Source organism: Aminobacter sp. P4_D5 (assembly GCF_056401815.1).
The window spans coordinates 1-54,538 of sequence record NZ_JBFUIP010000017.1 but is presented as its reverse complement, the minus strand read 5'-3'; the positions used below and the strand labels follow the sequence as shown (position 1 = coordinate 54,538).

Annotated in this window: 43 protein-coding genes; 25 read left to right on the top strand and 18 right to left on the bottom strand. The window is 62.0% G+C overall.

Annotation, left to right across the window (positions count from 1 at the left end; translation table 11 throughout):
• Positions 1-59: 59 nt before the first annotated feature.
• From AC1DWF_RS06435 to aztA, 4 genes are all read right to left on the bottom strand, one after another.
• The gene (locus tag AC1DWF_RS06435; RefSeq protein ID WP_476841531.1) at positions 60-704 is read right to left on the bottom strand and encodes a hypothetical protein; all 645 of its coding nucleotides are present in this window, start codon (positions 702-704) and stop codon (positions 60-62) included.
• 143 nt (positions 705-847) lie between these two features.
• Complete coding sequence (aztC, locus tag AC1DWF_RS06430) at positions 848-1,783, bottom strand: zinc ABC transporter substrate-binding protein AztC (RefSeq protein ID WP_476804402.1); 936 nt, start codon at positions 1,781-1,783, stop codon at positions 848-850.
• A 23-nt stretch (positions 1,784-1,806) separates the two neighbouring features.
• Positions 1,807-2,673: a zinc ABC transporter permease AztB gene (gene aztB, locus AC1DWF_RS06425; protein ID WP_476785073.1), complete on the bottom strand. Its 867-nt coding sequence runs from the start codon at positions 2,671-2,673 to the stop codon at positions 1,807-1,809.
• An 8-nt stretch (positions 2,674-2,681) separates the two neighbouring features.
• The gene (aztA, locus tag AC1DWF_RS06420) at positions 2,682-3,521 is read right to left on the bottom strand and encodes a zinc ABC transporter ATP-binding protein AztA (RefSeq protein ID WP_476785074.1); all 840 of its coding nucleotides are present in this window, start codon (positions 3,519-3,521) and stop codon (positions 2,682-2,684) included.
• Between the two features lie 207 nt (positions 3,522-3,728).
• Here aztA and AC1DWF_RS06415 point away from each other — a divergent pair, with 207 nt between their 5' ends.
• Complete coding sequence (locus AC1DWF_RS06415; protein WP_109574489.1) at positions 3,729-4,073, top strand: RidA family protein; 345 nt, start codon at positions 3,729-3,731, stop codon at positions 4,071-4,073.
• A gap of 24 nt (positions 4,074-4,097) precedes the next feature.
• On the opposite strand, the gene hutC is transcribed toward AC1DWF_RS06415, so the two are convergent.
• Positions 4,098-4,850 carry a histidine utilization repressor gene (gene hutC, locus AC1DWF_RS06410; RefSeq protein ID WP_476785075.1) on the bottom strand — a complete coding sequence of 251 codons (753 nt, stop codon included), beginning with the start codon at positions 4,848-4,850 and terminating at the stop codon, positions 4,098-4,100.
• A gap of 27 nt (positions 4,851-4,877) precedes the next feature.
• On the bottom strand, positions 4,878-6,230 hold the full coding sequence (locus tag AC1DWF_RS06405) for a formimidoylglutamate deiminase (RefSeq protein WP_476788628.1): 1,353 nt from the start codon (positions 6,228-6,230) through the stop codon (positions 4,878-4,880).
• Between the two features lie 98 nt (positions 6,231-6,328).
• Between AC1DWF_RS06405 and hutI the strand changes: the two genes are divergently transcribed.
• The 10 genes from hutI to AC1DWF_RS06355 all read left to right on the top strand — a co-directional run bounded on the left by hutI (position 6,329) and on the right by AC1DWF_RS06355 (position 25,892).
• Positions 6,329-7,558, top strand: a complete 1,230-nt coding sequence (gene hutI / locus AC1DWF_RS06400) for an imidazolonepropionase (protein ID WP_476786859.1) — start codon at positions 6,329-6,331, stop codon at positions 7,556-7,558.
• On the top strand, positions 7,555-9,099 hold the full coding sequence (gene hutH, locus AC1DWF_RS06395; RefSeq protein WP_476785304.1) for a histidine ammonia-lyase: 1,545 nt from the start codon (positions 7,555-7,557) through the stop codon (positions 9,097-9,099). The genes hutI and hutH overlap by 4 nt, the downstream gene beginning before the upstream one ends.
• The gene (gene hutG / locus AC1DWF_RS06390) at positions 9,096-9,914 is read left to right on the top strand and encodes an N-formylglutamate deformylase (protein WP_476785299.1); all 819 of its coding nucleotides are present in this window, start codon (positions 9,096-9,098) and stop codon (positions 9,912-9,914) included. Before hutH ends, hutG begins: the two co-directional genes overlap by 4 nt.
• A 25-nt stretch (positions 9,915-9,939) precedes the next feature.
• Positions 9,940-11,616 (top strand): urocanate hydratase, encoded by a 1,677-nt coding sequence (gene hutU, locus AC1DWF_RS06385; protein WP_476785300.1) that lies wholly within the window; start codon positions 9,940-9,942, stop codon positions 11,614-11,616.
• 3 nt (positions 11,617-11,619) lie between these two features.
• Positions 11,620-12,183 carry a HutD/Ves family protein gene (locus AC1DWF_RS06380; RefSeq protein WP_476785301.1) on the top strand — a complete coding sequence of 188 codons (564 nt, stop codon included), beginning with the start codon at positions 11,620-11,622 and terminating at the stop codon, positions 12,181-12,183.
• A 114-nt stretch (positions 12,184-12,297) separates the two neighbouring features.
• Complete coding sequence (locus AC1DWF_RS06375) at positions 12,298-12,870, top strand: NADPH-dependent FMN reductase (protein WP_476785302.1); 573 nt, start codon at positions 12,298-12,300, stop codon at positions 12,868-12,870.
• Between the two features lie 375 nt (positions 12,871-13,245).
• The gene (locus AC1DWF_RS06370) at positions 13,246-21,810 is read left to right on the top strand and encodes a GH36-type glycosyl hydrolase domain-containing protein (RefSeq protein ID WP_476804401.1); all 8,565 of its coding nucleotides are present in this window, start codon (positions 13,246-13,248) and stop codon (positions 21,808-21,810) included.
• A 329-nt stretch (positions 21,811-22,139) separates the two neighbouring features.
• Positions 22,140-23,906 carry a glucan ABC transporter ATP-binding protein/ permease gene (locus tag AC1DWF_RS06365; protein ID WP_476841530.1) on the top strand — a complete coding sequence of 589 codons (1,767 nt, stop codon included), beginning with the start codon at positions 22,140-22,142 and terminating at the stop codon, positions 23,904-23,906.
• Between the two features lie 115 nt (positions 23,907-24,021).
• Positions 24,022-24,786: a heme ABC transporter permease gene (locus AC1DWF_RS06360; RefSeq protein WP_476841529.1), complete on the top strand. Its 765-nt coding sequence runs from the start codon at positions 24,022-24,024 to the stop codon at positions 24,784-24,786.
• 29 nt (positions 24,787-24,815) lie between these two features.
• Complete coding sequence (locus AC1DWF_RS06355) at positions 24,816-25,892, top strand: NAD(P)H-dependent flavin oxidoreductase (protein WP_476788625.1); 1,077 nt, start codon at positions 24,816-24,818, stop codon at positions 25,890-25,892.
• Between the two features lie 18 nt (positions 25,893-25,910).
• On the opposite strand, the gene glpK is transcribed toward AC1DWF_RS06355, so the two are convergent.
• The 4 genes from glpK to AC1DWF_RS06335 all read right to left on the bottom strand — a co-directional run bounded on the left by glpK (position 25,911) and on the right by AC1DWF_RS06335 (position 32,358).
• Positions 25,911-27,404 carry a glycerol kinase GlpK gene (gene glpK, locus AC1DWF_RS06350; RefSeq protein WP_476788624.1) on the bottom strand — a complete coding sequence of 498 codons (1,494 nt, stop codon included), beginning with the start codon at positions 27,402-27,404 and terminating at the stop codon, positions 25,911-25,913.
• A gap of 112 nt (positions 27,405-27,516) precedes the next feature.
• Entirely contained in the window at positions 27,517-29,037 is a 1,521-nt protein-coding gene (glpD, locus tag AC1DWF_RS06345) for a glycerol-3-phosphate dehydrogenase (RefSeq protein ID WP_476788623.1), read from the bottom strand.
• A gap of 226 nt (positions 29,038-29,263) precedes the next feature.
• Positions 29,264-30,607, bottom strand: a complete 1,344-nt coding sequence (locus tag AC1DWF_RS06340) for an ABC transporter ATP-binding protein (protein WP_476841528.1) — start codon at positions 30,605-30,607, stop codon at positions 29,264-29,266.
• A 14-nt stretch (positions 30,608-30,621) separates the two neighbouring features.
• Positions 30,622-32,358, bottom strand: coding sequence for an ABC transporter permease (locus AC1DWF_RS06335; RefSeq protein ID WP_476841527.1), 1,737 nt, complete (start codon positions 32,356-32,358; stop codon positions 30,622-30,624).
• 525 nt (positions 32,359-32,883) lie between these two features.
• On the opposite strand from AC1DWF_RS06335, the gene AC1DWF_RS06330 reads away from it, so the two are divergent.
• The gene (locus AC1DWF_RS06330) at positions 32,884-33,405 is read left to right on the top strand and encodes a c-type cytochrome (RefSeq protein ID WP_476788620.1); all 522 of its coding nucleotides are present in this window, start codon (positions 32,884-32,886) and stop codon (positions 33,403-33,405) included.
• 95 nt (positions 33,406-33,500) lie between these two features.
• Here AC1DWF_RS06330 and AC1DWF_RS06325 read toward each other — a convergent pair whose 3' ends face one another.
• From AC1DWF_RS06325 to AC1DWF_RS06295, 7 genes are all read right to left on the bottom strand, one after another.
• Positions 33,501-34,790 carry an NCS2 family permease gene (locus AC1DWF_RS06325; protein ID WP_476788619.1) on the bottom strand — a complete coding sequence of 430 codons (1,290 nt, stop codon included), beginning with the start codon at positions 34,788-34,790 and terminating at the stop codon, positions 33,501-33,503.
• Between the two features lie 319 nt (positions 34,791-35,109).
• Positions 35,110-36,198 carry an ABC transporter ATP-binding protein gene (locus AC1DWF_RS06320; RefSeq protein ID WP_476788618.1) on the bottom strand — a complete coding sequence of 363 codons (1,089 nt, stop codon included), beginning with the start codon at positions 36,196-36,198 and terminating at the stop codon, positions 35,110-35,112.
• A complete protein-coding gene (locus tag AC1DWF_RS06315; RefSeq protein WP_476785103.1) occupies positions 36,195-37,124 on the bottom strand; it encodes a PfkB family carbohydrate kinase in 930 nt (309 codons plus the stop codon). Before AC1DWF_RS06315 ends, AC1DWF_RS06320 begins: the two co-directional genes overlap by 4 nt.
• The gene (locus tag AC1DWF_RS06310) at positions 37,125-38,141 is read right to left on the bottom strand and encodes an SIS domain-containing protein (protein WP_476785104.1); all 1,017 of its coding nucleotides are present in this window, start codon (positions 38,139-38,141) and stop codon (positions 37,125-37,127) included.
• A gap of 2 nt (positions 38,142-38,143) precedes the next feature.
• Positions 38,144-38,989, bottom strand: a complete 846-nt coding sequence (locus tag AC1DWF_RS06305; protein ID WP_476788617.1) for a carbohydrate ABC transporter permease — start codon at positions 38,987-38,989, stop codon at positions 38,144-38,146.
• Positions 38,989-39,873 carry a carbohydrate ABC transporter permease gene (locus AC1DWF_RS06300; protein WP_476785106.1) on the bottom strand — a complete coding sequence of 295 codons (885 nt, stop codon included), beginning with the start codon at positions 39,871-39,873 and terminating at the stop codon, positions 38,989-38,991. Before AC1DWF_RS06300 ends, AC1DWF_RS06305 begins: the two co-directional genes overlap by 1 nt.
• Positions 39,874-39,947: 74 nt before the next feature.
• Positions 39,948-41,186, bottom strand: a complete 1,239-nt coding sequence (locus tag AC1DWF_RS06295) for an extracellular solute-binding protein (protein ID WP_476841526.1) — start codon at positions 41,184-41,186, stop codon at positions 39,948-39,950.
• Positions 41,187-41,426: 240 nt separating this feature from the next.
• On the opposite strand from AC1DWF_RS06295, the gene AC1DWF_RS06290 reads away from it, so the two are divergent.
• The 8 genes from AC1DWF_RS06290 to AC1DWF_RS06255 all read left to right on the top strand — a co-directional run bounded on the left by AC1DWF_RS06290 (position 41,427) and on the right by AC1DWF_RS06255 (position 49,891).
• On the top strand, positions 41,427-42,644 hold the full coding sequence (locus AC1DWF_RS06290) for an ROK family protein (RefSeq protein ID WP_476841525.1): 1,218 nt from the start codon (positions 41,427-41,429) through the stop codon (positions 42,642-42,644).
• A 298-nt stretch (positions 42,645-42,942) separates the two neighbouring features.
• Positions 42,943-44,295: an 8-oxoguanine deaminase gene (locus AC1DWF_RS06285; RefSeq protein ID WP_476784286.1), complete on the top strand. Its 1,353-nt coding sequence runs from the start codon at positions 42,943-42,945 to the stop codon at positions 44,293-44,295.
• Positions 44,296-44,362: 67 nt separating this feature from the next.
• Complete coding sequence (locus tag AC1DWF_RS06280; RefSeq protein WP_476788615.1) at positions 44,363-45,703, top strand: uracil-xanthine permease family protein; 1,341 nt, start codon at positions 44,363-44,365, stop codon at positions 45,701-45,703.
• Between the two features lie 315 nt (positions 45,704-46,018).
• Positions 46,019-46,246: a hypothetical protein gene (locus tag AC1DWF_RS06275; RefSeq protein ID WP_476784284.1), complete on the top strand. Its 228-nt coding sequence runs from the start codon at positions 46,019-46,021 to the stop codon at positions 46,244-46,246.
• A 98-nt stretch (positions 46,247-46,344) separates the two neighbouring features.
• Positions 46,345-47,361: a hypothetical protein gene (locus AC1DWF_RS06270; protein WP_476784283.1), complete on the top strand. Its 1,017-nt coding sequence runs from the start codon at positions 46,345-46,347 to the stop codon at positions 47,359-47,361.
• Positions 47,362-47,389: 28 nt separating this feature from the next.
• The gene (locus AC1DWF_RS06265) at positions 47,390-48,427 is read left to right on the top strand and encodes a hypothetical protein (protein ID WP_476841524.1); all 1,038 of its coding nucleotides are present in this window, start codon (positions 47,390-47,392) and stop codon (positions 48,425-48,427) included.
• Positions 48,393-49,376: a hypothetical protein gene (locus AC1DWF_RS06260; protein WP_476788614.1), complete on the top strand. Its 984-nt coding sequence runs from the start codon at positions 48,393-48,395 to the stop codon at positions 49,374-49,376. Before AC1DWF_RS06265 ends, AC1DWF_RS06260 begins: the two co-directional genes overlap by 35 nt.
• Positions 49,377-49,378: 2 nt before the next feature.
• Positions 49,379-49,891 (top strand): DUF4376 domain-containing protein, encoded by a 513-nt coding sequence (locus AC1DWF_RS06255; RefSeq protein WP_476841523.1) that lies wholly within the window; start codon positions 49,379-49,381, stop codon positions 49,889-49,891.
• Between the two features lie 5 nt (positions 49,892-49,896).
• Here the strand turns inward: AC1DWF_RS06255 and AC1DWF_RS06250 are convergent, their stop codons facing one another.
• On the bottom strand, positions 49,897-50,163 hold the full coding sequence (locus AC1DWF_RS06250) for a hypothetical protein (RefSeq protein WP_476788612.1): 267 nt from the start codon (positions 50,161-50,163) through the stop codon (positions 49,897-49,899).
• Between the two features lie 179 nt (positions 50,164-50,342).
• On the opposite strand from AC1DWF_RS06250, the gene AC1DWF_RS06245 reads away from it, so the two are divergent.
• From AC1DWF_RS06245 to AC1DWF_RS06225, 5 genes are all read left to right on the top strand, one after another.
• Entirely contained in the window at positions 50,343-51,191 is an 849-nt protein-coding gene (locus AC1DWF_RS06245) for a lysozyme family protein (RefSeq protein WP_476804400.1), read from the top strand.
• Entirely contained in the window at positions 51,188-51,421 is a 234-nt protein-coding gene (locus AC1DWF_RS06240) for a hypothetical protein (RefSeq protein WP_476788610.1), read from the top strand. Before AC1DWF_RS06245 ends, AC1DWF_RS06240 begins: the two co-directional genes overlap by 4 nt.
• A 153-nt stretch (positions 51,422-51,574) precedes the next feature.
• Positions 51,575-51,916, top strand: a complete 342-nt coding sequence (locus tag AC1DWF_RS06235) for a DUF1515 family protein (RefSeq protein ID WP_476804399.1) — start codon at positions 51,575-51,577, stop codon at positions 51,914-51,916.
• Between the two features lie 704 nt (positions 51,917-52,620).
• A complete protein-coding gene (locus AC1DWF_RS06230; RefSeq protein ID WP_476787262.1) occupies positions 52,621-52,758 on the top strand; it encodes a hypothetical protein in 138 nt (45 codons plus the stop codon).
• A 353-nt stretch (positions 52,759-53,111) separates the two neighbouring features.
• The coding region (locus tag AC1DWF_RS06225; protein WP_476841522.1) for an arylsulfatase at positions 53,112-54,538 on the top strand (1,427 nt) is incomplete at its 3' end.

Genomic DNA, 54,538 nt, shown 5'->3' with positions numbered 1-54,538 from the left:
CTTCCGCTTGATGAGATGACAAGCAGGCCTTTGGCGCAAGCAATGGCCAGAAGATCGCCTCACGAGGCCTCACAATGCAGGTCGGGGCAGTCGTGGWCATTGCCAACCGAGGCTCCGGCACGGTCGACCACGCGAATGCCGACCGGCAGCTCGTCCGGCTTTTGCTGGTTCGGCTCCGTAATCAGGACATGATCGCCAAGTGCCACGGCGACGCCGTGGTGCGGTGCTGCGGTCGCCACCTCGCGAATGGCCGGCCTACCCTCCAGAATGTCGGCTTCGCGGGTGACACGGGCCTTGCCTTCGCCATCGAAGAACAAGGCGATATCGCCATCATGGTCGACGAAATGTGAGGGCTTTTTGCCCTCGAACGCGACATCGAGCAATTTCGGCGCTTCGACGTGGATGTCGCCGTGATCGCCATGGTCGCCGAACGAAATGCCGCTCGACAGAACGGAGATCACATCGCCTTTGCCTTGCACGGCAAATACAGTGCGGCCACTGTCGGAACGGTAGAGACTGGACGGTGCTTTTACGTTGAATGTGTCGATCTTTGTGCCTGTTTCCATGTCGATGGCGTGGATGACCGGCGCGGCATGATCGGAGACGAAGAGCCGCCATGCGGTCTTTTCTTCGGCAAAGGCAGGAATGACGGAGATGCCGAGCAACATGGCAAGTCCCGACGTCGTGGCGAGCAGATGTTTCATGTTTTCCTCATAATGTTATTACATAACGGACTGGTTTGAAGAAAAAGGCGAGGTTTTTGCCCCCGCCTTGATTCAGGCTGGTTAATCGGACCCTTGCTCTGGGCTGGTGGCGACCGGCAGGGCCGATTGCAGGTCGAGGGCGATCAGCTACCGAGGATCGCGCCCTTGATGATGGCGATGTTGGCTTTCATCATGTCGATGTAGGTCGCAGCCGGGCCATCGGCCTTGGACAGCGCGTCGGAGTAGAGCGTGCCGCCGATTTTCACGCCGGTTTCGGCGGAAATCTGCTCTACCAGGCGCGGATTGGTGATGTTTTCAACAAAGATCGCCGAAGCCTTGTCGCCGCGAACCTGCGAGATCAGAGCGGCCACATCGGCAGCCGATGCCTCCGCTTCGGTCGAAATGCCCTCGGGCGCCAGGAAAGTGATGCCATAGGCGTTTTCGAAATAGCCGAAGGCATCGTGCGAGGTGATGATGGTGCGCTTTTCCTCAGGGATCGAAGCAACCGCAGCCTTTACGTTGGCTTCGGCAGCGTCGAGCTTGGCCGTGTAGGAAGCGGCATTTGCCTTGTAGCTATCGCAGCCGGCGGCATCGGCGGTGCAAAAGGCATCGGCGATGTTATTCACATAGATCTTGGCGTTGGCGATCGACTGGAAGGCGTGCGGGTCGAGGTCGCCGTGGTTTTGATGACCGCCGCCCGCCTCTGCGGCATGCTCATGCTCTTCCTTCATCTTGATCGGCTCGACGCCCTTGGTCAGCTCGACCACCGAAGCCTTGGTCGCGCTCGCCTCGACAAGGCGCTGCAGGAAACCTTCGAATTGCAGGCCGTTGACCAGAACGACGTCGGCCTTCGACATCTTCACCGCGTCGGCAGGCGAGGGCTCGTAAACATGAGCGTCGCCGTCGGGACCGACCAGCGTGGTCAGATCGATGCGGTCGCCGCCGACATTCTGGGCGAAGTCGCCAATGATCGAGAAGCTCGCCACGACTTTCAGCGGCTCGGCAGAGGCTGAAGTCGCAGCGAAAGAAGTTAATGTTATAACGCTCATCAGCGAGGCGTAGCCAATTGTTCTGAGCATAGGTCTCTCCATGTTGACGTGGATCAGGCGGTGCGGTGGCGGTGGCGGCGAAGCTTGGTGTTGAAGACGCCGCGCGTGCCGAAAAGTATGGAAGTGAGGTAGATCGCACCTGCCGATAAGATGATCGCCGGGCCTGAGGGCAGCGAGGCGTGATAGGAAATGAGCAACCCGCTGACGCAGGATATCGCACCGAAGCCGAAGGCGAGCACGCACATCGGTTCGACGCGCGACGTCCAGAAGCGTGCGGCAGCAGCCGGCAGCATCATCAGGCCAACCGATAGCAGCGTGCCGAGCGCCTGGAAGCCGCCGACGAGGTTGAGCACGACAAGGCCGAGGAAGATGAAGTGCACTGGCGTGCCAAGTCGGCTGACCGAACGCAGGAATAGCGGGTCGAGGCATTCAGCGACCAGCGCGCGCCAGAAAACGGCAAGCGTCAGCAGCGTGATGCCCGAGATCAGCGCGATCAGGGTCAACGCGTCATTGTTGAGTGCGAGCACAGTGCCGAACAGCACATGCATCAGGTCGACGCTCGATCCGCGCAGCGACACGATCAAAACGCCGAGCGCCAGCGAAATCAAATAGAACGCTGCCATGGACGCGTCCTCGCGCTGCACGGTGAAGCGCGACACCGCACCAGCACCGAGCGCCACGATGACGCCGGCAATCAGCCCGCCGATGGTCATCGGCACGATCTGCAGGCCATAGAGCAGGAAGCCTGCGGCAGCACCGGGCAGGATGGCATGGGCCATGGCGTCGCCCGTCAGGCTCATGCGCCTAAGCATCAGGAACACGCCGACAGGGCATGAGCCCAGCGCCAGCAGCAGCGAACCGGCAAGCGCGCGCTGCATGAAGCCGAATTCGACAAAGGGGGCGATCAGGAAATCATACATGGCGAGGTTCACGCTGCCCGGGGGCCGGATTCATGGTCGGGACGATCATGGACCTCGCCGTGATCGTGATGGTGATGCTCGTCGTGAGTATGGGGATGCGCATGGGCATGGCCATCATCCGGCTCGCACCAGGGCGCATCGTCGTGCCAGGCCTCGTCGAAACGCCTAGCCTTGAGCAGGTTTTCCGGCCGTAGCGCTTCGAGTGTTTCGCCCCAGGCCACCGGCTGGCGCGCCAGCAGCAGCGTGTTGGGAAAATGGGCGCGCACCAGGTCGAGGTCGTGGGCGACAACCATCACCGTGCGGTTTTCGCCGTGCCAGCGCTTGATGAGTTTGATCAGGTCGCCGACGGTCTTGGCGTCGACCGCGTTGAACGGCTCGTCGAGCAGGATCAGGTCCGCGTCCTGCACCAGCACGCGGGCAAACAGCGCCCTTTGGAGCTGTCCGCCGGAGAGCGTGTCAAGCGCACGTTTTTCAAAACCTTCGAGGCCAACGGCCATCAGCGCCTTGGACACGGCTTCGCGGTCTTCGCGGCTGTAGCGGCCAAGCAGGCCGCGCTTGGGCCAAAGGCCAAGGGAGACGAGGTCCACGACACGGGCAGGAAAGCTGCGGTCGAGCTCCGATTGCTGCGGTAAATAGGCGACGCGCTTGCCTGGCGCTACCGTGCAGGCGCCGGCCATCGGCTTCAACACGCCGACAATCCCCTTCATCAGCGTGGATTTGCCCGAGCCATTGGCGCCCACGACAGCGGTCAGCGAGCCACTCCTGATCGAGCCATTGAGGTGATGCACCGCTGGATGGCTGCTGTAGCCCAGCGTCAGATCCTTGAATGTCAGGCAGGCGTCGGTCATCGGCTCATGGCTCAGCTGCGGCGAAGTCGTAATTGGATATGTGATGTTATTACATTAGTCAACGAGCGCGACCCGACAATCCGGTGGATTTATCTAGCAAATCCGGTGGGGCAGTGCGTCTGGCCTACGGAAATCCATCGTTGCGGCCTTGCGCCGGGGGGCAGGCAAAATCTAAGAAGGCGCCACCCCTAACGGAAGGAGACCACCATGAGCATTCGTCGTATCGATGTCGGCCCGCGCATGAGCCAGATCGTGATCCACAACAACACGGTTTACCTGGCTGGCCAGGTTGGAGCACCGGGCGAGAGCGTTGCCGCGCAGACCAAGGCCATCCTGGCCGAGATCGACGCCCTGCTGGCCAAGGCAGGCACGGACAAGACCAAGATCATCCAAGCGATCATCTGGCTGTCCGACATGTCGACCTTCGCCGAAATGAACTCGGTGTGGGACGGCTGGGTGCCGCAGGGCAACACGCCTGCGCGTGCTACCGGCGAAGCCAAGCTCGCAGGCCCGGAATACAAGGTCGAGATCATCATCACGGCCGCTGCGTAAAGCAGAATTACGGAATGGCCCGCTTCAGCTGTCTGACGGCGTGAAGCGGGCCACTACCGCGTGCGCATTCGCCGGATAGGTGAAGCGCACATGAGTGACGGGGCGCTCGGCGCTCCAGGTTCGCCTTTCGATGACAAGGCAAGGCGCGCCGGCTGCCAGATTCAGATCAGCAGCGATCTCGGCATCAGCAGCAGCGGCACGGATGACGTGCTCGGCCGCACTCCACGGCACCTGGCCGATCAGCCACGGCCCAGGCGCGGATTTGCGAAATTCTTCATCAGCTGCTTCTGGCACGGCGGCCAGATTGATCAGCCGGTCTTCAATGCAGAACGGCCGCACACCGGCGTAGTGCAGGCATTGCAGCGCCAGGACCAGGCTTGGGACTGACGCGCCCGGTCCGAGCCGCTCGCGGTCGAGCGATGTGGCCCGCCGCTTTGACTGCGAGATCAGCTCATAGCGGTAGGGCAGGCCAAGCGCCTCGACTTCGATGCGGATATCGTGGATTTCGAGCACGGCGGCCTGCGACTGTGGCCGGCGCACGAAGCTGCCTGACCTTCGCCTGCGCTCGATCAGCCCGGCCTTGGCGAGCTGCGAAAGCGCCTTGTTCACGGTCATGCGCGAGCAGCCATATTCTTCGGTCAATTCGTGCTCAAAGGGAATGCGGTAGCCGGGCTCCCATTCGCCCGAAACGATCCGGTCGCGGATATCGTTGAGGATGCGCTGGTAGAGCGATGTCGAGGCATCGCTGCTTACCGGCTCTTCAACAATCTCCGCCATCGAATCAGGCACCAGAATTTTCCTCAGTTACGCCGCCGTCAGTTCCATCATCACGTTGCGGAACCTAGCCGCAATAGCGTCGCGGCGGAAATGCGCGCCACCCGAAACGAGCTTGCGGCCGTGCACCCACACAGAGTCGACTTTGCCGCCCCGGGCGAAGATCCAGGCGTCCAGGATGGCGGCCCCTGATTTGCCGGCGAGCGTCGGATGGTCGGGGTCGAGCGAGACGAAGTCTGCCGCCGAACCCGGTGCAAGCACTGCCGGACCAGCGCCGAGCGCCTGCGCGCCGCCGCCGAGTGCGGCATCGAACAGCGCGCGGCCGGTCGATTGGCCAGGGGCGGCAAGCACGTTGCGGGCGCGGAGGGCCAACCGCTGCGAATATTCGAGCATGCGCAGCTCATCAGCGACGCCGATCTCGACATTGGAATCAGAGCCGACGCCAAACTTGCCGCCATGTTCGACAAACAGCGGCGCTGAAAAGACGCCGTCGCCGAGATTGGCTTCGGTGATCGGGCACAGTCCGGCAACCGCGCCGGTCCTGGCCATCGCGACCGTTTCCGCCTCGGTCATGTGGGTGGCGTGGATCAGGCACCAGCTTTTGCCGACATCGGCGTGTTGCAGCAGCCACTCGACGGGCCGCGCGCCGGACCAGGCAAGACAGTCCTCGACCTCTTTGACCTGTTCGGCGATGTGGATGTGGATCGGCCCGCTGGTCATGGCGGTGACGGCGGCGAGTTCGTCTGGCGTTACGGCACGCAGGCTGTGCGGCGCGAGGCCGAGCACGGCACCGTCGATACCTGTGAGAGCTTCGCTGCACTTCTCAAAAAGCTTTGCGAAGCGATTCGTATCGTTGATGAATCGCCGCTGGCCTTCGTTGGCGGGCGCGCCGCCAAAGCCGGAATGCGCGTAGAAGACGGGCAACAATGTCAGCCCTATGCCGGTCTTGACGGAGGCAGCGGCGATGCGCTCGGCCATCTCGGCGATGTTGGCATAGGGACTGCCGCCGCGGTCGTGGTGAAGATAGTGGAACTCGCCGACACGCGAAAAACCTGCCTCCAACATCTCTACGTAGAGTTGCGCGGCGACCGCCTCGACCTGTTCGGGAGTCATTGCCAGCGCAAAACGGTACATCACCTCGCGCCACGACCAGAAACTGTCGGACGAAGGGCCGCGGATTTCGGCGAGGCCTGCCATGCCGCGCTGGAAGGCGTGGCTGTGCAGATTGGGCATGCCGGGCAGGACTATCGCGTGGCGCTCATCGCCGGATTGCGTCGTGGCTCCCGCTTCCACCTTGTCGATGCGGCCGCCAGAAAGCGTCAGCCTGACATCTCGTTGCCAGCCATCTGCCAGAAGCGCTTGCTCCGCGAAGATTGTCGCCACCATAATCTCCTCACCTCTTTTGCGCGCCGCACGATAGCACTTGCATCGCGTTTTGATATGTATATACATAACTGAAAGCGGAGGAAACGAAAAAGATCATGGCTGGAGAGCGATCAGCAGCACCGGCAAGGGTCTGGCGCAATGCGCGGCTGGTCACGCTTGCCGAAGGCCTGGCCGGTCTTGGTGTTGTCGAACATGGCGCAATTGCCGCGCATAACGGCCGCATCGTTTTTGCTGGCCCCGAGGCCGACATGCCCTTGGGGCTGCGCGACGGTGCCGAGATCGTCGATTGCCAGGGGCGCTGGATCACCCCCGGMCTGATCGACTGCCACACCCATCTTGTCCATGCCGGCAACCGCGCCAACGAGTTCGAAATGCGCCTTGCCGGCGCCACCTATGAAGAGGTGGCGCGGGCAGGGGGCGGTATCGTCTCGTCGGTCAAGGCGCTGCGCGCGGCCAGCCAAGCCGAGCTTGTGGCGCAGACATTGCCTCGCCTGGATGCACTGATCGCCGAGGGCGTGACCACTGTCGAGGTCAAGTCGGGCTACGGCCTCGACGTTGAGAACGAAACAAAATCCCTGCGTGCCGCCAGGCAACTCGCCGATCTGCGGCCGGTGACTGTGCGCACGACATTCCTGGGCGCGCACGCTTTGCCGCCGGAAGCCAAAGGCGACAAGGACGCCTATATCGGCCTCGTTGCCGGCTCTATGCTCGACAAGATCGCGGCCGAAGGCTTGGCCGACGCCGTCGATGGCTTCTGCGAGGGCATTGCGTTTTCGCCTGCGCAAATGGCCCGCGTCTTCGACGCCGCAACGGCCAAGGGCTTGCCCGTAAAACTCCACGCCGACCAACTTTCCAATCTCGGCGGCGCTGCCCTTGCTGCGAGCTATGGCGCGTTGTCGGCGGATCATCTCGAATACACAGACGAGGCGGGTGCTGCCGCCATGGCCAAGGCTGGCACGGTCGCGGTCATCCTGCCCGGCGCCTTTTATTTCATTCGCGAGACCAAGAAGCCGCCGGTTGCGCTGTTCCGAGAGCACGGCGTGAAGATGGCCGTCGCCACCGACAACAACCCAGGCACGTCGCCGCTGACCTCGCTGCTTTTGACCATGAACATGGCAGCGACGCTGTTTGCCATGACGGTTGATGAATGTATCGCCGGCGTGACCCGCGAGGCGGCGCGTGCGCTTGGGCTACAGGCCGAAACCGGTACGCTTGAAACAGGAAAATGGGCTGACCTTGCCATCTGGGACATCGAAAGCCCGGCCGAACTTGTCTATCGCATGGGGTTCAATCCGCTCCATGCCCGTATCTGGAGAGGGAAATGACAACGCTTGTGCTGAACCCGGGCAATGCCACGCTCGCCGACTGGCGCGCCATCTATCGCGGCGCAGTTCCCGAACTCGATCCGGCGTGCCGGCCCAAGATCAAGGCCAGCGCCGAGACTGTGGCGCGGATCGTCGCCAAGGGCGAGCCGGTCTACGGCATCAACACCGGCTTCGGTAAGCTCGCCAGCGTCCGCATTCCCACAGCTGATCTCGAAACCCTGCAACGCAACATCGTGCTGTCGCACGCCGCAGGCGTCGGCGAACCGATGCCGGTCGCCGTGGCGCGGTTGATGATGGCGCTGAAACTCGCGAGCCTGGCGCAGGGCGCCTCAGGCATAAGGCCCGAGACGATCGATCTTTTGCAGGCGATGCTCGCCAGGGACGTCATCCCGGTGGTCCCGGGACAGGGTTCGGTCGGCGCATCGGGTGATCTGGCGCCGCTTTCGCACATGACGGCCACGATGATCGGCGTCGGCGACTGCCATACCCCGCATGGCATCGTGCCTGCCAAGGTGGCTTTCGTCACGCATGGGCTCGAGCATATCACGCTCGGCGCCAAGGAAGGCCTGGCGCTGCTCAACGGCACCCAGTTCTCGACCGCCTATGCGCTTGCTGCCCTGTTCGAGGCGGAAGTGCTCTACCAGTCGGCGCTCGTCACCGGCGCGCTGTCGACCGATGCGGCTAAGGGCTCGGACGCACCGTTCGACCCGCGCATCCATGTGTTGAGAAAACATCGCGGCCAGATCGAAACAGCCGATGCCTTGCGCGATCTGATGGCCGGCAGTGCCATTCGCGAGAGCCACCGAGTCGGCGACGAGCGTGTGCAGGATCCGTACTGTCTACGCTGCCAGCCCCAGGTGATGGGCGCGGCCCTGACCTTGCTGCGCCAGGCCGCAGATACACTCGGCACCGAAGCCAACGGTGTCACCGACAACCCGCTGATCTTCACCGAGGACGACACAGCGCTGTCAGGCGGCAATTTCCACGCCGAGCCGGTGGCGTTCGCCGCCGACATGATCGCTTTGGCCGTTTGCGAGATCGGTTCGTTGTCCGAACGGCGCATTGCCATGCTCGTCGACCCAGCACTGTCCGGCATGCCGGCGTTCCTGACGCCGAAGCCGGGGCTGAATTCCGGATTCATGATCCCACAGGTGACCGCTGCGGCACTGGTCTCGGAAAACAAGCAGAAGGCCTATCCGGCATCAGTCGATTCGATCCCGACCTCGGCCAACCAGGAAGATCACGTCTCCATGGCCGCCCACGGCGCGCGCCGGCTGCTGTCGATGATCGAAAATGCCTGTGGCGTGGTCGGCATCGAACTGCTCGCGGCAGCGCAGGGCTGCGATTTCCACGCGCCGCTCGCTTCCAGCGAAGCGCTCGAGGCAGTGCGCAAGCTTGTCCGTGCGCAGGTGCCGCATCTCGACGAAGATCGCCATTTCCATCCTGACATGGAAAAGGCCATCGCGCTGGTCCGCAGCGGCGGGGTCGTCAAGGCGATCGCTGGCGTCGGCCTGCCGCAAATCTCGGGTGCCCAGGCATGAGCGACACGCCCTGGCTCACTGTTATCAGAGGCAACGCACCTTTGCTGGTGAGCTTGCCGCACACCGGAACCGAGCTTGTCGGGCTCGATGACCGTTTCGTCTCGCCCTGGCTGGCTAGGCGGGACACCGATTGGTGGATCGATCAGCTCTACGCCTTCGCTGAAGATCTCGACGCAACCATCGTGCGCACCACGGTTTCGCGCTCGATCATCGACGTGAACCGTGACCCTTCAGGTGTTTCGCTCTATCCTGGCCAGACAACGACCGAGCTTTGCCCGACCGTCACTTTTGACGGCGACCCTCTCTACAAAGCAGGGCAGGAGCCGGATGCGGACGAGATTTCCAGGCGTCGTGAGGCCTATTTCGATCCCTATCACGCTGTCCTCGAAAGCGAGATCGCGCGCCTCAGGGCCTTGCATCCGAAGATCGTGATCTACGATTGCCACTCGATCCGCTCGGTGCTGCCACGCCTGTTCGAAGGCAAGCTTCCGGTCTTCAATCTCGGCACCAATGACGGCAAGAGCACCGATCCGGTGTTACAGGACAAGGTGACGGCGATCATCGCCGCGACCGGTCGCCCGTGGGTGGTCAATGGCCGCTTCAAGGGCGGCTGGATCACCCGTCACCACGCCGATCCTGCCCAAGGCATCCATGGGCTGCAGATGGAGATCGCCAATCGCGGCTACCTGCTCGAGCCCGAAGGCAAGGGCGAGCCGTCGAACTGGCCGGTTCGCTACGATGCCGATTTTGCCGCCCCGATCCGGGCGACGCTGACGGACATCCTCAAAACCGCGCTCGCCTGGGCGGGCAGCTGACACCCACTCCAAGGGAGGTTTTTGCATGACCCAACATACCCGCATCGACAATGCCCGCGTCATCCGCGCCGCCACCGGCACCGAGCTTACGGCCAAGAGCTGGCTGACCGAAGCGCCACTGCGCATGCTGATGAACAATCTCGATCCGATGGTCGCCGAAAAGCCCGGCGAGCTTGTCGTCTATGGCGGCATCGGCCGGGCTGCGCGCGACTGGGAGAGCTTTGACCGCATCGTCGCAGCATTGCGCAAACTGGAAGCCGACGAGACGCTTCTGATACAATCGGGCAAACCGGTGGGCGTGTTCCGCACCCACAAGGATGCGCCGCGCGTGTTGCTCGCCAATTCCAATTTGGTGCCGCATTGGGCCACCTGGGACCATTTCAATGCCCTCGATAAGAAGGGCCTGATGATGTACGGCCAGATGACCGCCGGCTCGTGGATCTATATCGGCAGCCAGGGCATCGTTCAGGGAACCTACGAAACCTTTGTCGAGATGGGCCGCCAGCATTATGGCGGTGACCTTTCCGGCCGCTGGATCCTGACCGCCGGTTTGGGCGGCATGGGCGGTGCTCAGCCGCTGGCCGCGACCATGGCCGGTGCGTCCTGCCTCGCCGTCGAGTGCCAGGCGAGCCGCATCGAGATGCGGCTGAAGACCGGTTATGTCGATGTGCAGGCGAAAGACCTGGACGATGCGCTGGAAATCATCGCCAAGGCGGGCCGGGACAAAAAAGCGATTTCGGTAGCACTTCTCGGCAACGCCGCTGACATCTTCCCCGAACTGGTAAAGCGTGGCGTGCGGCCCGATGCCGTGACCGACCAGACATCGGCGCATGACCCGGTCAACGGTTACCTGCCGCAAGGCTGGACCGTGGCTCAGTGGGAGGAAAAGCGCGAACGTGACCCGAAGGCTGTCGAAAAGGCCGCGCGCGCCTCGATGGCGGTTCAAGTTCGCGCCATGCTCGACTTCCACAAGATGGGCGTGCCAACCGTCGATTACGGCAACAACATCCGCCAGATGGCGCTGGAAGAAGGGGTCGAGAACGCCTTCGACTTCCCCGGTTTTGTGCCGGCCTATATCAGGCCGCTGTTTTGCCGTGGCGTCGGCCCGTTCCGCTGGGCAGCCCTGTCGGGCGATCCGGAGGACATCTACAAGACCGACGCCAAGGTGAAAGAACTGACGCCTGGCAACAAGCATTTGCACAACTGGCTCGACATGGCGGCCAAGCGCATCCATTTCCAGGGCCTTCCGGCGCGCATCTGCTGGGTCGGTCTCGGCGATCGTCACCGCCTCGGCCTTGCCTTCAACGAGATGGTCGCCAGTGGCGAGCTGAAGGCGCCTGTCGTCATCGGCCGTGACCACCTCGACTCGGGCTCGGTCGCCTCGCCCAACCGCGAGACCGAAGCGATGAAGGACGGCTCTGATGCGGTGTCCGACTGGCCGCTGCTGAACGCGCTGCTCAACACCGCCTCGGGTGCCACATGGGTGTCGCTGCACCATGGCGGCGGCGTCGGCATGGGCTTCTCGCAGCATTCGGGCATGGTCATCGTCGCCGACGGCACCGACGATGCGGCGCGACGCCTTGAGCGGGTGTTGTGGAACGACCCTGCAACCGGCGTGATGCGCCATGCCGATGCCGGTTACGACATCGCCATCGACTGCGCCAAGCAGCACGGCCTCGATCTGCCGGGTATTCTGGGCTGAACCATGCGCATCATTCGTCATGCCGACTGCCGCCCGATGCCGTGGAAGAACGGCGGTGGCGTGACGACCGAGATCATCGCCTGGCCACCTGAGGCCGGGCTCGACAGTTTCGACTGGCGCATCTCGATGGCGCAGGTGGCGTCCGGTGGGCCGTTCTCTGTTTTTGCCGGCATTGACCGGACGCTGACGGTTCTTGCTGGCTCTATGCGCCTAGCCGCAACTGATGCACCGCCGGTCGAACTCTCGCCACGGTCACAGCCTTATGCGTTTCCGGGCGATGTGAGCACCAGCGCCACCTTGATCGATAGCCCAGTCCTCGATTTCAACGTCATGACCCGGCGTCACCGCTTCAGCCATGTGGTCGCGCGGCTGGAGTTTTCCGAGCCGACCGAAATCGCTTTAGGCGAGGGCGCAAGCCTGGTCTTCCTGGCTTCGGGTTCGGCGCGCATCAGCCACGAGACGCTTGCAGCTTTGGACACCCTGCATCTCGACGACGGGCCGTCGACCCTGAGCATCGAACCGAGCGAGCCCGTGACGCTTCTGCACGTCGTCATTCGGAACCATTGACCGAGCAATCTCCAAAATCGTCGTGACATCCTGATGGAACTGGCCAACTATCCCTGCGGGGACGGGTAGGTCAGGCCGCCGATGACTGTCGTGCGGCGCAATGGAGAATGTGCCATGGACACCTACAAGGTCGGCTATTTGATCGGCAGCCTTGCTGCCGGCTCGATCAACCGCAAGCTCGCCAAGGCTCTGGTCAGGCTCGCGCCGAAACATCTCCATATGGAGGAGATCCCGTTTCGGGACCTGCCGCTCTACAGCTATGATTATGACGCCGATTTTCCGCCAGTCGCCCTCGCCTTCAAGAAGGCGCTGGCCAGCGTTGATGCTGTTCTGTTCGTTACACCCGAATACAACCGCTCCATCCCCGGCGGCCTGAAGAACGCCATCGATTGGGCGAGCAGGCCCTATGGCAGCAATTCCTTCACCCGCAAACCATCGGCCGTTATCGGGGCTTCACCGGGTGCGATCGGCACTGCGGTGGCCCAGCAAAGCCTGCGCAGCGTGCTCAGTTTTTGCAATTCACCGCAGATGAACGCGCCCGAAGCCTACATCCAGTTCAAGCCCGGCCTGATCACCGACGACGGCGAGGTGACCAATGACGAAACCGCTGAGTTCCTCAAGGAGTACATGGTCAAATTCCATCAGTTTGTCGTCAGGGTCTACACGGTGTTGCCCCGAGGCGGGTGACTTGCGGAGTGAGCCTTTCATGGCGGAGACACGCGCCGTCAAAAGGATACTGGGAAGACGTCAGGATGCAGATTCGGCTTCGCACAAGCCAACACGAAGCCCATTGTCGGACGCCGCCTGAAATATGGCTAAGTTTCAGCAATCAAAACACGAAAAAGCCCGAATCCTTGCGTTCCGATCTTTACCCGGCACTGCTATGAGACGCGTGGCGGCGTGGGCGCCGACGCTGCCATATTTTCACTTAATGGCGGTGCAAGAGCGATCTATCGACCTGTTGTGTTGCGATGCAACCAATTCTTGTTTGAAACGGTTTATGCGACAGGTCCGCGACGTCGACAGGCGCCGCGGACTTTCTGTCAAACGGAAATGCTGTAGATGAATATTCAGACTGACCTGCGCCGGATCAAAGATGTAGTGCCCAGCTTCCCGGCTGTCGCGGAACAGCCGATCAGGGCCACAGTGCTGCATGAGGACCGCCTCAGGGCGACGGGTGAAAGCCTGGCGCGCAAGGAGCTCCGCTCCTATTTCGGTCTCGAAGCATTCGACTTCCACGCCCGCATCCGCGAGAGCGCCAAAAAGATCCTGCAGGTTTATCGCGACACCAATGCCGCGCAGGGCAGGGGCGAACCGATCACGCCCGCCGCACAATGGCTGCTCGACAACAATTATCTGGTCGAAGAGACCATCTATCAGGTCAAGCGCGACCTGCCGCGCCGCTTCTATCGCGAATTGCCGACGATCGAACTCACCGAGGGACAGCGGGTGCCGCGCGCGCTCGCCATCGCCTGGGTCTATGTCGCCCATTCCGACAGCACCGTGTCGGCGCAGATGTTCAAGGCGGTGGTCGAAGGCTACCAGTCGGTCGAACCGCTGCATATCGGCGAGCTTTGGGCGCTGCCGTCACTTTTGCGTTTCGTTTTGGTGGAAAACCTGCGGCGCATCGCCGTGCGGGTCAACCGCGCGCGCGAGATGCGCGCCATCGCCAATGATGTCGCCGACCGCTTACAGAGCGTGCAGGAACAGGACGATGGTCTTGCCTTGCTGAAGGCCTATGCCGTGCACGCCCGTGACACGACTTTTGCCACGCAATTGCTCTATCGTTTGCGCGACGGCTCGCAAAACGCCGGCAAGGCATTGATCTGGCTGGAAGACGAGCTTGAGAAGTCGGGCAGCGACGCCGAAGAGATCATCATCGGCGAACACCACACGCTGTCGAGCGGCAACGTTACCACCGGCAATATCATTCGTGGCCTTCGTCTCATCGACGACCAGGATTGGACTGTCTGGTTCGAGGATGTCAGCCGTGTCGACATGCTCTTGCGCGAACGCACCAACTTTGCCGCGCTCGATTTTGCTTCGCGCGACCAGTATCGCACAGCGATCGAAGAACTGGCCCGTCACTCCAATCTGTCCGAATTTCAGGTTGCCGAGCGTGCGACCGATTTCGCCCACACCGAAAGGCCTGCCCCGGCCGAGCATCGCGACGGCTTGCAAAAAGAGTGCTCCGATGTCGGCTTCTTCCTTGTCGGCCCGCGCCGCCAGGAGCTTGAGGAGGCGATCGGCTATCGCCCGACCATCGGCCGCCTGGTCAATCGTGCGTTTCGCAAGACCAACTGGGTGGGCATAGCTCTCCCGGTCTTTGCCCTGACCGTTCTGTTGCTTTTCCTGGCGGGTAATGCGCTTGCCGCGCTCGGCCTGCCGAGCATGACGACAGCTGCGATCGTTCTCATGTTGACGCTGTTTGCAGTGCCGGCAAGCGAAGGTGCGCTCGCCTTCTTCAACACAATCGTGCTCAAGTTCCTCGAGCCGACCCGCCTTATCGGCTACGAATTCAAGGACGGCGTGCCGGCGGAAGCCCGCACGCTTGTCGTGGTGCCGTCGCTGATCGGATCGCGCGACGATGTCGAAGAGAACATCCGTAACATCGAGGTGCATTATCTCGCCAATATGTCGGGCGAAATTCACTTTGCGGTGCTGTCGGACTGGCCCGACAGCCAGGCCGAGATTTCGACCGGCGACCGTGAGATATATGATTACGCCCGTCGTGAAATCGCCAAGCTGAACCAGCGCTATCCAAGCGAAGGCGCGCCGCGCTTCTACTTGCTGCACCGCCGCCGGCTCTACAACCCGGCGCAGGGCTGCTGGATGGGCTGGGAACGCAAGCGTGGCAAGCTGCACGAGCTGAATCTGCTGCTGCGCGGCGACGGCGACACGACCTTCATGCCGACCGACACGCCGCTGCCCGACAACGTCGTCCATGTCATGACGCTCGACGCCGACACGCGCATGACGCGCGGCGTGGTGACCAAGCTGGCCGGCAAGATGTGCCATCCGCTCAACCGCCCGGAATTCGACGCCGAAAAGCGTCTGGTGACGGCAGGCTATGCGATCCTGCAGCCGCGCGTGACACCGTCGCTGACAACAGGCGACGAAGCCTCGTTTTTCCAGCGGGTGTTTTCGGCCCACCGTGGCCTTGATCCTTATGTGTTTGCCGTTTCCGACCTCTATCAGGACGTCTTCGGCGAAGGCACCTTCACCGGCAAGGGCCTGTACCATGTCGATGCGATGGAAGCGGCCCTCAAGGGGCGCATCGCCGAAAACACCGTGCTTTCCCACGATCTGCTCGAAGGCGCACTCGCGCGCTCGGCGCTGGTGACCGATGTCGAGGTGGTCGAGGATTATCCGACCCGCTATTCGGTCGATGCCTCGCGCCAGCACCGCTGGGCGCGTGGCGACTGGCAGCTGCTCGGCTTCATTTTCGATCCGAAGTCGGGTGTGCCGGCACTGTCGCGCTGGAAGATGGTCGACAACCTCCGCCGTTCGCTGACCCCGATCTTCTGGGTCATGGCGGCGATTGCCGGCTGGACGCTGTTGCCGTTCACCCAGGCCGCGCAGTGGCAGGCGCTGTTGATCCTCACTTTGTTCATGGCGCCGACCTTCGACATCATCGATGCCATCCTGCCCAAGAACCGAGATGCTACCCCGCGCGGTCATTTCAGCGCGCTCGGCCGCGACCTGGCTTTCGGCACGGCGATGGTGGCGTTGAAGATCGTGTTGATGGCGCATCTCGCCTGGATGATGGGCGACGCCATCATCCGCACGCTCTACCGCCTGTTCGTCAGCCGCAAGAACCTTTTGGAGTGGCGCACCGCATCGCAGGCCCACAAGTCGGGCGACAACGATCTCTCCGCCTATTACCGCATGATGTATGGCGCCGTGATCATCGCCCTGATCGGCCTGGTGTTGCCGGTCATGACGGATTCGACCGGTGCCTTCGTCGCCTTCGCCTTTGCCATTTTCTGGGCTGGGTCGCCGGCTTTTGCCTGTCTGATCAGCCGCTCGGCTGAAACAGAAGACCGGCTGCATGTAGCGCCATGGGATGTGCATACGCTGCGCACAGTGGCGCGCCGCACCTGGCACTATTTCGAAACCTTCGTGACGCCTGAGCAGAACCATCTGCCGCCGGACAATTTCCAGGAAAACCCCACAGGCGTCATTGCCACCCGCACCTCGCCGACCAATATCGGCGTCTACCTGTTGTCGGTCGTCTCAGCTCGCGACTTCGGCTGGATCAGCCTGGCCGATGCCGTTGCCCGCATCGACGCCACGGTTTCGACCATCGAAAAGATGGAGCGTTACCGGGGCCACCTCTACAATTGGTATGACACAACGACCCTGAGGCCGCTTTACCCGCTCTATGTTTCGAGCGTCGACAGCGGCAATCTCGCCGGCCATCTTGTGGCGGTTGCTGCTGCCTGTGCGGAATGGGCGGAGGCTCCGTCGGTCCATCTGCAGGGCGACTTCGATGGCATTCTCGACATCGTTTCGATCATCGAGGAGAGCGTCGCCGAACTGCCTGACGATCGCAGGCAGCTGAGGCCGTTGCGCCAGAGGCTCATTGACCGCATCGACGGCATGCGCCGGGCCGTGGAAACCATCAAGTCGCAGCCTGAAATGGCGTCGATCCGCACCATCAATCTCGCTGTGCTGTCGGGTGAAATCCGCAAGCTCGCAGGCGCCATCCACGCCGAGGCTACCTCGACAAAGAGCGAAGCCCTGGCCGACTGGGCAAGGACGCTCGAAGTCACCTGTGAGGCGCATGTGCACGACGCCCACAGCGACGACCAGACCGTCACCGCCTTGCGGACCAAGCTGATGGAGTTGCGCGAGCGAACCCGCAAGTTCGCCTTCGAGATGAACTTCTCGTTCCTGATGCGCAACGAGCGCAAGCTCCTGTCCATCGGCTACCGCGTCGAGGAGCATCAGCTCGATGAAAGCTGCTACGACCTGCTTGCCTCCGAGGCGCGGCTGACCAGCCTGTTTGGCATCGCCAAGGGTGACATCCCGACCGATCATTGGTTCCGGCTTGGCCGGCCGATCGTCGAGATCGGCTTCCAGGGTGCCTTGATGTCGTGGTCGGGCTCGATGTTCGAGTATCTGATGCCGCCGCTGGTGATGAAAGAGCCGCAAGGCGGCATCCTCAACCAGACCAACAAGCTCATCATCCGCCGGCAGATCCAATACGGTCGTTCGAAGGGTGTTCCGTGGGGCATTTCCGAAGCCGCCTATAATGGCCGCGACCGCGAACTGACGTATCAGTACACCAACTTCGGCGTGCCAGGGCTTGGCCTCAAGCGTGGTCTTGGTCAGAACACGGTCATCGCGCCTTATGCGACGGTGCTGGCAGCCCAGTTCATGCCTAGCGAGGCGACCGCCAACCTCAGGCGGTTGCGCAAGCTCGGCGCTCTAGGCCGCTACGGCTACTACGATGCCGTCGACTACACGCCGCAGCGCGTGCCGGAAGGCACCGACCATGCGGTCGTCTACAATTACATGGCTCACCATCAGGGTATGTCGATCGTGTCGATCGCCAACGCCATCTTCGAAGGGCGCATGCGCGACCGCTTCCACAGCGATCCTGTGATCGAGGCGGCCGAACTTCTGTTGCAGGAAAAGGCACCGCGCGACATTCCCGTCGCCACCGTCCGCACCGAAGTGGCCGAGCATACCAAGGACGAGACGACCGATCACAGTGCCGATACGCGCATTGTGCTCAACCCGATGCGCGCGCTGCGCTCGACCAATCTGATGTCGAACGGCCGCTACTCCGTAATGGTGACCGCCACCGGCTCCGGTTACAGCCGCTGGAACGACATGGCGATCACGCGCTGGCAATCTGATCCAACCGAGGATCGGCTGGGTACCTACCTGTTCCTGCGCGATATTGACACTGGTGACTGGTGGTCCACGACGGCCGAACCAAAGCGCGCCACCGGCGAGCAGACCCAGACGGTCTTCTCCGACGACAAGGCAAGCTTCATCAAGACCGTGGGCACGCTGCGCAGCGAGGTCGAATGCATCGTCGTCTCCGAAGGCAACGGCGAAGCCCGCAAGGTCACCATCTGGAACGACGCAGCCGTTGACCGTCACATCGAGGTGACCTCCTTCGCCGAGCTGGTTCTCGCACCCGAAGCCAACGACAACGCGCATCCGGCGTTCTCGAAGATGTTCGTCGAGACCGAAATCACCCACAACGGCAGCGCCATCCTGGCGACCCGCCGCACGCGGTCAGCCAACGAGCCGTCGGTGGTGGCAGCACATTTCGTCACCGACCAGTCGGGTTTCGTGCGTGACACCGAAGCCGAAACCGACCGCCGTGCCTTCATTGGCCGCGGCCGTACCATTGCCGATTCGGCAGCTTTCGATCCCGGCGCCAAGCTTTCGGGCAGCGCCGGCTTCACGCTCGATCCTGTGGCGGCCCTTCGCCGGCGTGTCCGCGTGCCGGCCAACAAGAAAGTGTCGCTGACCTTCTGGACGATCGTCGGATCGACTCGCGAGGAAGTCGAAGAGACGGTCGCCCGGCTTGACCACCCCGAGGGCTTCCCGCGCCAGGCGATGCTGTCTTGGACGCGCTCGCAGGTACAGACCAGGCATCTCGGCCTAAACCTCACGGACGCTGCCAATGTGCAGAAACTGGCACGCTACCTGATCTATCCCGATCCGTTCCTGCGTCTGTCGGCGGATGCCATCGCTTCCGGTCTTGGCCGGCAGTCGGCACTGTGGCCGATGGCGATCTCTGGCGATTTCCCCATCCTTGCGGTCAGGATCGGCGATATCGCCGACATCGAGATTATCGCCCAGGTGCTCCGGTTCCAGGAATACATGCGGGCACGCGGCCTTGTCGCCGACCTCGTCATCGTCAACGAGCAGGCGTCTTCCTACGTGCAGGACCTGCAACAGGCGATCGAGGCGCTTTGCGAGAACAGCCGCCTGCGCGGCAAGGAACTCGGACCTCGCCAGCACATTTTCGCTGTGCGCCGCGACCTGATGGACGAGGCGTCCTACCGCACGCTGCTGGCTGTCGCCCGTGTGTGCCTGCACACCCGCAACGGCACTATCTTCGACCAGATAGAGCGGGCCGAGGCCGCAGCGCTTCAGGCGCGTGACGCGCTCACGGCTGCCCAGGCTACCGACAGGCCTGACACGACGGCGCTTCAAACGTCGCCTTCACGCAGCGCCCGCAAGAGCGTCGGCGACGGGCTGGAATATTGGAACGGTTTCGGCGGCTTTGACGCTGGCGGCCGCGACTATGTCGTGCGCCTCAATGGGACCCGCGCCACGCCGCAGCCTTGGATCAACGTCATTGCCAATGCCGGCTTCGGCTTCCACAGTTCTGCCGAGGGGGCTGCCTTTACCTGGAGCCGCAACAGCCGCGACTACCAGCTGACGCCATGGTCCAATGACCCGGTGACCAATCGTCCGGGCGAGGCGATCTACATCTTCGATCGTGCCAGCGGGCGGACATATTCGCCGATTGCAGCTGTCGCTCGCGACGCGGGTGCAACCTATGAGGCCCGCCACGGCCAGGGTTTCTCGACCTTCAGCTCCAAGCGTGGCACGCTGGCGACCGAACTGACCCACCTTGTCGACCCGAACGACTCGGTTCGCGTCTCGCGCCTGCGTATTGAGAATACCGGCGCTGTGCCGGCAAAACTCAAGGTCTATGCCTATGTCGAGTGGGTGCTTGGCAACAGCCGGGCCAAGACCGCGCCCAACATTGTCTCGTCCCTCGACGTGGCGACCGGGGCGCTGCTGGCCCGCAATACCTATGGGCTTGATTTCGGCGAGCGTGTCGCCTTCATGGCGATGGATGGCAAGGCCAGTTCGGTCACTTCCGATCGCCATGAATTCATCGGGGCGGGCGGAACCGTCGAGGCGCCACGCGCTGTCACGCTCGGCGTCGAGCTGACAGGCCGTGTCGAGGCGGGCGTTGATCCATGTGCTGCGATATCAAGAGATATCGAGGTGCCCGCGGGTGGTTCGGTCACGCTGCTCTGGTTGCTCGGAGACGCCGGCTCGGACGAAGAGGCGAGCGCGCTGGTAACCCGCCATCTCAAGGTTGATTTCGATCAGAGGCTGGCTGAGAACGAACGCAACTGGCGCTCTTTCCTGGGCACGATCGAGGTTGAGACGCCCGACAAGGCGCTCGACGCGATGGTCAACAACTGGCTGCCTTATCAGAGCCTTGCCTGCCGCATCCGTGCACGCTCGGCTTTCTATCAGGCAAGCGGTGCGTTCGGCTTCCGCGACCAGTTGCAGGACACGCTTGCGCTGCTGATGCATGACGCGGGCCTCGCTCGTGAGCAGATCCTGACTGCGGCTGGCCGGCAGTTCGCCGAAGGCGATGTCCAACATTGGTGGCTGCCGCGCACTGGCGCCGGCGTTCGTACGATGATCTCCGACGATGTCGTGTGGCTGGCGAGTGCTGCCGCGCGCTACGTTTCGGTGACCGGAGATACAGCGATCCTCAATGAGCAACTGCCTTTCATCGAAGGCCAGGCGCTCAATCCGGGCGAGCACGATGCGTTCTTCACGCCAGAAGCTTCGAAGAAGAAGGCCTCGCTCTACGAGCATTGCGCGCGTGCGCTCGACCTTGCGATCAAGCGGACGGCCAAAAACGGCCTGCCGCTGATCCTTGGCGGCGATTGGAACGACGGCATGAATCGTGTCGGCGAAGAGGGCAAGGGCGACAGCGTCTGGCTTGGCTGGTTCCTGCTGAGAACCCTGGGCGAATTCGCCCCCTTGGCCAAGGCCGAGGGCGATTCCAAACGTGCAAACGCCTGGGACAAGCACGCCAATGCCTTGAAGCGGGCGCTGGAGAATGCTGCTTGGGATGGCGAGTGGTACCGTCGCGGCAGCTTCGATGACGGCACGCCGCTTGGTTCGCGCAACTCCGACGAATGCAAGATCGACTCGATCGCGCAGTCGTGGAGCGTGATTTCGGGCGAGGGCGACCCAGCCCGCTCGCAGACCGCCATGGCGCAGGCGACAAAAATGCTGGTCGACGACGAGCTTCAGCTCATCAAGCTGTTCACGCCGCCTTTTTCGGAGACCGAAAAAGATCCGGGTTACATCAAGGCCTATCCACCTGGTGTGCGCGAAAATGGCGGCCAGTACACCCATGCGGCGACCTGGTTTGTCATTGCCTTGGCGGAAATGGGGCAGGTCGACGAGGCCTACCGCTGCTTCTGCATGCTCAACCCGGTCAACCATGCGCTCGACGAGAAGGCGGCCGAGACCTATCGGGTCGAGCCCTATGTCGTGGCGGCAGATGTCTATGCCGATGCCTCCAAGGCAGGGCGCGGCGGCTGGACCTGGTACACCGGTTCGGCCGGCTGGCTCTATCGCGCCGCCGTCGAAAGCATCCTCGGCATCACCCAGCGCGGCAACCGGCTGGTCATCGCGCCGGCTATTCCCAAGCATTGGGAAGGCTATTCGGCCACGCTTCGTTTGGGCGGCGCCGTCTACAGGTTGCGGGTGGTGAGGGACAAAGCCGCTAAAGCTGTGAAAGCCGAGGTCGATGGCGTGAAGGGCAAGGACGCGTCCTTTGCCATGCGCGATAGCGGCGAGTTCGAAGTAATAATCCGCATTCCGGCTTAGCCAGCCATGCGACAAGGATGATTGGAGCGCCGCGCGTCAACACGACGGGCGGCGCTCTTTTTCATTCAAGCAGCAAATCGGGCTTGCCTTTTTTCGCGTCAATGCGCTAGTCCGCGATCTTCGTCATCATTTCGCCGCAACGATGCCTTTTTTCGTTAGTTCTCAATTCCTTATCGGATCACACCAGATTACGGGCCGTTGAAATGTGTTGGTCGATTTTTTTGAACCCAACGGCTATCTGCGCATTGTCTTGCGGACCTGAGGTCGCTATCTGTCGGCCATGGTGCAGTGCACAATAAAGGGACGAACGGGACTCAAGGGGTACCAAAGTGTCGTTGCTTGAAGTCTATTGGAGAGCCCTTCGTTATCTTGCCGCAGACGGCAAGAAGGTCGGGTTGATTTGCGCTGCCAACATTGTGTTGGCAATCGTCACTATTGCTGAGCCTATCCTGTTCGGGCGTATCATCGATGCCATCGCCGGGAAGACGGAAGTCGTGCCGACCATGGCGCTATGGGCGAGCTTCGGCGCGTTCAATATCATAGCCTTCGTGCTGGTGGCGCGCGGCGCCGACCGCCTCGCTCATGCGCGGCGCGGCGAGGTGCTTTGCCAGTCGTTCGAACGCGTCATCACCATGCCGCTAGCCTGGCATCAGCAAAGTGGCACGTCGCATTCGCTGCACACCTTGCTGCGTGCGATCGAAGCACTGTTCAGCCTGTGGCTCGAATTCATGCGCACGCATCTGTCGACGGCGGTGGCGCTGGTGCTGCTTGTCCCGACTGCGTTTTCGCTCGACGCCCGCATGTCGCTGGTGCTGATGGTGCTGGGCGCGCTTTATATCGCCATCGGCCGGCTCGTCATGCGCAAGACCAAGGAAGGTCAGGCCTCGGTCGAGCGCCACTACCACAAGGTCTTTTCCCACGTCTCGGATTCGGTCAGCAACGTCGCGGTGCTACAGAGCTACAACCGTGTCGGCCAGGAAACCGAAGCCCTTCGCGGCTATGTGAAAGCGCTGATCGCGACGCAGAACCCGGTTCTCGACTGGTGGGCTTTGGCTTCGGCCATGCACCGGCTGGCCTCGACCATCTCGATGATGGTGGTGCTGCTGATCGGTGCGTATCTCGTCAGCAAGGGCCAGTTGCGCATTGGCGACATCGTTGCCTTCACCGGCTTCGCCGCTTTGCTGATCAGCCGGCTCGACCAGGTTTCCAACTTCGCCAACCAGATCTTCGACGCTCGTTCGAAGCTGGAAGAGTTCTATCGCCTCGAGGACTCCGCGGGCGATGATCGCGAACCGGAAGGTCTGCGCGAGCTGGAAAATGTCACCGGTCACGTCCGCTTCGAGAATGTCAGCTTCGAGTTCCCGAATTCGGGACAGGGCGTCACTGACGTTTCTTTCGAAGTCAGCGCCGGCCAGACGGTCGCCATCGTTGGCCCGACGGGTGCGGGCAAGACGACGCTGATCAACCTGTTGCAGCGGGTCCACACGCCGCACCAGGGCCGCATTCTCATCGATGGTATCGATACGCGCACGGTGACCAAAAAGTCGTTGCGCCATTCGATCGCCACCGTGTTCCAGGACGCCGGCATGCTTAACCGCTCGATCGAGGCCAACATCCGTGTCGGCCGCGCCGGCGCGAGCTATGAGGAAGTGCATGCCGCTGCAAGTGCGGCGGCGGCGCAGGACTTCATCTTGTCGAAGAGCGAAGGCTACGACACCAATGTCGGCGAGCGCGGCGGACAGCTGTCCGGTGGCGAACGCCAGCGTATCGCGATTGCCCGCGCCATCCTCAAGAGCGCGCCGATCCTGGTTCTCGACGAAGYCACGAGCGCGCTCGACGTCGAGACCGAGAACAGGGTCAAGGACGCTATCGACATGCTGCGCGACGGTCGCACGACCTTCATCATCGCGCATCGCCTGAGCACTGTCCGCGACGCGGATCTTGTCGTGTTCATGGATCGCGGCCATGTCGTTGAGATGGGCGGCTTTGCCGAGCTTTCTGCTCGCAACGGGCGTTTTGCCTCGCTGCTGCGCGCCGGTGGCCTGCTCAATGATGAGGAAGTCCGCCGCGTCACTCACGTCGAGGCAGCGGCCTGACGGTTGTTGGCTTGACGCAAGATATGGAACGGGGCGCTTCGGCGCCCCGTTTGCGTTGTCGCCCGCGACGTCGGAACCGATTGCGAAGAAAACCTGCCAGGGCTATTTAGCGTCCATGACACAGACGACCTCGCAAGCTTGGCGTTTCAGCGACCTCGCCAATCCGACCCGCTTTATCGCACTGGTGGACAAGACCGTGCCCTGGCTTGCCGGGGCGTCGGTATTGGTGCTGGCAACCGGGCTCTATCTCGGCTTTGCCGCGCCCGAGGATTTCCAGCAGGGCAGCACCGTCCGCATCATGTACATCCATGTGCCTTTCGCCTGGCTCTCGATGATGTGCTATTCGGTGATGGCGATAGCCGCGCTTGGAACGCTTGTCTGGCGCCATCCGCTTGCCGACGTCGCGCTGAAGTCGGCGGCACCGGTTGGCGCCGTGTTCACTGCGCTCGCACTGCTAACCGRATCGATCTGGGGCAAGCCGATGTGGGGCACATGGTGGGTGTGGGACGCCCGGCTGACCTCGGTCTTCGTCCTTTTCCTGATGTATCTCGGCATCATCGCCCTGACCCGCGCGCTCGACGACCCGGCACGTTCGGCCCGCGCGGCAGCGGTCATCACGCTTGTCGGTTTTATCAACATCCCGATCATCAAGTTTTCGGTCGAGTGGTGGAACACGCTGCATCAGCCGGCTTCGGTGTTCCGTCTCGGCGGCCCGACGATTGATCCAAGCATGCTGTGGCCCCTGATGACGATGGCGCTTGGCTTTACCCTTTTGTTCTTCACTCTGCATCTTATGGCGATGCGCACCGAGATCTGGCGTCGCCGCGTCGTCGCCATGCGCCAGATTGCAGCGCGCAGGGCCGAGCGCCAGCAGGCCTGACTGCCCTGATGTAAAACAAGGAAGAGACCATGTGGCCGGATCGTCGAATTCTTGATCTTCTGGGCCTCGAACTTCCGATCCTTCAGGCGCCGATGGCTGGACCGGTCGATTCCGAGATGGTGATTGCCGTGTCGGAGGCCGGTGGCCTTGGCGGTCTCCCTTGCGCGCTGATGTCGCCGGAAAAGGCGCGCACCGAGCTCGGCATCATTCGCCAGCGCACCGCGCGGCCGATCAACATCAACTTCTTCTGCCACAAGCAGCCTGAGGACGATCCCGCGCGCGAAGCCGCCTGGAAGCACAGGCTCGAACCTTTTTACCTCGAACTCGGGCTTGATCCGGCAGCGCCCGCCCCGCGTTCGGCACGCGCGCCCTTCGATGCCGAGTTCTGCGAGATCGTCGAGAAATTCCGCCCCGAGGTGGTGAGCTTCCATTTCGGCCTGCCGGACGCCGCACTGCTCGACCGCGTCAAGGCGACCGGCGCCAAGGTACTGTCGTCGGCGACGACCGCCGACGAGGCGGTATGGCTGGAGGCGAGAGGCTGCGACGCTATCATCGCCCAAGGTGCCGAGGCCGGAGGTCACCGCGGCATATTCTTGACCGACGATATCGCCAACCAGCCCGGCACCTTCGCGTTGGTGCCACAGGTGGTCGATGCCGTCAAAGTGCCTGTCATCGCCGCCGGCGGCATCGCCGACGCGCGCGGCATCGTCGCGGCTTTCGTGCTTGGCGCTTCGGCGGTGCAGATCGGCACGGCCTATCTGTTCTGCCCCGAAGCCAAGGTAGCCGCTCCCCATAAGGCGGTGCTGCGCGCGGCGAAGGACGACCACACCGCACTGACCAATGTCTTCACCGGCCGCCCCGCGCGCGGCATCGTCAACCGCATCATGCGCGAGGTTGGCCCGATGTCGGATATGGCGCCTGCATTCCCGTTGGCGGGCGGCGCGCTGGCGCCGCTCAGGGCCAAATCTGAGCCGCTTGGTTCAGGCGATTTCATGTCGCTATGGTCGGGGCAGGCGGCTCGTTTCGGCCGCGAAATGCCGGCCGCCGAGCTGACACGAGTGCTCGCCGACGAAGCGCAGGCGCTGCTCGCCAAATTTGCCAGATAGAACTGCCCCGATTTGGGGCTACTTCGGCGTCAGCGTGCGCCGCACCGCATCGTGCCAGCCTTTCAGCTTGGCGGTGCGCAGGTTCGGCTCCATTTGAGGCGTGAACTGCCGGTTGAGCGCCCAGGCCTTGGAGAACTCCTTGGCCTTCGGCCAGACGCCGGCGTGAGAGCCGGCCAGCCATGCGGCCCCAAGGGCGGTGGTTTCGAGCACGGTCGGCCGGTCGACAGGCGCATCCAGGATGTCGGCCAGCCGCTGCATCGTCCAGTCGGAGGCGACCATGCCGCCGTCGACGCGCAGCACAGTCTTGCCGTTTCTGGTCTTCCAGTCCTTCTTCATGGCATCGAGCAGGTCCAGGGTCTGATAAGCGACCGATTCCAGCGCCGCGCGCGCGAACTCTTCAGGACCCGTATTGCGGGTCAGCCCATAGATCGCACCGCGCGCCTCGGCATCCCAATGCGGCGCGCCGAGCCCGACGAAGGCCGGCACCAGATAGACGCTCTGCGTGTCGTCGGCATGGGCCGCCAGCTCGCCGCTATGCTCGGCCTTGCCGATCACCTTGATGCCGTCGCGCAGCCATTGCACGGCGGCACCCGCAACGAAGATCGACCCTTCGAGCGCATAGGTCGTCTTGCCGTCGAGCCGGTAGGCGATGGTCGTCAACAGCCGGTTCTTGGAGCGGACGATGTCGCTACCGGTATTGAGGATGGCAAAACAGCCGGTGCCATAGGTGGATTTCATCATGCCCGGTTCGAAGCATGCCTGGCCGATCGTCGCCGCCTGCTGGTCGCCAGCCACGCCCAGGATTGGAATCTCAGCACCGAACAACGATCTATCGGTGACCCCGAAGTCGGCGGCGCAATCCTTGACCTCGGGCAGCATCACTGCGGGGATGCGCAGGATGTCGAGCAATTCGGCGTCCCAGGCGTTTTTCTCGATGTTGTAGACCAAAGTGCGTGAGGCGTTGGTGGCGTCGGTCGCGTGCACCTTGCCGCCGGTCAGGCGCCAGATCAGGAACGAGTCGATCGTGCCGGCGAGCAACTCGCCGCGCTCGGCCCGCTTGCGCGCGCCCTTCACATGATCGAGCAGCCAGGCGATCTTGGTGCCGGAGAAATAGGGATCGAGCAGCAAGCCGGTCTTTTTGGTGAAGCGCGGCTCCAGCCCTTGCTTCTTGAGGTTGGCGCAGAGCAATGCTGTGCGCCGATCCTGCCAGACGATCGCATTTTGGATCGGCTTGCCTGATACCTTGTCCCAGATGACGACCGTTTCGCGCTGGTTGGTGATGCCGATCGCCGAAATGTCGCCAGCGGCCTTTCCAGCCTTTTCGAGTGCGATCTTGCAGGTAGAGACAACGCTATCCCAGATTTCCTCCGGGTCGTGTTCGACCCAGCCGGAGGCGGGGAAATGCTGGGTGAATTCCTTCTGGCCTAAGCCGGCGAGCTTCATCGCCGCATCGAAAACAATCGCCCTGCTGGATGTTGTGCCCTGATCTATCGCCAGAATGAAGCCGCTCATTTTCCCTCTCCTGCTGCATGAAGGGGAGGCGGTATGGTGCCGTCTCCCCTTACAAATCGACGCCGTGCGATATTGCGCTCGACAGGTTATTAGCCGTCGGCAAGGTTGGTAGCTAGGCCGCCGCGTTGCCGGCTCTCGTGCCTATTCCTTGCAGAAATTCATCGAGTGACGCGGCCTGCTCCTTGCCGAGCTTGAGACCGCGCTTGGTGCGTCGCCACAAAATGTCCTCTGCCGTCACCGCCCACTCATGGTCGACGAGGTAGCGCACCTCCGCCTCGTAGAGGTCGGCGCCGAAATTGCATCCCAGCTCGGCTTCGGATTTGGCGAGGCCCAAAAGGGCTTTTGCCCGCGTGCCATACAGCCGGGTCAGGCGACGGGCGAGGCGCATGTCGAGGAACGGATAGGCGGCCTTGAGTTTCACCACTTCGGCGTCGAATGCGGTTGCCGCAAACTCGCCGCCAGGCAGGGCTGCTGTCGCTGTCCAGGATTTGCCCTTCTTGCCCAGATGCTTTTCGATGATATCGAGCATCGACTCGGCAAGACGCCTGTAGGTGGTGATCTTGCCGCCAAAGATGTTGACGATCGGCACCTTACCCTCGCCGCCATCCGACTTCAGGACATAGTCGCGCGTCGCTTCCTGCGCCTTGCTGGCACCATCGTCATAAAGCGGCCTGACGCCGGAATAGGTCCACACAATGTGCTCGGGCTTCACCGGTTCGGCGAAATATTCGCTCGCCGCAGCGCAGAGATAGTCGATCTCAGCCTGGCTGATCTCTGCCATATGCGGGTCGCCGTCATAATCCTGGTCGGTGGTTCCGATCAGGGTGAAGTCTTCTTCATAAGGAATGGCGAAGATGATCCGCCCGTCCTTGTTCTGGAAAAAATAGGCGCGCGGGTCATCGAATTTCTTCGGGACCACGATATGACTGCCCTGGACCAGGCGCACATTGTGGACGTTGTTCTGCCCGACTGTCTCGGTCAAGACATGGTCGATCCACGGCCCGGCGGCGTTGACGATCAGCCGCGCCTTGACCTCTTCGATCTTGCCGCTGCGCGTGTCTTCGACCTGGATGGCCCAATGGCCATTGTCCCGGCGCGCACGCGTCACCTTGGTCCGGGTGCGGATCACCGCCCCCCGGTTGGCAGCGTCGCGGGCGTTGAGCACCACCAGCCGGGCATCATTGACCCAGCCGTCCGAATATTCGAACGCCTTTGAAAACATCGGCTTGAGCGGCTTGCCGGCGGCATCGCTTTGCATGTCGAGCGTCTTGGTCGCGGGCAAAAGCTTGCGCCCGCCAATGTGGTCGTAGAGAAACAGGCCGAGCCTGATCAGCCAGGCCGGACGCAGGCCCTTGGCGTAGGGCAAGACAAAACGCATCGGCCAGATGATGTGCGGCGCATTGCGCCACAGCACCTCGCGCTCCATCAGTGCCTCGCGCACCAGGCGGAATTCGTAATGTTCGAGATAACGCAGTCCGCCATGGATCAGCTTGGTCGAGTAGGACGACGTGCCGCTGGCGAGATCGTTCATTTCGGCGAGGTAGACCGAGTAACCGCGTCCGACCGCATCGCGTGCGATGCCGCAGCCATTGATGCCGCCGCCGATGACCAAGATGTCATGTATGTCGGGCATGCTCACGCCTTCGCCGTTTTTTCGCACTGCAGCAATTTTAGCATAAATGAAGCTCGATTTGGATTATTTCGAACTGAAAATGAATGTCAAACGAAAATGAAGGTGACGCGGACCCGATCTAGCGCGTTGGCGAGGACATGGAATTTGCAAGGAACAACTGAGCGGCCGGGAGCGCCGCATGCTGACGAAGTGGCCCTCCCGCTGATCGATTGCGGTTAGCCTGCGCTCAGGCTGGGTTCTCCAGATTGAACTGACCGCTGTGCTCGTCATAGCCAAACAACTCGGCATAGCGGCCCCAGGAGATCGCTGCCCTCAGGGTTGCCTCGGCGCTCTCTTCCGACATGTGGTCTTCGAGTTCTTCCGAGAAGCGCGTGAACGGCGCGCGATGGCTCGGCCGCTCGTCGAGTACACGCCGGATCAGGGCGGCGAGCGGCACGTAAGCGACGAGATGCTCGGCAAACAGCCGCTTGCGGGCATCGACTTCGGAACCGACGAACCGTCGCCCGAATTCGCTCAACTGGACGTCGCCTTCGGCCATCTCGGCGAAGCGCAGCAGTTGCAGGGTCTCGGCGATCGGAAAGAGTTCGTCCACCTCCATTTGCAGCGTAGCCGCAAGGTCCGGCAGGTCGGCCTTGCCGCCATAGGCGGGGGCTGCAAGCGCCTCCATCAGGCCTGACAGCAGGTTGGTCGAAACGCGTGGCAGCACCATGCCGATACCCGTGCCGGCTAAACCTTCGATGGCCCGCTTTTCGGCCTTTTCGGCCGGCGTGCGCTGGGTCATGCGCGCGTAGATGTCGTCGACGAGCTGACGGAAGGTGGGATCGTCGCGGTTGCGCGGATGCGGCAAATCGATCTTGATCTCGGTCGCGACCCGTCCGGGGTTCGACGCAAAGATCAGGATCCGGTCGCACATCAGCACCGCCTCCTCGATGTTGTGCGTCACCATCAGGATCGACTTGATCGGCAGACGTCCTTCGATCCACAGATCGATGAGGTCGGTGCGCAGCGTCTCGGCGGTCAGAACGTCGAGTGCGGAAAAGGGCTCGTCCATCAGCATCAGGCGCGGGTGGACCACCAGCGCGCGGGCAAAGCCGACACGCTGGCGCATGCCGCCGGACAGCTCCTTGGGGTACGCGCTTTCGAAACCATCGAGGCCGATTAGGTCGATGGCTTCGATGGCGCGGCGCCGCCGCTCCGGCGCCGGTGTGCCCAGCGCCTCCAGGCCGATCTCGACATTTTCAAGCACGGTGAGCCAGGGGAACAGGGCGAAGCTCTGGAACACCATGGAGATGCCTTCGCAGGGTCCGATCACGGGCTTGCCACACCAGTTGACGTTGCCGCTGGTTGCTGTGATGAGGCCCGACAACACGCGCAGCAGCGTCGACTTGCCCGAGCCGGAGCGGCCGAGCAGCCCGACGATCTCGCCTTCTCGGATCGACAGCGACACATTGTCGAGCACAACGAGCTCGGCATTGTCGCCCTTGGGATAGACCATGCGCACGCCGGAGATATCGACAAKCGGAGCCGTGGTGAGGTTGGAATGGGTATTGGTGAGTTCGAGCAGGGTCATGGAATGTCCTTTCCTCAATCGAGGCGGAGACGATTGGCGGAGAAGGCATAGAGAGGACGCCACACCAACCGGTTGAACAGGATGACAAACAGCGACATCACAGCAATGCCGAGCACGATGCGCGGGTAGTCGCCGGCGGCCGTCCCCTCGGCGATATAGGCACCAAGGCCGTTGGCCCGCRGTGTGGTGCTGCCCCAGCTTGCCACTTCGGCGACGATGGAGGCGTTCCACGAACCGCCGCTCGCGGTGATCGCGCCGGTGACGTAGTAGGGGAAAATCCCCGGCAGGATGACCTTGCGCCACCAGTACCAACCTTTGATGCGGAACGTGGCCGCGGCTTCCTTGAGGTCGTTGGGAAAGGCGCTCGCCCCGGCAATCACATTGAACAGGATGTACCACTGGGTGCCCAGCACCATCAGTGGCGACAGCCAGATGTTTGGGTTGAGACCAAACTTGACGATCGCAACGACAGCGAATGGAAAGACGATGTTGGCGGGGAAGGCGGCCAGGAACTGCGCCAGCGGCTGCACCCGCTCGGCGAGACGCGGCCTGAGGCCGATCCAGACGCCGATCGGCACCCAGATCAAGGTCGCGAGCGCCATCAGCACGATCACGCGCAGCATCGTCAGGACGCCGAGCCACACGACCTCGCCGACCTCCGCCCAGGCCAGTTCGGTCGCGATGAAGCCGACGATCAGCCAGATAGTGTAGGCGGCTGCCCCAAGCACAAGCGTGAACCAGATACGATCGGCCCAGCGCGTCGACCAGAACGCGCTAACCTCGCCCGGCACGACGACAGGCAAGGCGAAGCGCTGGCGCGGCAGGGAGCCGAGCACCAACCTCAATGGGGTGAGCAGGATCTGAAACAGCCGTGTCCGGCGCACCGCAACCAGCAGCCACGAATGCGGTGCCGTGCCGCTGGCCGTCTGCTCGACGCGGAACTTGTCGCCCCAGGCGACCAGAGGCCGAAACAGCAGCTGATCGTAGATCAAGATGACGACGAGCATGGCGATGACCGCCCAGCCGACCGCGGCGAGGTTTTGTTGCCCGATGGCACGGGCGACGTATGAGCCGATGCCGGGCAAGGTGATCGTGGTGTTGCCGACCGAAATCGCTTCGGAGGCGACGACGAAGAACCAGCCGCCGGACATCGACATCATGGTGTTCCAGACGAGACCCGGCATCGAGTAGGGTACTTCAAGGCGCCAGAAGCGCTGCCAGCCCGAGAGTCGGAAGCTGCGCGAGGCCTCGTCGAGGTCGGCCGGCACTGTCTTCAGCGACTGGTAGAAGCTGAAGGTCATGTTCCAGGCCTGGCTGGTGAAGATCGCAAAGATCGCCGCGAGCTCGACTCCGAGCACTCGGCCCGGAAACAGCGCCATGAAGCCAACGACAGTGAACGACAGGAAGCCCAGCACCGGCACCGACTGAAGGATGTCGAGCAAGGGGATAAGCACCATTTCGGCGCGGCGGCTTTTAGCTGCCAGCGCGCCATAGGCGAAGGTGAAGACGAGCGATGCCACGATCGCCGCCAGCATGCGCATGGTGGTGCGAAGCGCGTATTCCGGTAGCATTGCCGGATCGAGCGAGATGGGCGCCTGGTCAAGCGCTGCGAGTGGGGCGAGCGTGTCGCGGCCACCTTGGATGATGAGAATGAGCGTACCGAAGAGCAGGCCGAAGGCCAGCGCATCCCAGAGATTTGGGACGTAGCGCCGCCGCCGGCCGGCCTCGAGGGCCGGATGATGCATGGTCATGGTCTGACAACCCGATTATCGAATAAAAGCAGGGCCGCGCCAAAGCGCAACTGGCGACTGCCGCGTGAGCAGCAGTGTCAGTGCCTTATTCGATCTCCACTGTCTGCAGACCTGAGAGCGGGTTGTCGGATGCGGAAGATGGGCGCCCGCATGTTTCACCTCTTGTCCTGTGCCTGCCGGCGTGGACGAGGTGAACCGGACGCGGATGGTCAGTTTCGCGGCGTCGCAGCGAGCAGGCTGATGCTAGATCGACTGGAACTGTCCATAAACGGAGCTATCCTGAGTTCACGCCGGCACCTGTTGCCGGCAGGTGGTATATTGCGCTGCATCAATTCGCGGTCAAGTTGATTTTTCGTAACAAAAATCTCCTCAAATGCCGTCTTGCGCCAGGGGCGCCCAAGTCCGCGTATATAGCTCCAATAGCTTATCCGACAGCCTCTGGTCACTGAACTCTTACGGTGCGAGAGTTTGGTGACGGGCGGGATGCGAGGGGATCACAAACAGGCACAGCGATGAGGTGAAGCGATGTTTCGAACGTCGGTTGGATTTGCATTCCTAGCTCTGGCGGCCTCCGCATCCGCGGCCCCGATCGCCGACAGCGCGCAAGTGGCGCGGGGTAAATATCTCGCAACAGTGAGCGGTTGCAACGACTGCCACACGCCAGGTTATTTCTTCGGCAATCCCGATGATACGAAATTTCTGGGTGGCTCGGACGTCGGCTTCGAGATTCCGGGGCTGGGTGTCTTCGTCGGCCGCAACATCACGCCTGACGAGGAAACCGGTATCGGCAGATGGACGACCAAGCAGATCGTCACGGCGATCCAGACCGGTCAACGGCCGGACGGTCGCGAACTCGCGCCCATCATGCCCTGGCACGCCTTCGCGCAACTCACCCCGGAGGATGCGGGCGCAATAGCGGCATTCCTCCAGAGCATCAAACCGGTCAAAAACGCGGTTCCCGGCCCCTTCAAACCGGGCGAGAAGGTATCGACCTTCACGTTCAGGATTTTGCCGCCGGGCGAAACCGCTGCTGCCGCACCCAAGTAGCTGCGAAAAGCCGCTGATCCGAAACAACTCCGCCGGAGGCAGCATTCGCGATCCCCAGCGGCATTTGCTCTCGGCGCGAGCGCCAGGCTGGAGCTTTAAGCGAAGAAAGCGAAGCGGATGATGAACAGCGCTGCCACCAGCCAGGTCGCCGCGTGCACTTCTCCGGGGCGTCCGGTCAGAAGCTTCAACGCGGCATAGCTGACGAAGCCGAACGCCAAGCCGTTGGCGATCGAATAGGTGAACGGCATCATCAGCGCGGTCAGCGCGGCGGGCGCCGCCTCGGTGATGTCGGCCCATTCGACCTCGACGAGTTCGCGCATCATGAGGCAGGCGACATAGAGCAGTGCGGGAGCCGTGGCATAGGCAGGCACCGAGCCTGCCAGCGGCGAGAAGAACAGCGCTGCCAGAAACAGCACGCCGATGACCAGTGCGGTGAGGCCGGTGCGGCCGCCGGCCTGCACGCCGGAAGCGCTTTCGACATAGGCGGTGGTGCTGCTGGTGCCGAGTAGGGAACCCGCGACGATTGCCGTGCTGTCGGCCAAAAGCGCGCGGCCGAGGCGATTGGGCTTGCCTGGCTCGATCAGGCCGGCACGCTTGGCAACGCCGATCAGCGTGCCGGTTGCGTCGAAGACTTCGACCAGCACGAACACCAGGATGACATGCACCAAGCCAGCATGCAGTGCGCCCATAACGTCGAGCTGCAGGAAGGTTGGCAGGATGGAGGGCGGCATCGAAACGATGCCGTTGAACTGGCTGACACCAAGCGCCATTGAGGCCACGGTGATCACCAGAATGCCGATCAGGATCGCGCCACGCACCTTGAGCGCGTCAAGTGCGGCGATGATGAAGAAGCCGGCAATCGCCAGAAGCGTCCCAGTCTGGCTGAGGTCGCCAAGCGTCACAAGCGTAGCCGGGCTGGCAACGACGATGCCCGAGCTTTTCAGCGCGATGATGCCCAGGAACAGGCCAATACCGGCAGCGATCGCGCTGCGCATCGAATGCGGGATGCCCGCGATCAGCCAGCTACGCACGCCACTGACGGTGAGCAGCAGGAAGATGACGCCCGAGATGAACACCGCACCCAGCGCCTGCTGCCAGGAAAAGCCCATGGCTCCAACGACGGTGAAGGCGAAGAAGGCGTTGAGACCCATGCCCGGCGCCATGCCGATCGGCCATTTGGCCACCAGGCCCATGATCAGTGAGCCGAGCGCTGCGGCAAGACAGGTCGCCACGAACACAGCGTTGCGATCCATGCCGGTCGACGACAGGATCTCGGGATTAACGAAGATGATGTAGGACATCGTCAGGAACGTGGTGATGCCGGCGATCACTTCGGTTCGCACCGACGTTCCTTGTTCCTTCAGGTTGAAAAACTTCTCGAACACTCTTTGCTTCCTCCCATGCGGCGTGCGGTAGCCGTAAGCCGCGCAGAACCAAGATGTGACCCGTTGTCCACGGATCAAAACCAATGGCCTTGCCGAACGCTGCTTTCCCTCACACCCGTCGGCTTTGACGCTGTCCCAGCGTGTCCATCCCAAGCCGGCGATGACTTCTCGTTTGAAGCAAGGCATCATTGCCTGTGCAAACCGGGCTAACTTCTGCCCGTTGCTTTGCCGGCACAAGAGGCCAGTCGGCCAATTCTGTTAGAAGCAGTTTCGCGATTTTGTAGAGGAATTGGGGGGCGTATGAACCGACTTCGGCTTCTTAGACCGATGCTTTGCACGCCACGCCAGTCTTTGGATCGAAAAGATGCAGCGCATCTTCGTCCAAGGCAAATGTGCAGCTTTCACCTTCCCTGAGACGGACCCGTGGCGGGAGGCAAGCGATCAGTTTTTGCCCGCCGATGCGGGCTGTCGCGACCAGCTCCGGACCGGTTAATTCGACGACCTCGATCCGCGCCGGCAGCGCGAGCCCGGTCACATCTGCGGCAGCGAGGCGAAGAGATTCTGGCCGTATTCCAAGCGACAACAATGCGCCGTCGTCGACCGAATCTCGATAGCGAGCCGGCAGCGGGACCGACACATCGGAGCCCGCGATCTCGAGCTTGCCATTGCGCAAGGTGACGTCGAGGATGTTCATCGGCGGCGAGCCGACGAAACCGGCGACATAAAGCGTGGTGGGATGGTTGTATATCTCCTCGGGTGTTCCGAGTTGCTCGATCCGTCCGTCCTTCATCACCGCGATGCGGGTCGCCAGCGTCATCGCCTCGATCTGGTCGTGGGTGACGTAGACAACCGTCGTCTTCAGCATCTGGTGCAGGCGTTTGAGCTCGGTGCGCATTTCAAGCCGCAGCTTGGCGTCGAGGTTCGATAGCGGTTCGTCGAATAAAAAGACTTGAGGCTTGCGCACCAGCGCTCGGCCGATGGCGACGCGCTGGCGCTGCCCGCCGGAGAGCTGGCTCGGCTTGCGGTCGAGCAGCGGCTCGATCTGCAACAGCCTGGCAGCCTCCTGCACGGCCTTGTCGCGCGCGGCGGCCGGGACCTTGCGCATCTCGAGGCCAAAACCAATATTCCGGCGGACGCTGAGATTGGGGTAAAGCGCATAGGACTGGAACACCATGGCGATGTCTCGGTCCTTGGGATGGACGCCGAGGATCGAGCGGTCGCCGATCCGGATGTCCCCGCTCGTCGCTTCGGCCAGCCCGGCGATGATGTTGAGCAGTGTCGATTTCCCACAACCCGACGAGCCGAGCAGCACCAGGAACTCGCCGCTCTGAAGCGCGATGTCGATGCCCTTCAGCGTCTCGACCGCCCCGTAGCTTTTGCGGATATTCTGGATTTCAAGCGCACTCATGCAACGTCGTCCCTAAAGTCCGGCAACCCGCCATAGCTGCGGGGCAAGGTGGAAATGGCCCGCGAGGCGACGTGCACTCCAGCAGTCAGGCAAGCGACGAGGGGCTGGTCCTTGGCGAGGGCCGCAAGGAAGGCCGAGTTGAAGACGTCGCCCGCACCGATGGTGTCGACAACCTTCACGGCAGGCGCCGCAGCCGAGACCAGCTTGCCGTCGGGGCCGATCGCGATGGCGCCGTCCGGTCCGCATTTGACCACGACGATGGCGCCCTTGGCCATGCTGGACCAAAGTGCGGCAGCCGCTTCGGCCGGATTGTCGAGGCCGGCAAGCGTGGTCGCCTCAACCTCGTTCAGCAGCGCGCACTCGCAGCGCGCAAGCCAGGCGCGCGCCAAAGCGCAGTTCGCCTCGGTCCAGCCGTCGGGTGGCCAGCCGGTGTCGAGGACAACTGAGATGCCGTGGCCATGCGCCCAGTCGAAGAAGGAATCGTATTCGCGCGCAAGGTCTGTGGTCAGGAATGAGCCGCACAACAGCGCGTAGCCGCCCGCAAGCCGCTTGCCATCGAGAACGGAAAGCACATCGGCGAGACTGAAGCGGGGCAGGTGGCCATGCGTGGTGAAGAACGTGCGCTCGCCATCGGGATGGGTGATGCCGACTGACAGCGTCGTTCGCTCGGCGCAGACGGCCCATTTTGTGGCGCGGTCGCCAAAGGCATCGCACAGCCACAGGCCGAACTGGTCGTTTCCGACATTGGCGGCTATCTCGAAGTCGATGCCGAGCGCTTCCCAGGCAAGCGCCGAGTTCCCCGCCTGGCCGCCGACACGCAGTTCGTCGTGGTCAACGATGATCTCCGTGCCCGCCTTGGGCCAGGGGGCCGTCGGCCCCAAAATGAGGTCGACATTGACGTTGCCGATGACCGCAAGCGGGCGCATTCACTCGCTCCGGGTGATCTTGGTCGAACGCACCGGCGTGCCGGCATCGTCGACGCGGGCATCGGCGAAAGCGATCATCAGGCGCTGTGCCGTCGGCAGCATTGCAAAGATCGCAGCCATTCCAGTCGCCGGCTTGAAGGCAAGTGTTGTTGCGCCCGCAACAGGTGTTTCGCCCGACGAGTCGAAGATGACAACCGGCGCGCCGGTTTCGACAGCTGACACGGCCATGGCGGTGACGAGAGGGGCGGTCGCATCTTGGCCCCGAAACAGCACGACGCCTATGTCAGGGCCCAGCATTTCCATCGGCCCATGACGCAACTGGCCGCCCTCAAGCGAAAAGCATGGGCGCCGCGACAGCTCGGTCAGGCCAAGCGCCAGCGCTTCGGCGACGCCTTGCAGGCGACGCCCGGAGGTGACGACGGTCGCGACGTTTTCCAACGCCGAAAGTGCTGCGCCGATGTCGACGATCTCAGGCAGCTGGAGTGCCACGAGCGCGCCACTTGGGTGTTCGCCCAACGCAGCCAGTATGGCAAGGTGAAGTGCGAAGGTGACGGTCAGGCTGCGGGTTGCGGCGAAGGCAAGCTCGGTGCCGCCTACGCCGACCAGCGATGGCGCCGTGCGGGCCAAAAACGAGCCGGCTTCGAGCGTCAACCCAAAGGTTTCGGCGTTGCCACCCGTTTCCGCGAACCAGCGCACGACCTCGGCACTTTCGCCCGATTGCGACGTCATCAGCACTGTGCGGCCATCGAGCACAAGCGGCTGACCGAGTTGCTCGGACAGAGGCAGGGCGATGGCATCGATGCCGAGTGCACGATAAAGTGGCTCGACGGCGCGGCCGACAGCATGCGAGCCGCCCATGCCGAGCAGCAGCAGTTGGCCGGTCGTTGCGAACGAAACAGCCACTTTGGCGGCCATCTCGGAATTTTCGGCGAACGAGGCAAATGCATCGCCATGCTGGCGTGCCATTTCGCGGTCGATCGCAACGAGTCCGGAAGGCCTTAGCTTCTGTGTGGTCATGGTCATCCTTTCACGCCGCCGCTGGTCAGGCCCGAGATGAGGGCGCGCTGCATGACGAGACCGATCAGCACCGGCGGCAGCGCTGCCAGAACGCCGGCCGTAGCGATCAGGCCATAGTCGGAGACACGGCCGCCCGCGAGGTCGGCAATGGCAACCGTCAGCGTCTTGGCGCGCAGGTCGGAGGTGAACAGCAGCGCATAGAAGAACTCGTCCCAGGCGAGCAGCAATGCAAACAGGGCCGAGGTCGCCACCACCGGTGCGGCGAGCGGCAAGGTGATGATGCGCAAGGTCTGGAACAGGCTGGCGCCGTCGATCATTGCCGCTGCTTCGATTTCGCGCGGGATCGAATCGAAGCCCGACTTCATCAGCCAGGTCGTGAACGGGGCCAGGATGGTCAGATACACAAGCGCCAGCCCGAAGATGTTGTTGAGCAGGCCGAGATAGGACAAGCCCATGTAGAGCGGCACGGCGAGCGCCACCGGCGGCAGCATGTAGGTGGCGATGACCATCGACAGCGACCAGCCCACAGTCGGTGTGCGCGACACCGCCCAGCCGGCCGGGATAGCCAGCGCGATTGCGGCGATCGTCGCCATGCCGGCAATCCTGATGCTGTTGTAGAGCGAGGCGACAAAGGCCGCACCTGCGCTGTTTTCCACGGTCGACAAAAGCATGCGGTAGCGCGAGAAGTCGACCTCCTGCGGCCACCAGCGCAAGGGTTTGGCCGAAAGATCCGCCGCCGGTGAGATGCTCATGATGAACATCCAAAGTACGGGCGCCAGGATCACCGCGGCCAGCAGAAGTGCCGAGGCGTAGATGAAAATGGTGAAAAGCGGGCTCTTGCGTTCCATCAGCTGGTACTCCCCGCAGCTTTCCTGACCAAGGCGGCATAGGCGACGGCCAGCACCGTCACCAGCAAGGTGACGATCAGCGCCAGCGACGCGCCGGAGCCGGCGCGCTGAAACGAGAACGCCTCCTGGTAGACAAGGATCGACAGCGTTCGCGTCGAGTTTGCCGGGCCGCCGCGGGTCATCACCCAGATGATGTCGAAGACCTTGAACGCTTCGATGGTACGCAGCACCAGTGCCACCATCAATGGTCCGAGGAGATAAGGCAGGATGACAAAGCGGAAGCGTGAGAAGGCGCCGGCGCCGTCGACAAGCGATGCCGCCGTGATGTCGCGTGGAACGGCCTGGAGTGCGGCGAGCGCGATGAGTGCCACAAGCGGGAAATTCTTCCAGCAATCGGCCACAATCAGGGCCGCGAGCGCCGTATTGGGTTCGCCGAGCCAGGAACGGTAGGCGTCGAGCACACCGATCTGCGTCAGCGCGGCATTCAGCGCACCATATTCGGGATTGTAGATCAGCCGCCACAGCGTTGCGTTGACCACTGTCGGCAAAGCCCAGGGCAGGATCATCAAGGCGCGCAGCAATGCGCGTCCGCGAAACTGCTGATTGAGCAAAAGAGCTGCAAGAACACCAAGCATCATCTCGGCTGCAACGGAGATGACCGCGAACCAGGTCGTGGTCACCAGCGTGCGCTGGAAATTCGAGCCCGAGAGCATCTTGGCGTAGTTGTCGAAACCGACGAAATTGCCCTCGGTGCCGACAAGCTTGGCGTCGGTGAAGGAAAGCCGCACGGTATCGACGAGAGGCCAGCCGATGACTGATATCATGACCACGAGCAAAGGCAGCATAAGCAGCCATGCGCGGGTCGTCATCCATGAGCCCGACATGAGGCGACTCTTTTTACTGGAACCGAAAGGGCCGGGCGGCCGAAGCCGCCCGGAAAGTTGGGACAGTCAGAGCCTCAGAGACCGCTGTTTTCGGCAGCGCTCTTCAAAGCGTCTTCAGGCTTGGCCTGACCGAGCAGCGATTCCTGGATGGCCTGCTGGAGCGCCGTCGACAGCTCCTGGTACTTCGGCGTGGTCGGGCGCGGATACATCGCTGCCAGGCTGAGTTTTGCTGCGGCGATCAGCTCTTCCTGGCCCTTGGTGACGGCCGGGTCTTCGTAGGACGAGGCCCAGATCGGCAGGCTGAGCTTGGCATACTGGTTCTGCGTCGCCTGCGAGGTCATGAAGGTGATGAACTTCCATGCTTCGTCAGGATGCTTGCTGGCCGTGGTGATGCCGAGGCCCATCGAACCGTTGACGGCAGAAACCTCGCTCTTGCCAGCAACGCCGGGAGCGGGCACGACGCCGACCTTGCCCGCGACCTTGCTGTCCTTGGGGTCGTTGGCCATGTTGTACATGTAGGTCCAGTTGAGCGCGAAGGCGGCTTCGCCGTTCTGGAAGACCTTGCGCACGTCTTCCTCAAGGAACTCCTTGGAGTTCGGGTTGGTCAGCCCGGATGTGTAGCTCGTCACCATGTAGTTCAGCGCATCGAGCCCGCCGCCGCTTTGGAAGGCCGGCTTGCCGTCTTTCAGAAAATCACCGCCATAGGCGCTGACCAGGGTCGTGTAATCGCAGATAGCGGCTTCGGCCTGCGACCAGCTCCACGAAATCGGCGTTGCCAAAAGGCCCTTGTCCTTGATGATCTTGGCCTGTTCAGCCAGCYCTTCCCAGGTCTTGGGCGGGTTCTTGATGCCGGCCTTCTCGAGGATTTCCTTGTTGTAGAACAGGTATTTGGTATCGAGAATCCACGGCATGCCGTAGGACTTGCTGTCATAGTTGACGGTGGTCCAGGCGCCGGGAAGAACGCCCTTTTTCATGTCGTCGGTGATGCGCGAGGAGACGTCGACCAGCACCTTGTTGGAGGCATATTCGGCCGGCCAGATGACGTCGAACAGCACCACGTCGTAGCCGCCGCCCGAGCCCTGCGCGAGCACGGTCTTGTCGTGTAGGCCCTCGTAGGGGACGAATTCGAGATTTACCTTGATGTCGGGATTGGCCTTGGTGAAGGCCTCGGCCATCGCCCGCACATCGGCCTCGCTATAGGCGGCCTGCGCCATGAACAGCGCATTGATCGAGGTCTCGGCAAGAGCGTGGGGCACAAAGGCGCCGCCAATGAGAGCCGCACCGAGCAGTGTTCGGCTAAACGATTTCAACATTTCATCCTCCATTTTCTAACGTTGGCAAAATTGTTATGCCGGCGTCACGCGCCGCCATCTCGCTTGAAAAAAGCCTCGCACGAAGGTCTCGGCGTTCTTCCACAAGCGGCGTCCTGGTCTTAAAGCGCAACGGCTCCAGCCGTCATTGTTTCCCCGGAACTCTCACGGCTCCTTATTAAGTCAACTGACTTGACTTATTACTTCTGCAATTATCTATTGGAGTCAAGAGGGGAAAAAGCGGTGAACGATATTCGCCCGATCCGAGCCACCAGCGGCACCAATCAAGAAGGCACGAGCGCCCACAATCGCCGTGTCATGATCGACGCATTGCGCCTCAATGGGGCGCTTTCTCGCGCCGACCTGGCGCGGGCGACCCAGCTCACCAAGCAAGCGGTTTCCAACATTATCGACGAGCTTGAGCGCGATGGGTTCGTCGTGTCGCTTGAAGCGGTGCGAAAGGGCAGGGGCCAGCCGTCCACGCCCTACATGCTCGTTCCAGAAGGCGCTTTCGCCATCGGCTTGCAGATCGACCGTCATCTGACGCGCGCGATTGCCGTCGATCTGGTCGGAACCGTTTTGTCGCGCGCCCAGGCAAATCTGCCGCCCGACGATCCCATAGGCGGCGTCAAGGTCATCCTTGGTCTGATCGAAGGTATCAGAGCAGAGCTGGTGCTGATTTCGGAGCAGTCCGAAAAGCGGCTTGTCGGTCTTGGTGTCGCCATGCCCGGTCCTTTCGGACTGGAGGAATTCGCCGACAACAAGTGGATGATGCCGGCCTGGCAGAAATTTCCGCTGCTCGAAACACTTGCCGTTGGCACTGGGCTCGATGTCGGCCTGCAAAACGATGCGGCTGCCTGCGCCACCGCCGAACGCATGGTGGGTGCTGCCAACGGCCTCGATCACGCTGTATGCCTTTATGTCGGCTATGGGATCGGTGCCGGCCTCATCCTCAACGGTGAACTCTATCGCGGCGGTAACGGCAATGCCGGCGAGATTGGCATGGCGCTGCTGTCGCCGCGCGCAACCGATGGAACGGTTCTCGAACACCGGGCCTCGCTAGCCTCGCTCTACCAATATCTGGATCTCGATCCGTCGGATCTAGGTCTTTACGAGCATGTCAGCGCGCTGGCCCTGGCAAAAGACCCGGCACTGCTTGCCTGGGTGAAGGCTGCCGCCCAGGATCTGCGCTGGAGCGTGCATCTCATCGAAACCGTCTTCGACCCGCAGACCGTGATCCTGACCAGCGGTGCGCCCGAGGCGTTGGCCCGCCTCCTTCTGCAGGCCATGCACCCGCTGCTGCCATCGATCGCCGCCCGTCCGGATCGCGCCTTGCCGCGCCTGCAACTCGGCATCACCGATCCATGGYCGATCGCCCTCGGTGCCGCCGCCGAGCCGATCAGCCGTGCTTTCGACCCGCGTTTTTCGGCGATTCTCAAGACGCGCTCTGGAACCTCTTGAGCGCTCAAACTTCGCGAATGCGCCCCTCTCAATCCTCTCATATGAAAATAATTTGACAGGCGGGCAAATGTGCGATTGCATCGGCACTGCCTGATGATGCGAAAGCGCGAGCGTTCGCTCAGGGCGGGAGACCCGGTGGTTCAAGCCGCTTTTCCCAAGAGCATGATCAGAGCAAGCCCGCTCAACCTACCAGTCGATGACGATCCGGAACTCGCAATTCCAGGGACAGGGCTCATAGCGCGACGAAGCTCAACCGCAGTTTCGTCGAGTTGAATGAGAACCGACCTGGAGTAATTGCATGTCCGTAGACCTGCTCGTTCGYGACGCACATGTTTATGTCGATCGCGGCTGGGAAATCGCCAACGGCTGGGTGGCCGTCAAAGACAAGAGAATTCATTCGGTGGGCAAGGCCGGTGACGAGCCTGTCGCCCAAAAGACCATATCGGCACGTGGCCGGCTGGTGACGCCCGGGCTGATCAACGCCCACCACCACATGTATCAGAACCTGACGCGCTCTTATGCGCCGGTGACCAACGGTTCGCTGTTTGAGTGGCTGACCGGGCTCTACCCGCTGTGGGCCGGGCTCACCGAAGAATCGGTCTATCTTTCCACCTACATCGCCATGACCGAACTTCTGATGGGCGGCTGTACCACCTCGATGGACCACATGTATGTCCATCCCAAGCCCAAGCTGATCGACGCCCAGTTCCGTGCCGGCACCGACATCGGTTTCCGCTTCTACGCCACGCGCGGTTCGATGACCCGCTCCGTCGAAAACGGCGGCCTGCCGCCCGCCTCGGTCGTCCAGCGCGAGGACGACATCCTCGACGACAGCATCCGCCTTGTCGAAAAGTTCCACGATGCGTCGCCCGGTTCGATGAAGCGTCTGGCGCTGGCGCCGTGTTCGCTGTTTTCGGTGACCGAACGCATCATGTCGGAATCAGCGCGCCTCGCCGACAAATACGATCTCAGGCTCCACACTCATCTCGCCGAGGACCCCCAGGAGGACAAATACTGCGCCGAGGTCTATGGCTGCACGCCGACCGAATATTTCGAGCGTGTCGGCTGGGCAAGCAAGCGTTCCTGGGTTGCGCATTTCATCTATCCCAGCGACGCCGAGATCGGCCGCCTTGCCCATGCCGGGGTCTGCGCGACGCAGTGTCCTTGCTCCAACATGCTGATTGGCGGCGGCTCGGCTGACGTCATGGCCCTGCGAAAGCGTGGCATGCGCGTCGGCCTCGGCTGCGACGGCTCGGCCTCGACCGACCACGCCTCGATGTGGCTGGAGGCGAGGACGGCGCTGCTGCTCGGCCGCTATCGCAACGGACCGAACTCGATGTCGGCGCGCGACGCGCTCGATCTTGCCACGCGCGGCGGCGCAGCCTGCCTCGGCTGGGAAGACGAGATCGGCCATCTCAGGCCTGGCGCCTGCGCCGATCTGGTCGTCTGGCACATGTCCGACGTCGCCCTTGCCGGCGCCCACACCGACCCGGTCGAAGCCTGGCTTCGCTGCGGTCCGGCGACTGCCGGCACCACCATCGTCAACGGAAAGATCCTGGTCGAGAACGCTCAGCCGGTCATGCCCGAGCTTTCCGACGTGCTTCGCGAGCATTCCAGGTACTCCAGACGCATGCAGTGCCTCGAAGCCTGACGACCCACACAAATCACCGAACGCCGCAAAGCGCGGCTCATGCTTCTGGGAGGAGGTAGTTCAAACCATGGCTGGATACATAGATGCCCATCTGGGCGAACAGGAACATCGACTGGTCGACAACGCGGTCGGGGATGTCGAGGAGATCATCCCCGCCAAGCGTCGCATCGCTCTGGGGCTTCAGCAGGCGCTCGTCTCGAACGCCTGGCTCGACCCCATCTTCATCGCCTCGGTGGCGGGCTTTTCCGCYGCCCTGGCGACAAACCTGGTGACCGCGACCTTCCTGGCCGCGGGCATCGTCACCGTCGTGCAAAGCACCAAGCTGGTGCGTTTGCCGGTGGTGCAGGGGCCGTCCTCGGCATTTTCGCCGCTGGCGATCGGTTACTACAAGGCAGGCACGATCTCGGCGGCAAGTCTCGGCCTGATCATCGGCGCGGGGCTGGTTTTCCTCGCTTCGATCTGCGGCCAGTTTGCCCGGCTCCGCCGCCTGCTGTCACCAGCGGTCTCGGGCACGATCATCACCCTCGTCGGCATTGCACTCGCCGGCTTCACCTTCATGGAGTTCTTCGGTGGCATCGGCTCACCTAGTTTTGCCACCGGTCCTAGCCTGCTGCTTGCCTGCGTCACCACGGCGGTCGTGCTGGTCAGTGCTGCGCTTGGTGGCACCTGCCGCATGTTCGGCTTCCTGATCGCGCTGATCGTCGGCGACATCCTGGCGCTGTGCCTGGGCATGCTCGACTTCTCCGGTGTGGCCCAGGCGCCGTGGATCGCATTCCCCAAGCTGTTGCCATACGGGCCACTGACCTTCGATCCCGCGATCACCATCACCATGTGCATCGTTTTTGTCGTCGCCGTTGTCGAGGCCATGGGCATGTATGAGGCGACCGCCAAGCTGACCGGCGTCGAATTGACGGACAAGCGCGTCAATGCAGGAATCGCCGGCGAGGCAGGCGGGTCGATGCTGGCCGCCCTCATCGGCGGCTTCGGCACCACCGCCTATGCCCAGAACCTGGGTGTCATCCGGCTGACGGGGGTCGCCAGCCGGCATGTGGTGCGCGTCACCGGCATCATCTTCATCGCGCTGGCATTCCTGCCCAAGGTCGCCGCTGTTTTGGTGGCGACGCCCGCGGCCGTCGTTGGCGGCCTCTTCCTGCCCGCAGCAGCCACAGTCGTCATGACCGGCATCCAGATGGCGGGTCAGGACCGTGGCTCGCCGGTGAAGAACATGGTCGCGCCGCTGGGGCTGATGGCCGGCCTTGGCATTCCCGCCCTTTCGGGCGCGCTGTCGGGCGGCCTGCCGCAGATCCTGGCCGAAATGCTGGGCCATTCGATCGTCGTCGGTGCGGTGACCGTGATGCTCGCCGAGATCATCCTGGTCAGGATCCCGGACCTGCTGCGCTCGCGCTAGCAAAATGATGGCGGGCTGGTTTCGGCCGGCTCGCCATTCTCGACCGGTGGCCTCAACCAGGCGCCCGGCGAAGACGAGCATAGCGGGGGTCCTCCTCCGTTTTCGCTTCGGAGCGCCCTGTGGGCGATAGGCGAGAAATAATTCTCCCGCATCGTATAAACTCATTCAAAATTAGGGTGAGTGCGCGCACGTTGAAAAGCCCGATCAAACGACAATACGCGGGAAAATTGAATTCTGGGCAGAGAATCCTTATTTAACATTCAGTGGAATCTTATTTCCGCGATGCGATGAGGATTTCAAATAGTGGATCTTGGTATGGAAAATTTTCTGGAGAAAGCTCAGTCTCGCTCAAATGAGGCGCAGAAGAAAACAGCGGAGCGCAACAGCGCCATGGCTGATTATCAATCCGAGGCCAAGGCCCGGGCAGCAAAGACTGCAAGGTTGCGAGAATTGCGGCTAGCCAAGGACGAGGCTGACCGGGCGGCGGAAGCCCTGAAACCCGTCGAGCCCAAGAAAAAGCGCGTGGTCGCGAAGAAGAAATAGGCCCAGTGGCCGAGACGACGATCTTGCCAGCGTGCACGATCAACTGACGGCTTGCCCGGTGCCATTCCTTTCACGGCCTGGCGTGGGCAGCCCGTCTGATGCCCACGCTGTACCGCCTCGGCGATCTGGTCGAAAACGCTCGTGCGCATGTGCGATTTGTGCGGCGGCTCCGTTCCGGTGAGTACGCCGAGGCCCAATTGCGCTTCCCTGCTGCGCACTGTTCGAGCCCACGGGCGAGGGATGAACTACATCCAGACCGCCGGAGGCGATCGCCGCTGCGGGCAGAGGCCACTCGGGCATTGTTGATTTGTTTGGAAAAAATTGGCTGGGGAACCTGGATTGTCAAGGTGTTCACGAAACGCCCGACGACGCGCAGCACCTACATGGATTTCATCATCAGCGAATCCGGCCAGCCGCTGATGCATCCGCCCCCGTTGGCGTATCTTGCGCCGCGAGAGCAACGGCTTGAGATGAAGTACAACGTCGAAGCGGACGGTGTTCGAATCCACAACGTCGGCGATCGATCTTTCTACGTTCGCTACATGATCCTTGCCGACGACAATTCGCCCAACACCACCGGCGGATCCAAGGTTCTGCAAGAGGGCGTCGAGGCGGGCGTGCCGTTCATTCAATTGAAGGTGCCGGGCTCATCGGATGTCGCGCCCAATCTTAACGACATCATCCTCGACACCCGACTGCCGTATCTTCCGCTCGTTGCGGAGGGCTGGTTGGGCGCGGGTGATTTCAACGAGGCAGGCGAAACGGGGCTAGGGACGCAAAAGAAAACCGTGTGGTTCGCCAACGACGGCACCTGGCGGCCGTTCGTCAAATACACAGTCACATTTGACGACGGGTCAGTATCGCAACCGATAAACCGCGTCCTGCGGGTCTACGGGGTCGGCGGAACCGCTGCTGCTCAGCGCAACGGCATGGTGTCGGGTATCTCGACAACCTGTCGCATCAACACCGGGTCGGCCGAGTTCTTCCACGCGAGAGGCAACCCGTTCTACTTGACGCTCACGTCAGGCGTGACGCAGCCAACGATCAACGACATCTACCAGCCGGCGATGGCGGGCATTCGCTACTACATCTTCGCGATCCCCAACAGCCTGTAATCCCCCTTCAGCCTCCAAAGGGCAAATCATGACATCTTCGGTTTATTCGACCGGCACGGCTTCCGTGTCGAACGGCTCGCCTATTGTGACGGGCACAGACACGGCTTGGGACGTCGCGCTGGTCACGGGCGGCATGTTCAGCTTCGCTGGGTATGCGGTGCCTATCGCCAGCGTGGAGAGCGACACGTCGCTGACGCTTGCTTACGGGTGGCCGGGCGCCGCTGCTAGTGGCGGTTATGCCATTGCGCGCGAGACCTCAGAGGCCGTTCGCGCGGTATGGATCAATGACCGGCTGGCCCAGATCCTCACCAAGCTTTCGCTTGCTGGCATCCATCCCGACGGCGCGGGGACGCTAGCCGAGCGCAACGCTTTGTCGCCGGTCCCGGCTGCTGGCTACCTCTGGCTGCGCGTCGAGATCGGCTACGGCCTCGACATCTACAGGCGCACGGCAAGTGGGTGGGACGGGCCGTTTGGTCTCACCGGCCCTGAAGGTCCTGCAGGCGTGCTGCGGTGGATCGAAGCAGGTTGGTCGCTGGCCACCGTCTTTGAATACAACGACGGCCTGACACGCAACGGCACGTCCTACCGCTGCTTTGTCGCACACACCTCGGGCGCGGCAACAGAGCCTGGCGTCGGCGCCAATTGGCAAACCGTTTGGAAGGTCACGGCGGCCAAGGGCGACAGCTTCAGGTTCCGGGGCACCTATAGCGGCGCGACTGCCTACTTGGCCAACGACGTCGTGCGGGACGGTGGGTCAAGCTGGGTGGCGCTGCAGACGACCACCGGCAACGCCGCCGGCCTTGCCAGCCACGGTCAATGCGTTCTGGGAACTGATGGCCRTGAAGGGCCAGGACGGCACCGGTACTGGCGACATGGTCGGGCCGGTTTCGTCGGTAGATGGCCAATTAGCACTGTTCGACGGCCCTACTGGGAAGCTGCTCAAAGGCATGGTCGGATCGCCAGCCGAAGGCGATCTGCTCTATCGCGGGGCGTCTGGCTGGACGCGTTTGCCGAAAGGTGCGGCGGGTCAGGTGCTGCGCCAGAACACGGCGTTGACTGCTCCTGAGTGGGCTAGCCCGACTCCAGCGTCGGATTTCCGTAACAAAATCATCAATGGTGACGGGTCTGTAAACCAACGTGTCGCAACTACCGCAGCAGATGATGTTTATGCCCACGATCGGCATTATGCGCTAACGCAAACCGCTGCCATTGGCGTTTCGACGCTCACTGCGCCGGCTGCCGGAATTGCTTCAATGACGCGCCTCACGCAGACGCAAGCGGCAGCTCAGCGATTTGGCTACGCTCAGATTTTCGAAGCATCGGTGACATACGGGCTGCGCGGCCAAGAGGTCACGCTCGGCGGCAAGCTTCGCAGTTCGAATGCGGCGCCGATCAGGTTCGCGATACTGGAATGGACCGGAGCGGCAGATGTTGTTGTGTCCGACGTTGTGAACGACTGGACAAGCGCCAACTTCACAGCAGGCAATTTCTTCAAGTCGGCCAACATGACCGTGAGGCAGGTCGGAACGATTACCCCTGCTGCCGGGGCCATCAGCCCTTGGTCCCTGAAGACTACCGTTGGCGCGACGGCGAACAACATCATCGTATTCTACTGGACCGAGGGAGCGGCGGCGCAAAACAGCACGCTCGACCAGCGGTGGTATGTCGTTGAGGGTGACGCAGCCGCAGATGCCGCCGATCCGTTTACACCTCGTCACATTGAACAAGAATGGGCGTTGTGCCAGCGTTACTATGAAATCTCCCACAATAACGCACTGTTCTGGACTGGAAGCACACAGGCAGGCAGTGTTTATGTGTCGGGTACTGTTTTCCAAGTGCGGAAACGCGCAGTGCCAGCTATAATAATTACTAATTATGCTACAAGCATAATGAACGCAGCCGGAACGGCGTTGATTAACATAGACCATATGGGCGTAGATTTTCAAGTAACAGCAGCTGGTACTTCGGCTTACGGATATTATTTGGCAGGAGTGACGGTGGACGCGGAGCTTTAGTGATGATTGTTGAAAACGCAAAACGACTTGTTGAAGGTTCAATTCAAGCCGACTTCGACGGCATTACTATGTTCGTTCCGGACGACATGTCCAATAGGCATCGTTGGGCGATCCATGAGCAAGGTATTCCGATTGCTCCCCTCCCTTCACCCACGCTCGAAGATCTGAAGGTGGCCAAACTAGCAGCGCTGGCGGCAAAGCGTTGGCAGGTCGAGACAGGTGGCATCATCGTCGGCGGTTCCCCCATCGCGACTGACCGCGATAGTCAGGGCCTTATCGGCAACGCCTATATAGGAGCCATCCGCCACCCCACTACGATCATCAAATTCAAGGGCCTCGGTGGGTGGGTGRCGCTCGATGCCGCGACGATGATCACAATAGGTGACGCTGTTTTCTTCCACGTCCAGGAGTGCTTCGCCCGCGAGGAAGCTTTGGCGGCCGAGATTGTAGCAGCCGTTGATAAGGCTGCGCTGGACGCTATCGACATCAAGGCCGACTGGCTAACCAATACCTAATTTGTTCAGCGAACCTTCCCACACAACCGCCCCACCGCCCAAAGATCGGCAAGCGCGTCGTGCCGACAGTAGTTAGGGCCGTCGCCGACCTCCTCGATCACCTCGGCAAGAGCGGCAAGGGTCGCATTTAATCTTTTGATGGCAGCGGCCAACTCAGCGCTCGCAGGGGTTCGGGCGGTCGCGCGCAGAACGAGCTGCCTGGCTTCTGCGACAGGGAAGGGGTGCCCCGCCGTTTCGATTAGCTTGGCGATCTTCTCGAAGTCGTCTGCCACCTGAAATCCCCCGCGGTATGACGCTTACTCATGGGAGCATGAGCCACACTATGAGAGCGATCGCCGCTGCGACGACTCCCCAGTAGAACCAGTCCTGCCAATTCATAGGTGAGACCGGTCGCATAGCGCACCGCGCCTCCCACGCCTGCCAATTCTACTCCCAAGCTGAAGGAAATCCCATGGACAAGACCGTTCCCACCGGAGCGGCGCTTCTGCTCGACTTCATTTATCGAACAGACGCCGGCAAGGCCCCGCCTGAGTGCTACGAAACGATCTTCGGCAATCGCCAAAGCGGCCTTTCCAAGCCCATCACCAAGATGACGCTTGGCGACCTGATCGACGCTCAGAAGACGTGGGCGACAAAGGCTTGGGCCAAGAAGTTCGGTTCCGACAAGGCGTCTTCGGCCGCCGGTGCTTCGCAGTTCATGCGGGCGACGCTGATCGACCTGTCGAAGGAACTGCACCTGAGCGGCACCCAGATATTCAACGCCGACTTCCAGGACCGGCTTGGCTATCACCTGCTGAAGCGCCGCGGCTATGAAGCGTTCATGGCCGGCAAGATCGATCGCACCGAGTTCGGCAAGCGGGTGGCTATGGAATGGGCTAGTTTCCCCGTTCTTGCAGCCTGCAAGGGCGCTCATCGCCAACTCAAGCGCGGCGATAGCTACTACCTGGGCGACGGCATCAACAAGGTCGGCACTACGCCTGCAAGGGTCGAGGCGATGCTCAACCGGGTGAAGGCGGCAGGAAATGGAGCGCAGGCCACCACCCCAGCCGAGCCGGTCATCATTGAAAAGCCCGTCGTGGCCGATCCGGGCGAGCTCGAAACACCGACGACCAAGAGCAAAACCTTCTGGACCTGGCTGCTGACTGCCATCGGTGCGCCGCTGGCAGCTTTCGGTAATCTCGACTGGCGCGTGCAGCTCGCTATCGTCGCCGTCATCGTCGCCTTTGCCATCTACGGCATCAAGCGCAGGAACGATCTGTTCAAGGCGGTGAAGGGGCTGAAGGCGGAGTTCGGGGAATGAGGGCGGCTCTGATCGCCGCCGCCGCCGCCATCGTCTTGGGCGGCCTCATCTGGAGCCACACGGCGGCCTATCGCTATGGCCGCTCAGTCGAACAAGCGCGCTTTGCCGCACAGATCACCAAGGAGAATGACGATGCGGGCAACGCAGCTGAGAAATGGCGCGCTGAGCTTCGCCGCTGCGCTGCTGGCGGTGGGCTGTTCGACTTCGAAACCGGCACCTGCCAGCACTAACGGGCTGCGCGCTGTGATCAGTACCTCGCTGATCGGCGCACAGGGCAAGACGCCWGCCGACCAGGCGGGCATCRACGAGACGGCGGCGGGTCTTTGCGCCGGCGGCGTRTGGACCAAGAGCGARTGCGCTCGSCAYGGGAAGGAAAGCCGCAAGTGAGYGAGCGCAGCATAGACATGATGTTGGGGCGAATGGAAGGTCAGCTTGAGGCGATCCTTGATCGCATGGACCGTGCCGACGAAAGCCGGGCGGGTGTTCATCGCCGGCTTGACGAGTTCGGCCACCGGCTCACAAGGGTTGAGGCTGACGTGATCGCGGTGAAGCACAGCCAGACCAGCATGCAGGCCGTGACCGACGACGTGGTTAACCTGCGAACGCAGGCACAGGGTGCCGGCACCGCTGGGCGTTACCTTCTCAAGATCGGCTTAGGTGTCGTTGGGAGCGCCGGATGGCTGCTCGGGGTCTATACCTGGCTGACGGGTCGCCCGCCGCCCTGACCATTCTCCCGACTTCGGGAATATGATAAAGTGCCATCACGCCTTGATCCTTTGCCCCGCTGCCGAAAGGTGGCGGGGCTTTTTCTGCTTTTAGGGGAACCCGATCCGGGTGCACCTCGTTTGATCGAGCGGAGACGAATGGGCGCAGTCTTAACCTTTCAGCTGCGCTCATCGAGGAGACCCGTCACCGCAAGCGTGGGTCTTCGAAGTCCGCGAAGCGTGTTCTTTGATCCCCTCTGACACGCTTCAAAATGGGGCCTGTCGGCTGGCGGCTGGCAGGCCTTTAAGTTCCCTATCGGCGCACAGCGAAGATGATGCAACCAGAGTTGTGCCGGAACGGCCTGTCGAACCTTGCATGGCAGGCCGTTTCTGCGCTCAGGTCCGTCAACGTGGACAGGGTTTGTGTGGTATTAAACCGAATGTTGCCAGGTTACTTCATGTTTTCCCGGGCCAAGTAGCCTTTGTCCCGGAGCCATGCGGCCAGGATTATTTCTGCCATGGCTGAAGTGGACCGGTGGTCATCCTTGGCTGCTTTTTCGAGTGCTTTCTTCAAGGACGGACGCACTCTAAAGCCAAGTGGGACGTTTTTGTACTCGCGTGCTTGTGACAAAATCGGGCTCTCTCGAATATCGGTGTGCAGCTAAAGCGGCCTGTCGAATCTGTGGCAGGTCACCTCAAGGCATAAGTATCTCGGACACCGTTGCATGTCGCAACTTGTCCTCACCGCGAAGATGCTTGGCCATGACGCGCAGGACCGGCTGCACCGGCAAAGCACCTTTGTTGCCGGCACCGATCGAGACCGCGAACTTGACATCCCGCAGATAGTCCAGCGCCTCCCATAGTTCCGAGCGCTGCTTTCCGCCGATAGCTGGGATCGCGCGGCCGACGGAGGTCCACCTTCCAATCAGTTAGACTGGCACCCCTGTTTTGTCGGTGTGCAATTCGGCAGGCAAGCGACCATTCCTCAAAGGCGATCGAGCGCCGCGAAATAAGTTGACGTTACGTCATATAGGTTGCACTCTCTCACCGTATCATCACGATCCACGATCAAGACTGCATGCAGGGGAATGGAGCCTTTTACTGGCCGACCCGCATTCGCGTGTCGGGGGGAACATTTCACCGAACCTTTAGGTCGTTCTTAGCCAGCCTGAGCTGTACTGGCCGAGGCTGCCGCTAACAGAGGAAGACATGTGATATGAAAGCAGCAGCAACCTGTGTTGCAGCGGCAACGGCCATTGCCGCCGCTCTTCTAAGCACCACCTCGATGGTCCAGGCGCAGGAGCAAACCAAGCCCAACATCCTGTTCATCATGGGCGACGACATCGGCTGGATGCAGCCGAGCATCTACCATCAGGGCCTGATGGTAGGCGAAACACCCAACATCGATCGCATCGGCAACGAAGGTGCGAAATTCATGACCTACTATGCCGAGCAGAGTTGCACGGCTGGGCGTACCGCCTTCATCACCGGCATGCAGCCGGTGCGTGTTGGCATGGTCCTTCCGGAAATTCCCGGAAGTCCGTCCTTCCTGCGCGCCGGCACGCCTCACCTCGCCAGGTTCCTGAATGATCTCGGCTACTCGACAGGCGAGTTCGGCAAGAACCATCTTGGAGATACCACCGAATCCCTGCCGACGGCACACGGGTTCCAGGAATTTTGGGGCTATCTCTATCACCTCGACGCCATGCAGGGGGTGAGCTTCCCAGATATCAACAAGACCCCAACCGAGCAGGGCATCGCGCCACCTTGTAAGAACACGCCGATCCCTGGCTTAACGGAAAACCCGGCGGCTGTGGACCCGAAGACCACGACCTGCCTGACGCCGCCGCGTCCGATGCTCGCCTGCACATCCTCCGACGGGTCGCCGGCCAACCAGACATGCAAGGATSAGGGGCCACTGACGCTTGAGCGCTCCAAGACGATTGACGAGGAGATTTCAGGYAAAGTCATYGACTTCCTCGACAGGAACGATCCGGAAAAGACCAAGAAGCCGTTCTTTGTCTGGTACAAYCCGGCGCGCATGCACATCACGACGGTGTTGCCYGACAAATATCTGAACATGRTCGGYGAGMCCGGCGGCAAGGACTGGGGCATSAACGAAGCCGGCATGAAGCAGATGGACGACAATATCGGCTACGTSTTGAAGAAGCTYGAGGAGATGGGMGAACTSGACAATACCATCGTCGTCTTCACCACCGACAACGGAGCCGAGACGATCACCTTCCCAGATGGCGGCACTACCCCCTTCAAGGGTGGCAAGCTCAGCACCTGGGAGGGYGGCATGCGTGCCCCGCTGGTCGTGCGCTGGCCCGGACACATCGARCCCGGCACGGTCAAGAACGACATCTTCTCATCGCTTGATTGGGTGCCAACGCTCGTGAACATCGCCGGCGGCCCGAAGGGCGATGGGCTGAAGAAGCAGATCGAGGCCGGCACGTATCCGAACGTCGTCAAGACCACGCTTGACGGGATCGATCAGCGTGAATTCTTGGAAGGGAAGTCGCCTTCCGCACGCGACTCTTTCCTGTACTATTCCGGCAAGGAGCCGTCAGCGGTTCGCTACAAGAACTGGAAGATGTATTTCGCGATGGTCTCCGACGACCCAGCTGGCTTCATCTCAGG

Excerpts from the sequence above, each read along its gene's own strand:
- aztC (WP_476804402.1), bottom strand. The coding sequence starts at position 1,783 with ATGCTCAGAACAATTGGCTACGCCTCGCTGATGAGCGTTATAACATTA.
- aztB (WP_476785073.1), bottom strand. The coding sequence starts at position 2,673 with ATGTATGATTTCCTGATCGCCCCCTTTGTCGAATTCGGCTTCATGCAG.
- aztA (WP_476785074.1), bottom strand. The coding sequence starts at position 3,521 with ATGACCGACGCCTGCCTGACATTCAAGGATCTGACGCTGGGCTACAGC.
- AC1DWF_RS06415 (WP_109574489.1), top strand. The coding sequence starts at position 3,729 with ATGAGCATTCGTCGTATCGATGTCGGCCCGCGCATGAGCCAGATCGTG.
- hutC (WP_476785075.1), bottom strand. The coding sequence starts at position 4,850 with ATGGCGGAGATTGTTGAAGAGCCGGTAAGCAGCGATGCCTCGACATCG.
- hutH (WP_476785304.1), top strand. The coding sequence starts at position 7,555 with ATGACAACGCTTGTGCTGAACCCGGGCAATGCCACGCTCGCCGACTGG.
- hutG (WP_476785299.1), top strand. The coding sequence starts at position 9,096 with ATGAGCGACACGCCCTGGCTCACTGTTATCAGAGGCAACGCACCTTTG.
- hutU (WP_476785300.1), top strand. The coding sequence starts at position 9,940 with ATGACCCAACATACCCGCATCGACAATGCCCGCGTCATCCGCGCCGCC.
- AC1DWF_RS06380 (WP_476785301.1), top strand. The coding sequence starts at position 11,620 with ATGCGCATCATTCGTCATGCCGACTGCCGCCCGATGCCGTGGAAGAAC.
- AC1DWF_RS06375 (WP_476785302.1), top strand. The coding sequence starts at position 12,298 with ATGGACACCTACAAGGTCGGCTATTTGATCGGCAGCCTTGCTGCCGGC.
- AC1DWF_RS06370 (WP_476804401.1), top strand. The coding sequence starts at position 13,246 with ATGAATATTCAGACTGACCTGCGCCGGATCAAAGATGTAGTGCCCAGC.
- AC1DWF_RS06355 (WP_476788625.1), top strand. The coding sequence starts at position 24,816 with ATGTGGCCGGATCGTCGAATTCTTGATCTTCTGGGCCTCGAACTTCCG.
- glpK (WP_476788624.1), bottom strand. The coding sequence starts at position 27,404 with ATGAGCGGCTTCATTCTGGCGATAGATCAGGGCACAACATCCAGCAGG.
- glpD (WP_476788623.1), bottom strand. The coding sequence starts at position 29,037 with ATGCCCGACATACATGACATCTTGGTCATCGGCGGCGGCATCAATGGC.
- AC1DWF_RS06330 (WP_476788620.1), top strand. The coding sequence starts at position 32,884 with ATGTTTCGAACGTCGGTTGGATTTGCATTCCTAGCTCTGGCGGCCTCC.
- AC1DWF_RS06320 (WP_476788618.1), bottom strand. The coding sequence starts at position 36,198 with ATGAGTGCGCTTGAAATCCAGAATATCCGCAAAAGCTACGGGGCGGTC.
- AC1DWF_RS06315 (WP_476785103.1), bottom strand. The coding sequence starts at position 37,124 with ATGCGCCCGCTTGCGGTCATCGGCAACGTCAATGTCGACCTCATTTTG.
- AC1DWF_RS06310 (WP_476785104.1), bottom strand. The coding sequence starts at position 38,141 with ATGACCACACAGAAGCTAAGGCCTTCCGGACTCGTTGCGATCGACCGC.
- AC1DWF_RS06305 (WP_476788617.1), bottom strand. The coding sequence starts at position 38,989 with ATGGAACGCAAGAGCCCGCTTTTCACCATTTTCATCTACGCCTCGGCA.
- AC1DWF_RS06300 (WP_476785106.1), bottom strand. The coding sequence starts at position 39,873 with ATGTCGGGCTCATGGATGACGACCCGCGCATGGCTGCTTATGCTGCCT.
- AC1DWF_RS06275 (WP_476784284.1), top strand. The coding sequence starts at position 46,019 with ATGGAAAATTTTCTGGAGAAAGCTCAGTCTCGCTCAAATGAGGCGCAG.
- AC1DWF_RS06270 (WP_476784283.1), top strand. The coding sequence starts at position 46,345 with ATGCCCACGCTGTACCGCCTCGGCGATCTGGTCGAAAACGCTCGTGCG.
- AC1DWF_RS06245 (WP_476804400.1), top strand. The coding sequence starts at position 50,343 with ATGGACAAGACCGTTCCCACCGGAGCGGCGCTTCTGCTCGACTTCATT.
- AC1DWF_RS06240 (WP_476788610.1), top strand. The coding sequence starts at position 51,188 with ATGAGGGCGGCTCTGATCGCCGCCGCCGCCGCCATCGTCTTGGGCGGC.
- AC1DWF_RS06230 (WP_476787262.1), top strand. The coding sequence starts at position 52,621 with ATGTCGCAACTTGTCCTCACCGCGAAGATGCTTGGCCATGACGCGCAG.